Genomic DNA, 57,671 nt, shown 5'->3' on the forward strand with positions numbered 1-57,671 from the left:
CCTTCCCAGAAAAAAAATTCTGGTACTATGGCCTCTGCTGACTTCTCACGGCAAGCTTTACTCCGTGTTCGGATGATCCCTACTTCACGTCCGTGAGACCTCCCCGGGTAAGAACGATAACCTTCATCCCATATAGCCGCCGCATTTACCAGCAAGGGTTCGGGTAGCATTGGACTTTGTTTTGTAATGCAAACTCATCCGCCCTGTACCGGCCTCAGTATACGGTTTCTGTTCGTCAGCCCGGGATTTTGCCTCCGGCTTCCTTCAGACTCCATCTCGCGATGGACGCCCTTGCCTTCAACTAACGCTTCCTGCTACCGAGCGCGTAGTGGACTTGCACCACCAAGTTATCGCCCATGCCGGGCGCACATTGAAGAAAAAGGTATCAGGCACGCTCTTCCAAAGTACATGCCTGATACCTTTTTATTGTTTTCGACCGGTATTTGACCCCTACACAAACCCAAACCCAGCCCTGAGCGCAGCGGAGTTCAGCGCCTCGTACTTCTCCTTGCCTTTTTTCCTGAACACCTGGTTCATGCCGCTTAAGGCCTCTTCTTCCGTGAAATCACCGGTGGCTTTGACTATGACGCCGGCCATGATGATGTTGGCGCCCAGCATGTGGCCGAGGTCCTTGGCCATGCTGGTGCACGGGACGGCAATAAGGGTGATGTCCGTGCGGGAGCAGATGCTGGGATCCACCAGGTCGCTGTTGAGGATGATGGTGCCGTTTGGTTTGACCATCGGCGAAAACTTTTTGAAGGAAGGCTCATTCATAGCCAGCAGAACGTCCGCCGCTTCCTGGGAGGGGTTGAAGATGTAGTCAGGGCCAAACTTGACGGTGCAGTTAGCGGTGCCGCCGCGCATGGCGGAGCCGTACTGGGGGATCCAAGTGGAATGGAGGCCTTTGTAGAGGGCCATTTCAGCCATCAGAAGGCCCGCGGTGAGGACGCCCTGGCCGCCTGAGCCTGCAAAAATGATTTCTTTATTCACGCTCATCTATTTTCCCTCCTTATTCTTGAATTCGCCAAGCGGGAACTGCGGTGTGACGACCTGCTCCAGGTGCTTCATGGCGTCCGGCGCGTTCATGCCCCAGTTGGTCGGGCAGGAGGACAGGATCTCGACGAGGCTGTAGCCTTCGCCGCTGATCTGGGCCTGGAGGGCTTTCTTGATGTAGATCTTGGTTCTGTTGATGTTCGCTGGGGTGCTGACGCTGCCCCGGGCCACATAGGCCGCGTTTTCGAACTGGGACGCGACAATTTCCGGGAACCTTATTGGCAGGCCTGTAGTGTCGCAGTCCCGGCCGTACACCGAGGTGGTCGTCTTCTGGCCCGGCATGGTGGTGTTGCTCATCTGGCCGCCGGTCATGCCGTAATTGGTGTTGTTGACCACAAAGGTGGTGAAGCGCTCGTTGCGGTAGGCGGCGCTGGTGGTCTCGCCTATGCCTATGCTGTAGGCGTCGCCGTCTCCCTGATAGGAAATGACCAGGTTGTCTGGATTTACGCGCTTCATGGCGGTGCAGACCGCGCCCGCCCGGCCGTGGGAGCAGTGGAGGCGGTCGGTTTCGAGGCCGCCGCCCAGGAGGCTGGAGCAGCCCACGCCTATGCCAAAGATGACGTTTTCATCCTGGCCCAGCTCCTCCAGGCACTCCGCAATCAGCCTTATGATGATCCCGTGTCCGCAGCCCGGGCAGAAGCTCATGGGCCGGTCTATGATCCTGGGAACTTTTCTTGATTTAGGTGCTTTTGCCGTTGCCATTAGTAGACCTCCTTCAAATCGCCGCTGAGCACTTTCGTGTAATCCTCCATAATTTCCCTTACGGACGGCACGCCGTAGACATGTGGGTTGCAGTAAACCGGCGGCGCGGCCTTGACATGGCCTGCCTGCTTGCCCCGGCGCATGACCGTCAGCGCAATGTCATCCACCAGCTGCCCCGTGGCGTTCGCTTCTATGGAAATATAGCCCTTCACCTCCGGGTTTACCTTCTCAAAGGCCTTTTCCGGGAACGGCCATGCTGTGATTGGCCGGATGAATCCCACTTTATGCCCCTGAGCCCTCAGCTGCGCCACTGCACCAATAGTCGCCCGCCCCGGCATCCCATAAGCCACAAACACGTAATCCGCGTCTTCTATGTGCTGCGATTCCCAGCGCTGTTCTGTTTCCTTCACCCTGTTGTATTTTTCGTTTAAGGCCACGGCTTCTTTCATACTGTCACGGTCAAAGATGCCAATTTTCTTGTTTGTATATTTGCCGTCGAAACCCCAGCTGAAGCGCTTTGGCGTCTGCATCTCCGGCAGCACGCAGGGCTCCATCATTTGGCCGAGGGCCCCCTCCGTCATAAGGACGGAGACCATTCTGTATTTCTCTGCCAGGTAAAAAGCCTCCACGGTGAGATCCGCGGCTTCCTGGACACTGGACGGGCAGAGGACAATACATCTGTAATCGCCGTTGCCGCCGCCCCGGGTCTCGCGGTGGTAATCGCACTGGGCGGACAGCAGGGTACCAATGCCGTTGCCGTAGCGCACCACGTTGACGACGACTGCCGGGAGCTCTTCGTCCGATAAAGTGGTCATGCCTTCCTGCTTAAGGCTGATGCCAGGACCCGACGAGGCCGTGATAGACCTGACCCCGCAGGACGCCCCGCCAATAATCATATTGATCCCCGCAATCTCAGACTCTGCCTGAACAAAGTCGCCGCCCACTTCCTGCATCCGCCAGGACATATATTCCATGATTTCCGAGGACGGCGTGATGGGATAGCCAGCGTAGAATCTGGCCCCTGCCCGGATTGCCGCTTCGGCGATCGCTTCATTGCCTTTGATCATTTCACCCTTGATGGTTGACATTCTGTTTCCTCCTTCTTCTGGCCGGTTATGCATTCAGTTGGTCCCCGGGATTTCGTAGACGCCGTCCGGGCAGGTGGTGTAGCAGATGCCGCAGGCAATGCAGGCATCGTCATCTATCTCAGTGTATAAATAACCCGCTGTATTGATGGCCGTGCTGAAAGTGATTGCCTTTTTGGGGCAGACCGCCACACAGAGGCCACACTGCTTGCAGCGCTCTGGTCTTGTCAGTACCTTGCTCATAAAGCTTCCTCCTCTTATTAAAGGTCAAAGTTTGGTTGGGGACTGGGCCGCGCCGCGGGGGACTGGGCCGCGCCAGCCCTCCAGCGCGGCCCAGTCCCCCACCAAAACACCCCTAAAGCCGCTCCTTTATCAACGCCCCCAGGCGCTGAACCCCCTCGACAATCTTGTCATCCGCCATGGTCGAAAAGTTCAGCCGGATGGCATTTTTCCTGTCCTCCAGCGGATAAAACGCCTCCCCTGGAATGTACGCCACCCCCCGCTTAATGGCCTCCGGCAGCATAGCCCTTGTATCCATAGACGCCGGCAGCTCCACCCAGATGAACATGCCGCCCTCAGGCTTGTCATAACGCGCTTCCCCGGGAAACGCCTGCTTCATGGTCGCAAGCATCAAGTCCCGCCTGCGCTTATACACCCCTTTGATTGTCTCCAGATGAGCGTCAAAGTCATTTTCCTCAAGAAACCCGTTCACCTGCATTTGGGCCAGCTCCGCCGGCTGCAGATCACAGCCGTATTTCACCAGTTCGTACTTCTTGATGAAATCCTCATGAGCACAGATCCAGCCCACCCTGAGCCCCGGCGACAGCACCTTGGAAAACGATCCCATATGCACCACGTGCTTGCCAGGATCCAGCGACTTAACAGAAGGAATCCGGGCCCCCTCAAACCGCACCTCGCCATAAGCGTTGTCCTCCAGAATCACCCGGTCATACCGGACCGCCAGCTCTACCAGTGCCTTACGACGCTCCAGAGACCACGTCCGCCCCGTTGGATTCTGGAAATTTGGAATCACGTAAATCAGCTTCGCCTCCGGATGCGCCTTGAGCTTCGCCTCAAGATCCTCCGGCTTCATCCCCACCTCGTCACTGTCCACGCCTATGTAATCCGCCTCAAACGTCTTGAACGCCGTCAGCGCCCCAAGATAACTCGGATTTTCCGTCAGGATCAGCTCCCCGCCGTTCAGAAACAGGAGCGCACTGAGACTGATGGCCTGCTGGGACCCCGTGGTGATGGCTATGTTGTCAACGCCGGCCGCCACACCCTCCCGGCCCATGAGCGCCGCAATCTTCTCCCGCAGAGGCACATACCCCAGCGTCAACCCATACTGCAGCGCCGCCTCCGGCCGCTCCCGCAGCACCTTGTCCGTGGCCCGCCGCATGGCCTCCCCCGGAAACAGCGCCGGATCCGGCAGCCCCCCGGCAAAAGAAATTGTCCCAGGATTCGCCGCGATCTGCTTCATAACCTCGCGTATATCCGACGGCTTCAGCGCCTTCATTCGATTCGCGTAATTCATGCCCATCCCCTCCTACAGCTGTAAACTGGCCGCCAAATGCGCCAGCGCAATGGAATTCACCTTGATCTCCGGCGTATCCGACCGGGACCCCAGCACCACCGGATGACTGGCCCCCAGAATGATCCCCGCCCATTTCGCCTTATTAAAATGCAGCCAGGATTTCCCCAGCACGTTCCCCGTCTCAATGTTTGGAAAAATCAGCAGGTCCACGTCCCCGGCCACCCGGCTCTCGACGCCTTTGTGCCGCGCCGCCGCCGCATCAAATGCCACATCAAAGGCAATAGGCCCCTCGATCACGCACGCCGGCAGCTCACCCATCCGCACCGCCTCCACCAGCGCCGCCGCATCCACGGTTGATGCCACCTTGGGATCCACCATTTCATTCGCCGTCAGCACCGCCACCTTAGGAGCTTGTATGCCGATGGTCCTGAGAACCCCCACCGAATTCGCCAATATATCCTTTTTCTGACTCAGATCCGGACTGACGTTGACCCCACTATCTGACGCAAAGATCAGCTTATGATATCCCGGCACCTCATACACCGCCAGCAGCGACAGCAGCCGCCCCGTCCTGAGGCCCCAGTCCCGGTTCAAAATCCCCCGCATGTAGTCGCTGGTATTCACAAATCCCTTCATCAAAATCCCGGCATCCCCGGACCGGACCACTTTCACCGCCGTTTCAACCGCTTCCGCAGGGCTTTTCGCATCCACAATCTCATAATGCTTCAGGCCAGCTTCCCGGGCCAATCTCTCCGTTGCCGCCGCCTCCCCCACGAGCACTGAAGTCACAAAGCCCAGGTCCTCTGCGAGCTTTACCGCCTCCAGCACTGCCTGGTCCTCCGCGGCAGCGACACAGATCCTGGAAGGCGCCGCAGACTTCGCCGCTTCAATCAGCGCCTCAAAGCTGCTCATTACAACTGCGCTCATATTTTCTGCTTCCATAGCCGTCTCCTTCTTCAACAATTCCATTAACTTCAACCCCCTCACCGGTAAACTTTTGGCGCCTCTTCCCCACTGAGCACCCTCAGGGCCCCAAGGGCAAGGGCTTCCATCTCCATTTCCCCTGGTACAACCTCAACCTCTGCCAAGTATCTGACCCGCTTCTCAACCTCCTGACAGACATATTCCGAATAAGCAATGCCCCCCGTCAGAATGATCCGGTCCACGTCGCCATTCAGCGACGCCCCGTACATGGCAATTTCCTTCGCCACCTGATAGACAAACGCGTCCAGCACCCGCTGCGCCTTTTCGTCGCCTCCAAGGGCCCGTTCTTCAATCTCCCGCATGTCCTTGGTCCCAAGGTAGTCATACATGCCGCCGGTGTTACTGATTTTGTCCACCATCTCGCTGTAAGAATATTTCCCGCTGTAGCACAGCTTCACCAGCGGATACGTGATGATCCCGCCGCTGCGCTCCGGCGAAAACGGCCCGTCTGAGCGGCCGCCGCTGCCATCCACCATCCGTCCACGGGCGTGGGGCGCAATGGAAATCCCAGACCCCAGGTGCGCCACAATAAAATTGAATGCCTCATAGCGCCCCCCCAGCTTCGAAGCGATCTTCCTGCACACCGCTTTGTGATTCAGTGCGTGCAGCCAGCTGGCCTTCTCAATCTCTGAAAGCCCCGTCAGCCTGGACACTGGCATGAACTCATCCGTTGACACCGGGTCCACCACATAGGCCTCGACCCCCGCCTCATCCGCGATCTGCCGCGCCAGCACCGCTCCCAGATTAGAAGCGTGCTCCCCCTGAATGGCATTTTTCAGGTCCGCCACCATGGCCTTATTCACCGTATAAACGCCGCCCTCAATGGCCTTCATCAGGCCGCCCCTGCCCGCAATGGCGCTGAAACCTTCCAGCGGCTCGTTCTGTTCCTCGAGCATGTCTAAAATCAGCTTTTTTCTGTAATCGTACTGGTCAAATAAAGTCTTAAACCCCTGCAGCGCCTCCTGAGTATGCGTTATGGTTTTCTTGAACACTTCCCTCTCGTTCTCATAGATCGCCACTTTGGTCGAAGTTCCTCCGGGATTGATCGTTAAAATTCTCATTGACTCAAGACCTCCTGCCAGAATTTTTTTATATGCCGATGGTACCCTTCCCCCAACCGCACCACCACGCCAGTCCTTATCTTCCTGCCCCCACTATTATTGCGTTTTTTGCACCATTTTATTTTCGGATCGCCGTTCCGATTTTGTGGTCTGAAAAAAGATAACAAAGTTATCTTTTTCCTACAAGCACTATATTTATTCCCAAAAGCCGCCTATAGCGCCTCCTGGGTGATCCTCCTGCTGATTTCAACGACTTTCTTGATCTTCTCCTCCAGGTCCGGCCCCTTCATTCTGACCGTAGGCCCAGAAATACTGATGGCGGCAATGGCATTACCCTTCTTGTCCAGGATAGGTGCGCCTATGCAGTACAACCCAATCTCCTGCTCCTCATTGTCAATGGCATAGCCCTGCTGTCGAATTTTACGCAGCTCCGTCATCATGCCTTCCCAGCTGACAATGGTATTTTCCGTATAGCGCCTGAGCGGCTGCTCCGCGTAGGCCATCAGGTCAATCTCCTTCGAGAAGGCCAAAAGGCTTTTCCCTATGGAAGAGATATGCAAATCACTGCTCGTCCCCACCCCGGGATTCACGGACAACACCTTGCTGCTGCTGGCTTCCTTCAGTATGATGACGCTTTTATACCCCTCGTGGGGGTCACGATCCAGAACCGAAACATTCACAACTTCCCCAAAGGCGTCAAACAAAGCTTTGGCATATGGCCGAACCACGTCCGCCAGTGAGAACTTCTCGCCTACCAAAAGGCCCATGGCGTAGATTTTCATCCCCAGCCAATACTTGCCGTTTTCCGGATTTTTCTGGACAAAGCCCTTGAACTCCAGGGATGCCAGCGATCTGTGAATGGTGCTCTTGTGCAGGTCCAGCTCCCTGGCCAGCTCAGAGACGCCCATTTCGCCGTTATTGTGATAGAGTGCCAGCAGAACATCCAGCGCACGGTCGACTGAGACTATTCGTTCGGTCATGGGTACCTCCCCCGTTCCGTTTTTTCGAGACAACGTTCCGACTTTATTTTACTGCAAGAAGATGGGGATGTCAAACCATCGGCAAAAATCACCGGGAACCGTCCCTTTTGATTCCTTTTGATTTCCCTTTGATTTCGAATCACCAGGAACCGTCCCCCATTGTTTTAATCACAAGGAACCGTCCCTTTTGATTACGAATCACCAGGAACCGTCCCCTTTGTCCCTACCTTCATCCGGCTAAAGAGAAAGGACAGTCCCAGCGCCACCAGCAGCAGTCCCGCGGAGACAAAGTAAGCCGTGGTGAACTGGCCGGTGAGATCGTAGATCCAGGCCCCCGTCATCGGGCCAATAATGCCGCCCACGCCCCAGCCCGTGAACATGAGGCCAAAGTTGACGCCAAAGTGCTTTAGGCCATAAAGGTCGGAAATAGTCGCCGGAAAGACTGAGAAAATCGCGCCATAGCACATGCCCGCCACCGCGACGCCCACCGCCAGGGTCGGCACAGACCTAAGATACGTGAACGCCAGCATGTTGAACATCTGCAGGACGAAAATGCCACGGATCAAGTTGAGGCGTCCCAGCTTGTCCGAGAGGCTGCCGCCCCCAAATCTGCCAAAGGTATTGAACAGCGCCAGCAGCATCACCAGTAAAAAGCCCCCTGCCCAGCCCGCCTGGACTTTGGCGATCGAGACCACATGGCCTATGACCATGAGGCCCGCGGAGGACGACAGCGCCAGCATCAGCCAGATTACCCAGAACTTTGGCGACCTCAGCATCTCCTGCCAGTTGTGGTCATTGAGGGACTGGGCCCGCTCAAGAACAGTCTGCTTGGAAGCCGGGGTTTCAGGCGGGTTTTTCAGGACTTGGGCGAGGATCATGCCAATGACCAGGCTGATGCCCCCCACAACCAGGAACACTGCAGCCACTCCGTAGCTCTGATTAAGCCAGTTCGCCAGAGGCGAGTACATCATTGAGGAAACGCTGACCCCACCTACGACCACGCCTGTGACCATGCCCTTTTTTTCTTTGGGAAACCATTTCATGGCCGGTGGCGTGGTGGAAACGTTCAGGATCCCAATACCGCTGCCCGCTATGAGGCCAAAAGCAATGGCCACGAAGACCGGCTCCGTTTTCAGGCCTGACAAAATGGCGCCACCACCCATGAGGATAACCCCAATAGTCGCCGTCCACCTTGGCCCCTTCTGATCCTGAATCCGCCCAAAGATGACCATGGCAATGACAAAGGAAACCGTTGCCAGCGTATAGGGCAGCGACGCCTGCTTGCTGCTCCAGCCCAGCTGGTCAATCAGCGTCCGGCTGATGATCCCCCATATGTAGAGCATGCCGGACACCAGGTTGATTCCGGCCGCCGCGCCAAGTACGGCGTATGCTTTTTTTCGGTGTATACCTTCCATAGATTATGCCTCCAATTTCGAATACTTTCTTTAAAAAGTAATTATTGAACGTCCAATAAGAAATCACTTCAGAAATTCACTATAGCATTTCGAGAAAAATTGTTCAACTCAACTCGCTCTATGTTGCAAGCACTTTGCCTCAATCATACCGTTTTCCCAGCCATCACGTATCCCATGTGTGTACGTTATGTTCCAGCTTATGTTCATGAAAAATGACCATCGGAAATCTCCTTTCAAAGCTTTTTAAAAGCTTTTTAAGAAATTCTGCCGATGGTCATTCAATTTCCAGGAGGACAATATCTGCCACCGTCACCCCACCCGATTTCTACGCCGACATCCCCACAACCATCCCCGAGGCGAACGGAGCCAACCAAATGAGTCATACCACCGTTCCACCAAGAACCATTAGGGACGGTTCTCTTTGATTTTCCAATTTGTCAAGAAATCACTATGAAATCAATAGGAACCGTCCCCTTTGTCTCAAGCTGTGGCACCACGGGGTCTTTTTACTGTCACTTTTTCATTGGTTTTGGCTGAATCTCCGCCGGAATTGGACACTTATAAGCGTGCCCATTAATCCTGTCTTCAAATTCCTTCTTGGCTCTGCTGATCGTCTCTTCATCATGAAGCAGCCTGATTGAGGACGTCGCAAGGATCTCCGCCGCCTTTAAAAGCCCCTTATGGGCAACCTTTGATTTACCTTGTGACACCATCTGCCAGGAGTGCGCCGGGGTCCCAAGGGCATAACAACTTACTGCGAACTGCGCCGTGGGCACATTCCAGCTCACATCCCCTACATCTGAGGATCCGGGCACAACTTTTTCCGCAGGCGCATGGGGCAGTATCACATCACACAACGGCTTATTCTCAATAGATTTTATGGTTTCTTTGACCTTTGGATTCTGCTCGAGCATCTGAAGGAAAACCTCATTGCTCAGCTCCTGGGTATCCAGCGTTTTACAGAATTTCTCTGCATAGTCAAAGTCATCCTCATTATACTGCGGTGGACCACAGTCTGTCATGGCACCATAAAGCACCTCTTCCAGGACACGGTTGGGCACAATATTACTGCAAGCCTTGTCAAATTGGATTTCAACTTCAGTCTCTGTCATAAGCGCCGCGCCACGCGCAATCTTGTCAATTCTGTCGTTGATTTCCCTGACATCCTTGATGTGCGGCGCGCGAATCAAATAAAGCGACTCGGCGTTTGGCTGCACGACATTAGGCGAAGAGCCGCCAGTATCCGTCACGGCGTAGTGAACTCTGGCTTCTGGAATAATATGCTCTCTAAGGTAGTTGACACCCACATTCATCAGCTCAACGGCGTCCAGCGCACTCCTTCCAAGATGTGGCGACGCTGCAGCGTGAGAGCTCTTCCCCTTAAACCTGTAGTAAATTTGATGATTGGCGAGCATGCTCGCAGAAACCACAAGGTTGACAGAAGCAGGATGCCACGCCAGTGCCACATCCAGCCCGTCGAAGGCGCCGCCTCTTGCCATGTAAGCCTTTCCAGAGCCCCCTTCTTCACCCGGGCAGCCAAACAAGACTACGGTGCCTGACCCGCCCGTTGCTTCAAGGTATCTTTTAACGAGAACCGCACCTCCGACAGAAGCCGCACCAAACAAGTGATGCCCGCAGCCATGACCATTGCCGTGTGAAAGAATCACCTTTTGCTCCAGTGCATCCGCTTCCTGGCTGAGGTTATACAGCGCGTCGTATTCAGCGAGAATCCCAATAACCGGCGCTCCAGAGCCATATGTTGCACTGAAAGCTGTCGGAAGGTTTGTCAGATTTTTTTCCACATCAAAGCCTTCCTGTGCCAAATAATCCATAATCAAAGCAGCAGACTTGTATTCATCAAACCTGATTTCAGCAAGATCCCAAATCTGGTCACTTAATTTGGTCAGCTCATTTTCTATGGTGTTTAATTCATGCTGCACATTAAAGCTTTCCATATTGATCTCCTTAAAAACATAATTTTGGGGCAAAGCGGCAACACCCTATTAATTGGCCTCCGCCACTTCTCCTTTAACACTTCTCTTAATCTTGTTGTAGATCACCAGTCCAACAAGACAGATCAACACTTGGATGCCAGACGCAATAATCACATTCATAGCGCCCTTCGTGAGCATAATACCAACGTAGAACTGCATGAGCGCAAAGCCCAAAACTGAGTTGAAAGTGTACGCAATCGAGTAGTTCCCAAGGACCGGGCTCTCAAACTCAGGGTCACAGATTCTGAGGAGCAGGAGTCCCGTCAAGAAAACGCCCGTACTCGTTCCTATGGCCGCAATGGCATGCTCAAACCTGTACTCGCTCAAATATTTCTTTGAAAGGTAGATCGCAGATACAAAGGTTACGATTAATCCTAAAATTGACATTGCAATAATTGGAGTTATGTAGGCAAGGATCGCCTTCAAGGGTAAGCTCGCGATGGCTGCAACAACTGCAATTTCAGTTAAAGAGCCGGAAATTTTGGACTTGACCTTTGAATCGACAAGGTAGTCAATTTTAAGTTTCACCATTGCATTCCAGACACCAAACATAACAATAATCGAATAACCCCATACTGAAATATTGGAGAGAACTGGAACCTTATACAGCTTTAAATAATGTAGGATCAGGTAAGCGAGACCGCAGGCAGCAAGGATAATCGCGCTGTGGAACGCAAAGGTGTCAATGGAAGAGGAGTTTGTCGTCTCTCTGCCAATTGAGGCTTGCTTGTTCACATCCGTCTGATACCCAACCTGAATGTGCTGAGGAATGGAGCCCGGCTTGTCGAGAATGTTCGTTCTGCCAGTCCGCGCCGCCCAGTTGATCAGCGCTATGCCGCCAAGTATACCACCGAGTATGCCGATGGTCGCGGTCGTCACCCCAACGCCTTGTGCTGTCTCCCAGTAAGGAATGTTCATCCCTTTTAGCATATTGCCAAGCAGTCCTGCTGTTCCATGCCCGCCAGAGAATCCCATGGTGAGCTCCCAGCCAAAAGTTTCATACAGATCCATACCGCCACCCTTGAAGATGACATGGATAATGAAGCCTGCCATATACTGAATTCCAACTATAAAGGTCAATATGAGAAACATTGGTACAATGTCTTTTGAATCCGCGCCGCCAGAACCCTTTCCACCTTTGCTGCCCAAAGAGAGACCGAGGGGGACGGAGGCGACAATCGGCACAATCAAAATTCCTGGCAGTAAAGAAAATATGGCCATCCACGATTCTGGCACCGGAATCAGCTTTAATCCTATAGGACCTAATATAAGTGCAATAAAACCGCCAATAACCGATGCTGGCATAAAGGTCTTCTGGAACCATTTAACCTTAGCCCTCAGAAATGTTCCCAAAAGCAGAAATACGCTCAGGAACGCAAGCGAAAATAAAAGCTCTTGAAATAATGCGTTTGTCATTTCATCCCTCCTGTTTTGGACTTAATTATTTTAAGTCTTTTAATGAGTCGATTTTATCACATTGTTTGAAAATTGCAATACTTATATTTTTTAAATACAAAACATAGAAATTGAGATAAACTAATAATGAGTCCTTTTGAATCGGAGTGATCCCATGCTAAAAATAGCTGTTATAGGCCCTGAGCAGTCCTTGTTGTCCATTCAGGATGCCGTGGAAGACCAGACCTTTGATTGCCAGTTTCAATATTATCCCTATGAAACCTTGGAAGAAATCTTAGAATTATTTAAAAAGCATTCTTCAAATTGGGATGGCATTATATTCAGCGGTGCTTTAAGCTATGAATTTTTTACTGAGCACATACAAATCACTAATCTCCCGCTAAACTATCTTGAAATTGATCCACATTATTTCTTTGGGCAACTACTCAAATTTTTAACTGAGCATCCAGACTCAAACCTATCAAGAATCTATATCGACTTCATAGGCGCATTTAATGAATTTCTGGGCTTGAATGATTTTATTACACCGGAGCAATTTCCAATCTCACCAAAATCTTTTATTTATAATGACACCTTATATGAAATCACCCTGGAGGATATCAAAAGGCACTGGTTGGACCGAAAAATAGATATTGTATTTACCCGGATCACAAATAATATCAGTAAATTTATTGAGCTGGGCATTCCTTATGTCCATATTTATCCGTCTCCAAAATCAATCCGGGAAACGTTCCAGCGAGCCATAGATGAGATGACGCTTTTTTATCTTGAACATAACCAATTGGCCGTTGCCCACATTGATCTCATGTTCAATGAATCCACAAAATCTGACTTCAGGCTGGCAGAGTATTTTGAAGTGACTATGCACAAACATTTGGTGGATTTTAGAATTCAGCATACCATGAACTTTAATATTCAGAAGCTTACTTATGGCTACGAAATTTCGTTTTCCAAAAGCGAAATTGGCTCACCCCAGGACCATTTTAGTTTCCCACTTCTCAAGCATCTCGAAGCCCATTATCCAGAAGCCTTCAATATGGGCATAGGCATAGGCAGCAGCATTGAGGAAGGCCGTCTGCATGCGATTGAAGCCCTGACTGATGCTAAACATTTTGGGGTGCGTTGCGGTTTTCTTGTGGATCAAAACAACCGGGCCTGGGGCCCAATAGGGCAAAAAAATTGTATTGAATACCGCCCACTTCCTGACCAGATTGAGACACTTTCCAAGACGCTCAGCATCTCAACCAAAAATCTCGAACGCCTGATAGCTTACTCCAAAAAGGTGCCAGTCATGACCTCAGACCAAGTCGCTGAGTCACTGAATATTACCATTCGAAGCGCAAACAGGATTTTAAGCCGGTTGGCGGCAGGAAATATCCTTCTCATCGAGGAAGGTGCAGCAGAGACGGCAGGTGCTGGCAGACCGACAAAGAGATATACTTTTGATAAAGAAAAGATTAAAACTTTAATGAACCATTAGGGAACCATTAGGGACGGTTCTTTCTGATTTTCCAATTTGTCAAGAAATCAATAGAAAACCACCAGGAACCACCAGGGACGGTTCTTTCCGATTTTCCGAAATCAATAGGAACCGTCCCCTTTGTGCTCCCTTTGTGCCCTTTCCCTGCAGATGAAAAATGACCATCGGCAGAATTTCTTTAAAAGCTTTTTAAAAGCTTTTAAAGAAATTCTGCCGATGGTCATTCAATTTCAACGCGCTCTGCTTTCTCATGTAATGACTTTCGAGTAAGATCATTCTATCCTTATTTCAGCATACACGACTTCTATAACCTGCTTCAATAAATCCAACGGTAAAGCTTCAATGATTTTGTAAGGACGCGCCCTTAAATCTATTGTCTTTGGCTGTTCACACAATATTGACCCTGTTGTTTTCGTTCTGCCATCTAACGGCAGGTGCAGCGGAAACGCTCTATCGTTGGTCGTTATTGGACATGCAATCACTAAATTTGTGTATTTGTGAAACGAATCATTGCTGATAACAACTGCCGGTCGAAAGCCAGATTGCTCATGTCCAAGCTGTGGGTCAAAATTGATCTTGATAATGTCGCCTTGCTTCACCACTGCTCATCACCCTGAGGCTTTCCCCACTCTACCAGCGACGGTTTGTAGGCGTCGTGATAGTCCTTAAATAAGTCGTCTAAATATAATTCTTTATTAACTTCAAGCTTTGAAATAATAATTTTGTTATCCTCGATCTCAATCTCAACTGCATCATTAACGTTGATTCCCAATAATTCCAGTATGGTTTTTGGGATTCTGATGCCTTGCCCATTTCCCCACTTGTTAATTGTAGCAATCATACCATCACTTCCTCAGAAAATAGTATATACATAGTATACACCAACAGGCTTTGTCTGGCAATAGACGAATCATCAGGCAATCATGAATCATCAGGGACGGTTCTTTCCGATTTTCCAATTTGTCAAGAAATCAATAGGAACCGTCCCCTTTGTGTCTTAATAACTCAAGCGGCAGGTTGACATCCCATTAATCCCCATGTATAATTTTATAAAATATATTATATGCAATGAACGAGACCAGTAAGACCTCCCAAGCCATAGAGAGAGCAACCGGTTGGTGAAAGGTGCAGGACAGGCGGTACGAATACACTCGTGAGCAGATTCCCGAACATGGTCTGGAGCATTCCAGTACATTAGTAGGCGAATCCGGACAAGGTCCCCGTTATCAGGCCATGTATATTGTCCTTGCTTTGCATGAACATGGGGCATTATGCGCAGGAGGCCAGACTCCAAGGATTCTGGCGAACAAAGGTGGTACCGCGGCATATAGCCGTCCTTTGAAACTTTTATAAGGTTTCAAGGGGCGGCTTTTTTATTTCCCTGATCAAGTGTCATTCCACCTGCAACAAACCATTAACGCCACACGAGCAGTACCAAACAAAGCAATCAAAAAACTAAAAGCATAGGAGTGTTAAGCAAATGGCAAATGTCAAATTTTTCAGCGGCGAACAAATTCCACTTGAAATGCACAAGGTCAGAATCATTCAGAAACTATTTCTTCCCGAAATCGATCAACGACTCCAAGCCATAACTGAGGCCGGCAACAACACCTTTCTCCTAAAAAACAGAGACGTCTTTTTGGACATGCTCACGGACAGTGGTGTCAACGCCATGAGCGACCGCCAGCAGGCTGCCATGCTCCTGGCAGATGACAGCTACGCTGGCAGTGAAACCTACTTCCGTCTCGAAAACAAAGTCAAAGAAATCTTTGGGATGAATTATTTTCTCCCAACCCACCAGGGACGCGCCTGCGAAAACATTATCTCTCAAGTGCTCGTCAAGCCGGGTACTATTGTTCCTATGAACTATCACTTCACAACGACCAAAGCGCATATAGTTCTAAATGGTGGCGTTGTAGAAGAAATTTTCATGGATGAAGGCATAGAGGTCGACAGCACACATCCATTCAAAGGCAATATGGATCTTGATAAACTCAATAAGCTGATTGATGATAATGGCCCAGAAAAAATTGCCTTTGTCCGAATGGAAGCAGGTACAAACCTTATTGGCGGTCAGCCTTTTTCACTTGAAAACCTGACCGAGGTCAGCCAGATCTGCCGCAGCAGCAATATTCCGATGGTTCTGGACGCCAGCCTCTTGTCTGACAACCTCTATTTCATGAAAATCAGAGATGAGCAGTGCAAAGACATGAGCATCCATGAGATTACGCTCAAAATGGCTGAGCTCTGCGACATTGTTTATTTTTCAGCCAGAAAGCTCAGCTTCGCCCGTGGTGGCGGCATTGCCATCCATGACGAGAGCATGTACAAAAAATTTCAGGAGCTCATTCCACTTTACGAAGGCTTCCTGACCTATGGTGGTATGTCTGTGCGCGAAATGGAAGCCATGACCGTAGGACTCGATGAGACCATGGACATGGATATGATCAACCAGGGACCGCAGTTTATTGCCTATATGGTAGATGAGCTGGTCAAGAAAGGCATTCCGGTCGTCACACCTGCCGGTGGCCTGGGTTGTCATCTGGATGCCATGCGTTTCGTGTCACACATCCCTCAGAATGAATATCCAGCCGGGGCCCTCGCATCAGCCCTTTACCTCATCAGCGGCATCAGGGGGATGGAGCGCGGCACTATGTCAGAGCAGCGCAACCCGGATGGCAGCGAACCTTTGTCAGCCATGGAGCTCTTGAGACTCGCTATGCCAAGACGCGTTTATACCCTGTCCCAGGTCAAATATGCTCTGGACAGGATTCAGTGGTTGTATGAGAACCGCGCGCTGATTGGCGGCCTCAGATTTTACGAAGAGCCTAAGGTCCTGCGCTTCTTCTTTGGCAAGCTTGAGCCCGTCTCAGATTGGCAGGAGCGCCTCGTTGAGAAATTTAAGGCAGACTTTGGAGATAGCCTATAGGGGAAAAACCGGAGCGTTAGGCGTTAGGCGTCAGTCGAAGGGGCATTTCCTGGTTGATCCACTTCCTCCACCAAGGTGTTGATTGAACGAAAAAAGACCATCGGCAAGCTTTTCAGGCCTTAAAAGCCTTAAGAGTTGCCGATGGTCTTTTCTCTTCAACCGTCTTCAGTGTATACGAAAGCGTTTTAATTTCATCAATTATTCAATGTAATTCTCAACCACCAGTGCCGTTCCCATGCCGCCACCAATACAAAGTGTCGCCAGGCCATACTTTGATTTTCGTCTTTTCATTTCGTATAACAAGCTGACTAAAATCCTGTTGCCTGATGCACCCACAGGATGGCCAAGCGCAATGGCGCCGCCGTTGACATTGACTTTCTCCATGTCTGTCCATCCCATGTCGCGGCCAACTGCGATGGACTGCGCAGCAAAGGCTTCGTTAGCTTCAATCAAATCGAGATCTGAAACTGTCAGGCCACTTTTCTCCAAAGCCTTTTGGGAGGCTGGCACAGGTCCAATCCCCATGATCATAGGTTCAACACCTGAAGAAGCATAGCTGACAATTCTGGCTAAAGGTTTAAGGTTTAGTGCTTCAGCTTTTTCCTTGGACATAATTAACACCGCAGAAGCCCCATCGTTTATGCCCGAAGCGTTTCCAGCTGTTACAGACCCCTCTCTCTTGAACACAGGCTTCATCTTTTGCAAGCTTTCAATACTTGTCTCACGAGGAAATTCATCTGTGTCAAAGACGGTTTCACCTTTTTTACTTTTTAAAACCACGGGAACAATTTCGTCTTTAAATTTCCCTTCTTTGATCGCCGCAGCAGCTCTCACTTGGCTTCTTAAAGCAAATTCATCCTGTTCGGCTCTTGTAATTTTCCAACGCGTATTAATCTCTTCAGCGGTAACACCCATATGGCAATCATTGAAAGCTTCCTGCAGACCATCTTTAATCATGGTATCCACAAGAACACCGTTACCCATACGGTAGCCATTTCTCGCCTTTTCTAAAGCAAAGGGTGCCATGCTCATATTTTCCATGCCGCCTGCCAGGATACAATCCGCATCGCCAGCTTTGATAATTTGGGCTGCAAGACTGACAGCCCTTAACCCTGAACCACACACTTTGTTTATGGTCATGGCGGGGATGTCTACAGGAAATCCGGCTTTAATCATAGACTGTCGAGCGACATTTTGGCCTTGAGCCGCTTGCAGGACGCAGCCAAAAATTACTTCTTCCACAGTCTCAGGGCTAATTCCAGCTCTCTTGACTGCCTCTTCCATGACAATCTTGCCAAGTTCAACAGCTGGCGTATCTTTAAGCGACCCATTAAAGGCACCTATGGGTGTTCGACACGCGCTAACTAAAACAACCTCTCTCATTTATATACCTTCTTTCAGTGCAGTCAATTTCCGATTCCAAGGTTTCTATGTGTCAAATTTCAATAAGCTTAACTGGCTCTTGAATAATCAAATCCGCATCAGTCGCCGCTCTCAATTCATCCACAGTAACATTTGGTGCAATTTCAAGCACTTTCAGGCCCTCAGGAACGACTTCCATAACTGCCATTTCAGTGACAATTAAATTCACCTGTGCTTTGGCTGTCAATGGCAATGTACATTGCTTCATAATTTTGGGCGTGCCTTTGGCCGTATGCTGCATAGCGACAATAACGCGTTTAGCACCCGTGACGAGGTCCATGGCACCACCCATACCAGGCACCATTTTGCCAGGTACCATCCAGTTGGCGAGATTGCCCTGCTGATCCACCTCCAGTGCTCCAAGCACCGTAGCATTGACGTGGCCACCTCTTATCAGGCCAAAGGAGAATGCACTGTCAAAGAAACACCCACCTGTCAGAACGCTGACAGGCTGTCCACCGGCATTCGTGATCTCCCAATCATAACACATGGCTTCCGGTACCGGTCCTAATCCAATCATGCCATTTTCTGATTGAAAATTCACCTCAATATCAGAAGGGACATAATTGCCGACCATAGTAGGCAAACCAATACCCAAGTTGATCAGATCACCATCTTTAAACTCTTTAGCCACACGTCGCGCAATAAACTCCTTAGAATCCATCATTCTTGATCCCCTCCTACAACGGCACTTACCAAGACGCCTGGAGTCATGACATCATTGGGATGGATCTCTCCAACCTCGACAATTTCCATGGCTTCGACTATGACGTAATCCGCAGCCAAGGCAATGATTGAGTTAAAATTACGCGTCGTCCCATTGTAGTAAACATTACCTTTTTTATCCACTTTGGAACCATAAAGCAGTGCCACATCTGCTCTGAGTGGAAGCTCCAAAATATATTCCTTTCCCTCAATGGTAAGCTTTTGTTTGCCTTCTTCCACGACTGTCCCCAGACCTGTGGGCGTCAGGACCCCACCCAGTCCTACACCGCCCGAACGGATCTGTTCAATCAAAGTCCCTTGAGGGACGAGTACCACTTCGGTTTCTCCCTCTGTCATCTGACGTCCAGTTTCCTTGTTCGTTCCTATATGTGATACAACAGCCTTTTTGACTTGTTTGGACACAATCAGCTTCCCAATGCCTTTATCAGGAAAGGACGTGTCATTTGCTATAACAGTCAAATCTTTGACGCCTTTTTCAATCAGCTTGTCAATCATGCGCTCAGGTGTTCCACACCCGAGAAAACCGCCAATCATAACAGTCATGCCATCTTTGATCTTGAGCGTCGCTTCATCGATCGACATAAACTTCTTCACGAAATCCCTCCTCAATCCTTAAGCATTCATCGAATAAATTACAGGCTTAGGATTCTAACAACATCCTCAGGTGTCGCTATTTTTCTTCCAACAGCATTCGCAATTTTTACAATCCGCTCAACAAGCATTGGATTCGAAGCCGGTACACCTTTTTCGAATTCGACCACATCTTCAAGCCCAGTTCTGACATGACCGCCCATAGCAATCGCCATGGTTAAAAGCGGGACATGACTTTTGCCTACAGCCGTGACCGACCAAGTCGAACCCTCAGGCAAACTGTCCACCATGTACATCAGATTTTTCGGTGTCCCAGTTATGGAACCAGGGACGTTCATAACCAGATTAAAATGCAAGGGCCCTTTTAAAATGCCACGTTTCATAAGGAAATTCGCGTTAGAGATCATGGCAAGATCAAACGCTTCAATTTCAGGCTTAATCCCATTTTGAAGCATCTTAGAAGCCAAAGCTTCGACAAGCTCTGGAGAGTTGGCATTGACACTGCTTGGAAAGTTGGATGAGCCTGTAGAAAGACTCGCCATTTGCACATTTAGGTCCAGCATTTGGCCTCGCCATTCAACTGTATTTTCGCCCCCTCTGGCGCCTGTTGAAAGCTGACGAATCACATTGACTTTCTCGATTTCGAGCAAGTTAATGACCTGTTCGAACAAGCCGCGGTCACTTGTCGGTTTTTGCTGATCGTCTCTGACATGTATGTGCGCTACAGAAGCACCAAGTTCAGCACATGCTTTGATGTTATCAACGATTTCCCTGGTCGTAACAGGCGTGTTTGGATTCATTTCTTTTGTTGGCACGTTACCTGTATGTGCTAAAGTGATAATTAATTTTTCCATTGGTTTACTCCTCTCTGACTCCTATTGGTAAACGGTTTTATAACACGTCATCACATGTCTTTTTGATAGCTGTTTCGAGACCATTAAAGAGCTCATCCACTTCTTCTTTGGTAATATTTATTGGCGGGGTGATTTGGAGATGATCCCCTCTCAGGCCATCTGCAGATCCGCCACCTGGATATGGCACAATCCCTTCGTTGAGACAATGCTTCGTTGCAATAGCGTTTACTTTTGCGCTTGTTTCAAAAGGCATTTTGGTTTTTTGGTCTTTTACAAATTCTACACCGAGCATTAACCCCTTGCCACGAACGTCGCCAATAATAGGATACTTATAAAGAGTTTCAAGTTTGCTTAGCAGATATTCACCTTGCTTCGCGCAGTTTTCAACAAACTTTTCTCGTTCAATGATCTCAATGACTTTTAAAGCTATGCCAGTAGAGAGTGGATTTGAAGCATAGGTATGTCCATGGTGGAAGCTTCCAGAGCCGTTGACCATTATAGTATTGAATATTTCGTCACTCGCTATAGCGGCTCCAATAGGCGTGTATCCACAGCTCATCCCTTTTGCTGTACACATGATATCCGGCACGGCATCACCAAAATGCTCGATCGCCATCTTCTTGCCTGTTCTGCCGAATCCCGCCATAACTTCGTCATCAATCCAAAGCACATCATATCTGGTGCAAATCTCTCTGATCATCTTGAAATAAATTGGATGAGGGTGAACACCCGGTGCAGAGGAACCAATAACTGGCTCGCTGATAAAAGCTACAATATTCTCTGGCCCTTGTCTTAAAATTTCAGCTTCAAGCGCTTCGGCGCATTTGATACTTGTCTCTTCTAACGTCTCGCATCCCCATGGATTTCTGTAATGATAGAATTGAGGAATTTTAGGAAACTGCGCAAGCATTGGATCAAACATTTTTTTCCTGCCGGTGATCCCAGTCATTGCCAATGCCCCTAAAGTATTCCCATGAAAAGATGTCCATTTAGAGATGACTTTCCACTTAGAAGTTTTTCCGCCATCACGTTCCACAAAATACTGTCGCGCTAATTTAATTGCCGTTTCTGTTGATTCTGATCCACCGGAAACGAAATAAACATGATTTAAATCTCCAGGTGTCCATTCACTGACTTTTTTGGCGCAGTCTTCAATAGTATCCACAGTGAATCTCGAAAGGTGGGTGAAAGCTATTCTTTCAATTAACTCTTTAGCATATTCCGCGACCTCTTTATTGCCATGCCCAATATTGGCAACTGCAGACCCTGAGCAGGCGTCCAAATAACGTTTTCCGTTCTCACCGAATAGATAGACACCTTCTCCTCTTTCTATCTTTGGATAATGCCAATTTTGATTTCTGTAAAATACATTGTTTTGAGGCGCTTTATTTAAGCTCATTCAACTCACTCCATTTTTTTGTTTTTATTGATAGGTATGATGTCATTTCAAACGTAATGATTATCTTACAGTTCATTAATGTTTCAAGCTATTCTAATTGGCATCAGCCAAATCTTCTGATACGGACTGCTCTAATTCTGGAATTTCACTTAAGTCATTAAATCGATCTCTGTCAAGCAAACCTTCCATTGAAGAAATACAAACAGATGCGACAAGGTCACCACTTGAATTGGTTGATGTATGTGCCTGGTCAATAATTCTGTAGATCCCTGCAACCAATGCAGTGGCTTCTAAAGGAAGACCCATGGAGGTCAACAGCGTTATACTGATGATTAATCCAATTTGAGGAGTCGCTGCACATCCAACACTCAGCAGCGTTGCAGTGATCGCCAGCATGATTTGCTGAGAAAGTGCCAGCGACACGCCATAAAGCTGCGCCGCGAAGAGGACTATGATGCCAAAGTAAATACAGGTTCCATTCATGTTGGCAGTAGCACCAAGCGGTAATACAAAGCTGGAAATTTCTTTTGGAACACCTAGTCTTGGTGCAATTCTCATAGAAACAGGAAGTGCTGCTGAAGAAGTACAGGTACTGAATGCAACAAGCCAGCTTTCAAAAGCTTTTTTCCAAAATTTTATTGGACTTACCTTGCCTATGAAAATCAAGAAGATTGAATAGACGCCTGCAATCATAATGAAATTCGCCAAATAGTCGACAAAGATAAATTTAGCAACCGGGCCAAAGATTGCGAGCCCAAATTTTGTAATTGCGACAGCCATTAGTCCGAATACGCCATATGGAATAATGACTAAAACAATATTGATGATCTTAAACATGGTCTCTGATAAGTTGGAGATCAATCCGACCAACGGCTTCGCTTTGTTTCCAACCATGATCACTGCTATACCAAATAGAATCGCGAATACAATGACCTGCATCATGTTGCCTTCAACCATTGACAGGAATGGATTTGACGGAATGAGGTCCAGTATGGTTTGATAAGCCCCTGGCAACTCTTTGACTTGAATTTCAGTTGCAACTTCCCCCATCTGAAAACCTGCGCCTGGTTTAATAATATTGCCTAATATTAATCCAATCGTAACCGCGATCATGGCGCTCCCTAAAAAGAAAAGAATAGTTTTTAGTCCAATGTTTCTTAGTTTTTTTACATCACCCAAAGATAAAACGCCATCCATGATGCTGAACAAAACTAATGGAACAACAAGCATTCTAATGGACTTCAAGAAAAAGTCGCCAAGAAACTGAAGGAAAGGAAGGATGCGGTCGTTGACAAGAGGGTTATCTACCCCTCCCATGCCGTTGAGTATGTAACCAAATACAACGCCTAAGATAAGTCCCATAAAAATCTTGTGGTGCAACTTGAATTTCCTTTTTGACATCTTTTCTTCTCCTTTCAAATTTTCAGTTTGGGATAAGGGGAATAAATAAAACAAAAAAATCCAGCAAATAACAGAAAGCCATTTGACTTTCTCTCATTTACTGGATTTTTTATGCTTACAAAAGTGATAAGGTGGTCACTCTCCGCAAAAAAAGCAGTGTATTCAGTTATTATGGCCAATATCTCAGTCTTTTGCAAACTGAGCTTCCATCCAAGCCAAATATTTCTCGTAAGTTGCTTTCAACACGACACATACGGCCTTTTGCGAGGCCCCTAAAAACCGAAATTTTATTTCTTCAATCAGTGGTTCAATGCCCAGCTCTTTAATGGGATATCCCACAATAATGCTCTTCAAAAAATCTTTAGTGTCACTTGTGATCAGCGTACATGACATACCAACAACTATTCCCGTTTCGTAATTGATAATAAGCCCAATATCCAAATTCTGATTTAAATGCGCTGATGGCATTTCACAAGGTAATTTTGCGTATGCACTAAAGTATACGGTGTTTCGATCATAAACGGTCATAATAACACCTTCAACCCTGACCACTCCAAAGTCATCTTTGATTATTGACTGATCAGTATTTTCGTTAGTGAAATGAAAATAGAATAAAATAGTATAAACAAAATATATTTTGACAGATTACCTGATGTAAACTTATCACATTGTTTTATAAATATCAACCTTTTCGAGTGAATTTTCTGATTCTTTCAGATAAGGACAAAATTCAAGGATTCCTCGAAGCCCACTGTTGGTGCTCACCCCCAGCTTATTCAACCAGGCGTTGAATGAACGAAAAAAGACCATCGGCAAGTATTTTCAGGCTCTTTTAAAGTGCCTCAAAACAGCTTTGCCGATGGTCTTTGCCATTCCACAGTTTCACTTAAACGCATCCAGATTTCGTCTGCCTCTCTCTCAACGGATCGTCATCACAGGAATCTCAGCGTGGTGAACCACCTTGTTGGTGACAGACCCTATCAGGACGCGCTTCGCAATTCCCATCCCATGGGTATTCATGACGATCAGGTCATACTGCCCGGATCCAGCCGCCTTCAAGATTTCCTCCGCAGGATCCCCCACAGCGAAAGCCTTCTCAACTTTTTCAATGCCAATGTCCCGCAGCTCTGCCTCTGCTTCATCAAGAACCTCATTGGACGTGGCTTCGAATCGTTCCTTATTCTTGTCGCGGATAATGTAGAGGTCAAAGTGCATGAGGTTATGCTCGACAGGTGCTACCGGGATGACATAGAAAAGTGTGACCTCATATTGCAGGGCACTCGCAAAATCCTTGAGATGGTTTTTCAGGTTTTCGGATAATGTGCCGGAATCAATAGGTACCAACAGCTTCCTCATCTGATTCACCTCCTCTTGGATATTTATACCCTGAGGCGAATAGAATAAGCGCCCACTGGCGTGTGTGCCTGTATATATTTCCCATCCTGCGCCGCTATAAGCGTGACAACCTATGAGGCTGCCAAATCTACAACCCCAGCACTTCATCAATAAGAATAACCTTGATCCGCCCTTTGGGATAGGATTTCTCTGTAATCGTCCAGGTATTGCAGATGCGATCCGGGCTGCTGCAGTCCATGCACACCCCGGTGGCCTGACACGGCATGTGCATGTCCGGATGGCGTTTGGCGTTGAGCGGTGCCGCGTGGTTGCGAATGCGTTCAAAGGCCTCATCGAGGTTTTCGACGAGCTTGTTGACCCCCGCGAAAATCACGACATTCCTTGGGCCAAAGGCAATCCCGGCGACGCGGTTCCCCACCATGTCCAGGTTGACCAGCTGTCCCTTTGCTGTAATCGCGTTGGTCCCAGTCAAAAAAAGGTCCGCGTTCAGGGCCCTTTTGCAGTTATATATATGTTCCCGCCATGTCAGACCCTCTTCGAAGGCTTCAATCACCTGAATACCCTCCGTGGCTCTGACAGCGGGCAGCACCTCAAGGCCCAGCATAGTCAAGGAATCGCCCCAGCCTACGACTTTGGGTGCCAAGGGCTTAAAAATCTGTTTAAAGAAAATCTCCGCGGCTTCCTTTTGATCTTTGGCGAACCAGACTTCAAAATTGCTTTTCCTCAGGTTGCCGATAGTTTTCTCTATCAGCATTTCCTCCATTTCAGGCTTTAAATTCTCTTTGGTCATACATTCCCACCGTCCTATTCAAACAAATATCTCAGCAGCTTCTCAGGGGCGTTCATAAATTCCTTGGTGATCCTAAAATGATCCGTCTCCTGGTACGGGACGGCGCTGATGCCCTCTTCCGACAGCACAAACACCTCCGCTTCAGGAAAAGCCATCAGAATAGGTGAATGGGTAGAAATGATAAATTGGGAATTCCTCTTGACGAGCTCATCCATGCGGTACATCAGCCGCATCAGCCGTGCGGGTGACAGCGCCGCTTCCGGCTCATCGAGAATATAAAGCCCATTTCCCCCAAATCGGTTTTCCACCAGCGACATAAAGCTTTCCCCATGGGACTGCTTATGCAGCGATACCCCGCCATAGCTGTCAATCAGCGGCACTGGATCCATCCCCTCTGCATCCATGGCATCTATGTTGGTCACCACGTTATAGAAGCTCTCCGCCCGCAGAAAAAATCCGTCCTTATGGCGTTTCATCCCCTTGCACACTGTCAGGTGTCTATACAACTCCGAATGTGACTCCTCCGTGGAAAAATTGAAATTAATTGTGCCGCCCTCAGGATTGAAGCCCATGGCAACCGCAATCGCTTCCACCAGCGTGGACTTTCCAACACCGTTCTCTCCCACAAAAAATGTCACGCGCCTGGTAATGGGCAGCGCTTCCATCTGCTTCAGGTGCTTGATGGCAGGCAATTCGTTCAGATAACTGCGCTCTGGCAGGCCGCCCTCCAGCTTGATGCCCGTTATGTAGAGATCACTTATCACAGTGACGGTCACCTCCATTTGTCTTAACGTCCCTGATGATTCCCTATCCCACGCCCCGCCGCATCGGAGTCAGCCGGCGCATGCCCGCCAGCTGTGAGTACACGACTCCGGCAAAAATCAGTGCTGCACCCACGTAACCCCGGCCGGACAGGATCTCACGAAGGAAGATATACGACAGCAGTGCCGAAAACACCGGCTCCAGGGAAAAAATCAGCCCAATCTTCTCCGAGGACGTGTACCTCTGGGCCAGGGGCTGAGCCACGAAGCCAAAGGCGCTGCACACAATGCCCAGCCCAAGCATGGCGCCCCACTGGAGTCCAGTCCCGGGCAGCTTTGGCGTCTCAAAGGCAAGCATAAAGCCCGCGCCCAGCAGCGCCGCCACGCCCAGCTGAAGGATGCTGATCAGAAAGCTGTCGCCCTGCTTGGCGATCCGGTCAAAAACAATGATGTACACGGCGTAGACAAACGCGGCCAGAAGGCAGTACGCTGCGCCGCGATCCAGGGCCAACCCTTCTTTCACCGTCAGGAGGTAAAGCCCAACTACCGCCAGCAATATGCTGAACGCAATGTTTCTTCCCGGCAACTTCCGCCTGATCAAGGCTTCCAGGATGGGCACAATGACCACGGTTGTACTGGCCAGAAATCCCGCTGTCGATGCAGTTGTCAGGCTGACGCCAACGACCAGGGCCGCGAAAATCAAAAAGAGCAAGGTCCCCATCAAAAGACCCTTTCCAAGGTCATCCGCTTTAACCCCTCGAAACCTGGGGAAGAAAATCAGCATCATAGTAATAAAAGCGATGCCAAAGCGCAGTGCTATCAAGTTAAATGGACTGATCCCCTCAAGCCCAACCTTCATCAGGAGATAAGAGGATCCCCAGGCCAGTGTCACTACGGCCATGAGGAGCTCGGCCCGTCTGCTGTTCATTTTCATGTCTACCGACCTTTCGCTTGCATATACTCAGAGAATGAGGTCTTATTACAGATTCTTGATCATAATCCGTTCCAAGTTATTTGTCACTGTCTTGCAGTTGCTGGTGCAGCATTCAAACCGTTTTAACAGCTCGGTATATATAAGAATTTCCACTGGCTTCCTGTCTGTAACATAATAGGTCTTCAAGGCTTCAATATAATGGTTTTTCCCTTTGGACTTCAACCGATTTACAGATTCCAACTGGGCCCTTAAGTGCTCAGTCTTCCTGTAGTCCTCAAAGGTTTCCACCGCCAGATTCATCTGTTGACAGCTTTGGACAATCAGATTCGCAAAGCTCAGGATCTCCTCGTGAATTTCATGAATCCCCTGAAGGTCGATAAAAATCAGAACCTCTTCTATACTGTCAATCACGTCATCAATATCATGCGACAGAAGGAAAAGATCATCTTTGTCAATTGGCGGCAGAAATTCCTTTGTCAGCTTTTTAAGCATTTCATGCTTGTCAACATCAGCCTGATGCTCAATCTCATGCATTTTTACCAGGTACTCTCCGAGCATGGCAGCCTCAAAGGTTTTCAGGACTTCTTCCAGATATTCAGCAGCGGTAAGCGCATGCCGACTTAAAAGAGAAAGTTCCTTGAAGTAATTGACGGACTCTTTATTTCGAAAGTTGAATTTCATGACGATATCCCCCCTTAGAAGCTTACTGGAGCTATTCCAAGACGCGTTGTTAAATCATTGAATCCTTGAAATCATTGAAATCATTGAAAGACGTTAAGGAAAAGATAAGTCATCAAATAGCCCAGCATCCCGCAGCCTGGAAAAGTTAAAATCCAGTTGAGCGCCATCTCACCCGCTACGTGCCAATTAACTTTGGAGGTTCGGCGAGCAACACTAACACCCAGCATGGCGGTCATCTTAGTATGGGTAGTACTCACTGGAAAGCCCAGTACAGAGGAGAGAAAAAGACTGAACGAAGCTGCAGCATCAGCGGAAAAACCCTGATATGGCTCCAGCTTGACCATTTTCAGCCCCACTTTTTTTATGATTCTCCTGCCACCAACCGCTGTCCCGGTAGCGATCGTCAATGAACAGAGCAGGATCATCCAGAATGGAATATCAAATTCCGCTGTAGAGCTCTCGCCCCCCACCAACAAAATTCCCAGAATTAATACCCCCATGAATTTCTGGCCGTCCTGGGCGCCATGCATAAAAGCCATCCCTGCGGATGCCATTACTTGGGCAGTCTTAAAAAATGGTGTAGCTTTGCGGCGATCTACATGACGAAAGAACAAAACAGCGAGCTTCGCGAAAAAAAAACCTCCTAAAGTCCCAATAGTGATTGAAAATACAATACCATACAAAACTTTAATCCATTCGCTGCCATTGATGCCTGCCAAGCCGCCCTGGAGCGCAATAGCAGATCCGGAAATCCCGGCAATTAACGCATGGCCTTCGCTGGTGGGCAGACCCAAGGACCAGGCCGTCAAGGACCAAAGGACGATGGCTACCATTGCAGCACAAAGCGCTACCAAAGAAGCCTTGAGATCCCCCCTGAAATCCACCATTTTATAAATCGTTTGGGCTACCCGTGAATTGATAAGTGTCATAACCAACACACCAAAAAAATTAAAAATAGCGGCCATTAAAATAGAGTTGTCCATGGATAAAGATCTGGTCGAAACGCAAGTCGCAATAGCGTTAGGCGCGTCAGTCATCCCATTGACGACAATGACACCCAGCGTCAGCAAAACGGCAACGGACAGTGCAGGATTCGAGATCATTTGACTCAGGAAATCAATAAATCCCACGGCTCCACCCCCTATACCTCTGAATTTCTGAATTTCTGAATGTGAAAGATATGATAAAAACTTGATCTAACAAACTTGTAAACTCATATACCCGGTCGTAAAGAAGTTACCCAAAAAAGGGAACTCGGGGTGGCGAAAGTACTGTGGATAGGGCCTATCACGCCCGTTTCACCGCCCGTTTCACCGCACGTTTTTCCCACACCTATCCCCTCTGACGTCTCGCCCACAGAAATTTTTACGTCAAAAATAAATCCCTTTATCCATACCATAATTTTGCCACAATTTTCTCGTATAAATAGATAGAACTAAAAATTATAATCAAAAAATAATGATCGAATCCCGAGGAGGACTCCAATGAAAAAAGTGTTGTCACTGTCAATTCTGAGCCTGATTATTATGGCCTCAGCCAGCTCCGGCTTTGCCGCAAATAATGTTTCCAGCATGGCGACAACCAAGGGCGGCCAAGCAGTAGCACAGTGTGCCCAAACCATGGCGCTTGGCATTTCACAATGTCTGCAGATGCCAGAATGTACTCACTAATCCCAATATCTTGATAAGGAAAGGTTCCCCATACAGCGCATGAGGAACCTTTCTCAATTTTCAAATCATGATCCGTTTTACATAGGCTTGATTTCACGCATCGTACCAACCCTCCTGAACTTATCTGTTCCCGCTGGTCATTCACCCCTCACGCCAAAATTCAAACCTAACCCGGAGGATGGAACTCACTATGAAAAACGAACAAAAGCTACGTCACTTAAAAGTCTCTGGCATGACTTGCCGCGCCTGCGAAGAAAAAATTGAGCGCAGTTTGAGGCAAATTGAAGGCATTGTCAAAGTCCGCGCGGACAGACATAAGACTTTAGGGACATATAGCTGGGGACAGGGACACGTGGTGCGGGACAGGGACACATGGTGCGGGACAGGGACTTCCCAGAGATTTCCGCAAAAAAACCATCGGCAAAAATTTTGATCTTTAAGCTTTTAAAAGCCTCAAGACCCCTTCTGCCGATGGTCTCCCATCCCAACACTCAACAAAACCAACAACCGTGAGAAATCGCGCCTTCTTCACGCAAACTCCACTGGCTATTTCTCAGTCGCCTCTTTCAACTCACAGCAATTCAAGCCGCCTTCGCCGTAAGTTGATTTGTTTTGCGCCGCTAAATTTCGCAAGAACTTTTCCCATATTTTCAATATTTTCTTTAACAAAAGGCTCACTCCTCATCCATTTCCAGGGGGATTTCAATGATTAAAGTCGTTCCAGCACCTACCTTCGATTGAACATCTATGGATCCTTTCAACCGATCTACATTCTCCTTGACAATATAAAGCCCGAGGCCTTCTCCTTTAATCTCCGAAGTCGCGGCGCTGCGATAATAAGCATCGAAAATTTTATGAAGCTCTGCATCCGGAATGCCCATACCTGTATCCTGGATCTTCAGGATTACGCGCTCATTCAGCTTCCAATAACTGATTTTGACAACACCGTTCTCCTGTGTGTATTTATAAGCATTCATCAAAATATTGTAGATGGACTGACTCAGCTTATGCTTATCCGTCTTTAGCATGATTTTCTCGTCTGATGCCAGCGTTAATTCAATTTTTTTCTTTCTAAACTGCGCCATAAGCCCCTGATGGATCTGGCTCATCAGTGCATGCAGCTCAAAACGTTCTATCTTTAGTGCATCCATTTCCGTCCCGGCATCAATCATTGAGCTCATGTTCGCAATGATTGACTTAATATCATTTATTTGATTTTGGCAGACCATCAGTTCATCATCAGTGACTTCAATAATGCCATCCTGTATCGCTTCAAGGTGGGACTGCAAAATGGTCAGCGGCGTCCTCGTCTGATGGACAAGCTGATCTACCAAAGTCTTTCTGGTTTTCTGCTTAAGCCGCAGTCTTGCATTCAGTTCCAGTAAGCTTTCCCTGATTGCATTGATCTCCTTGATGTCACTTGAGACATAGCCCACATCTTTACCCATCTGAATATCCGTCGCCAGCTGTTCGGTCTCTTTCAGAGAAGTGCTCATTTTTTTGCTCACATAAATGCCAATAAGCACTGCGATCAAAATAGTGATCCCAAAAGAAGCCACGCTGTTCACCAGCAGTGCGGATTTAAATTTTTGTGCGACAAACGAATTCTCAGCAATGTTATGGATCGTAATATTGACGGTCCCAATGACCTGTCCACCTGATTCGATTTCAAATTGACGCGTCTCCTGAGTGGAAAGGTCTGTGACTCGTCCCATTGGCATTCTGCTGAAACGGCTCCCCATCATGGGCATGTCCAGAAAATTTTCCCTTCCCACATCAGCCAACAAGTTGCCATCCTTATCATACAATTTTATTTCAACAATGGGATCATTCAGATGAGACTCGAGCTCTATGGCCATCTGCCTCAGAGAAATCTCTTCCGATGATAGCGCAGCCGTCGCATAGTCTATGATCTCACTGACATGCAGCTCATAGCTCACTTTCAAATAATCCGCAAAATAGCGATCCGTCAGAAAGGTCAGAATCAACGTATTAACCGTTATGACAAGGACTGTCACAAGGATCAGAATCTGGAGCCATAGTTTCCTCAGTGTCAAGGGCTTGGTTCCGGGCTTGGTTCCGGACCTGGCTCTGGTCATGGACTTGGTCTTGGACTTTATCATCTGTGATCATCTCCATCAAAAACATAGCCCTGCCCATACTTTGTCTTCAGATATTCCGGTTTCTTTGGATCTATTTCAATCTTTTGACGAATCCTTTTGATATAGCTGTCAATGTTTCTATCGAAGCCATCATACCCAACACCAAAAACCATCTCAATCAATTGCTCTCTCGTAAGAATTTGATTCATGTTTTTCATCAGCGCGTGTAAAATCTTGAACTCCGTTGAGGTCAAGTCTATTGCTTCACCGTTTCGTACCAGCTTCATTGAGGACGTGTAAAGCTGAAGACTTCCTGAAGAAATAACGACTTCATCTCCAACATTATAGATTCGTTTAAGAAAAACTTTGACGCGTTCGACCAGCTCTCTTGGACTGAAAGGTTTTATGACATAATCATCCGCGCCAATTTGAAACCCCTTAAGCCGGTCTACTTCATCCTGTTTTGCGGTAAGCATAATAACCGGAACTTGTGAGACCTCCCGAATCCTCTGCAGAACCTCATAGCCATCAATCCCAGGCATCATAATGTCTAAGATGACAAGGTGGAAATGCTGTTCAGAAAACATTTGCAGCGCTTCAAGCCCATTCTCAGCCACATGGCACTCAAAACCATTCTTCTGCAGATATTTTACAACTATGGAGCTGATTTGAGACTCATCCTCTACAACCAGTATTCTAATCACATTTCCACCTGCCTTTAATGTTGACTCAGTTTCGTTCTTCTCTGCAAAGGCGTTGCCGGACTTTTAGCAATACCGCCTTTTCATCATAATACCATATAGAGCAGCAATGGCGGGAATCCTCATTGCAGATTTGACAAATCAAATCCCCGCACCGTTAATCCTCTGAACGCTTAACGCCGCTCAATCACACTCTTGCGCTTAAGATAATCTTCTTCTGAGATTTCACCGCTGACATAAAGTCTCTTAAGTGTGTCGAGGACATCATCCTGCGACGCGCGCTTTTTCCTTTTTAGAACAACCAATACAACCGCCACGACCAACAGTACAACTACGGCGAGCATTGCAAAATGCCATATTCCAAAATAGCCGCCCCATAGGCCAAACCTGCAGCCTCCGTTTCCAAACCAGTTATAGCCATACATCATTGTGATTCACCTTCTCCTATTTTATGGTTTCTTTCATTTGGAGATACGTCTTCTCATCAATTTCGCCTTTAACATAACGCTCTTTTAGAAGCGCTTCAGCAGATTGATTTTTTTGAAACGTGACTTTATTTGACCCGTTGTCATAAAAGAAAAAGTACACCAGTGCCCCTATTGCAATAATTGGCAGCAGCATCATAAGTCTTCCCTCCTCCTATATTTCTATATCTCTATTATGTGCCAGAAATATGTCACGAATATGACTTCTATGGATTTTCGGGCAAAGTCTCTATGCTCCGCCTTTTTGGGGCAAAAGAAGACCATCGGCTAAAAGTCTTGTTCTTAAGGCTTAAAAACCCCCAAGACCTTTTTGCCGATGGTCTCCCATCCCAACATCCTCTCACAGTTTCCTTCACGTCACCCCTGAACCGTCGACCGTCCACCGTCCACGCCCAAAATCTGCCCGGTAATCCAGCCTGCTTTGTCTGAGATTAAAAACGCGGTGAGCTCAGCTATGTCCCCCGGCTTCCCAAGCCTCTTCAGCGCATGAGTCTTTGCAATGGATTCCACCGTCTCTGGGCTTTTAATGATCGCGGATGACAAAGTGCTGTCCTGCAGCAGCGACGGTGCAATGGCATTCACGCGGATCTGAGGCGCCAGCTCCGCAGCTAAGGCTCTCGCCAAACCTTCTACAGCACCTTTAGCCATACTGAGTGAAGCATGCATAGTCATTCCCTGCTGGACCGCGACGCTGGAGTAGAGCACGACTGAAGCCACTCCTGGATGCTTCTTCAATGCAGGCAGCGCAGATTGCACCGCTAAAGCCGCCCCCAGGGCATTCAGCCTGAAGTCCGCCAAAAAATCCTCCTCTTCTAAGCGACGGAAGGACTTGAGGTTGATGGAACCGACAGCGTAAACCATCCCAGCCAGCGCTTTGCCAGCATCCTCCGCCACCTGCTTGAAAGCCTGCGGGTCCCGGATATCCGCGACAGTATAACTTGCGTCAAGTCTCTCCGCAACTGATTTAAGCTTCTCTTCTGTCGAGCCCACCAAATGGAGGTCGTACCCTAACCCCTTGAGGATCTCAGCACTCGCTGAGCCCACCGCCCCACTGCCACCATAGATCAATATTTTTCCAGTCATAATTCTAACCTCCCGGCACTTATAACGTTGGTTAATATTTGTTTTTTGGAGTGCTTTCTGTGTATACCCTGAAAATACGTACTATATTCTCGCGCTTAGATTTGCGAAATGTACTGCTTGTGATATTATTAAAACGGCACTTCCCTCATCTCAGTGCCATTAAACGTCGCCATTAAAAAGGGGTACACAATGACACAGCACAAAATCATAGTTGGGAACAGCAACACTTTATCCGCCATACCTGACGGGTCTGTCCATCTCGTAATAACGTCGCCACCCTATCCTATGATCGAAATGTGGGATGATATGTTTTCTCGTCAAAATCCTGAAATCGCTGATGATCTGGCTGACGGCAGAGCCATGGATGCATTCAATAAAATGCATCAGCTTCTCAATGCAGTTTGGGCGGAATGTGACAGGGTACTTGCAGACAGCGGCTTCGTCTGCATCAATATTGGTGACGCGACGCGAACCATAGATCAAAATTTTCAGCTCTTTTCCAATCATACCGCCATCATCAATTTCTTTTCCCAGCTGGGCTACAGCGTTTTGCCAGACATCCTCTGGCGCAAGCAATCCAACGCGCCAAACAAGTTCATGGGATCAGGCATGTATCCCGCCGGCGCGTATGTCACCTATGAACACGAGTACATCCTGGTCTTCAGGAAAGGCGGCAAGCGGATCTTTAAAGGCGAAGAAAAGCGCCTTAGACAAAAAAGCGCTTACTTCTGGGAAGAGCGAAATATCTGGTTTTCTGATTTGTGGGACATTAAAGGCGCCTCCCAGTCCATAAAAGGACTCAATAAAACCAGAAGCAGAAACGCCTCATTTCCTTTTGAAATCCCATACAGAATTGTCAATATGTATTCGGCTGAAGGGGATACCGTGCTTGACCCATTTGCCGGGCTCGGTACGACCACTTTGGCATGTATGGCTTCTAACCGAAACAGTCTTGCCGTTGAAATCGATCAGGAAATTGCAAATTTGGCATTAGAAAATCTCCGTATTTCACCTGAAGCCATCAATAAATTAATTGACGAAAGATTGCAAAGACACACAGACTTTATCCAAGCCTTGCCGGATGAAAAACTTGAAAAATGCTATCGAAATGAACCCCATGGGTTTTTGGTGAAAACGAGACAGGAAACGGCAATACACCTCAATAAAGTGGATCATATTGAGTTTGGAGAAGATTTGATTCAATGTTATTACAAATAGTTGAACCCACCAGACAAAAAGCTGGCGTGTGGACCTTTATCGTAGGTCCCTCACGCCAGCTTTTGAATTTCTGCTATTCTTCAACTTCAATACTCAATCCCGTTTTGGTTTTGGTGTAGTAAATCATCTTTTCACAAATCTCTTCGGGAAGCCGTTCCATATTTTTATAGGTGTGCGGCTTAATGGAATAAGGCGTAGCGCCAACATACCCGTCTATACCAGTGGATTCTTCCGCAGGCGTCGCAAGACGGTATGACGCCCTGCGCTGTTCAGCGAGTGAGGCTAATATCGCACGCTGAACGTATAAGCCATTAAAGGTTTTGGTTATGACGAGATCCTCTACCCAGGCTTCTATCATTTCACGATCAATCAGCTCAATTGCACTACGAAGATTCTCTATCTGAGCTTCAATTTTGTCTGCTGCTGTATCAATCGCCATGGGATGCCTTTCAATATACCATTTTCTCCAGTTTTCAATAGTCATGTCTTCTCCTGACTCCTGAAATTCCGGAAAGAGATCAGAAAGCTGCCCAACGATCCGCGGCCGTGTCCCTTGAGCATTTTGATTAGCCCAATTTATCAGTTGAGAAGTGTACTTTGGAAACCTGGTGCCTTCACTATCATTGAAGCTCATAATGCTTTCATTTTTCAGCGTATATTTCAAGTTTCTGCCTCCTTGTTATAGAAAAATGTATGAAATTATGTCGTCCTCTTTCCTATCATACTACTTTGGTTTTTAATTGGGAATCCGTCTATGGAACTCTATACATGCACCTTGACCTTGACCTGCACCTCTCCCCTACATTTTTACACGCCCGCTGCCTTTTTTGACTTCGTGTTCAAAAAATATGTCGTATACGCCAACGTCTGTGTCGGACAGGTATCCACGCAGTGGCCACAGCCCACACAGTTAAGCGACGTCACCGGTTCTCCTGCCGACGCCTTACTCATGATGTCAATAGTCATTGGACACGTGGCGTTACACTGCCCGCAGCGGATGCAATTTGAACGATTTGTCACAATCTTCTGCCCGGACAGCTTCCCGAGCAGCCCCAGCACCGTGCCCAAAGGACAATAATAGCAATAGCCTCTTCCCGTAAAAACAATCCAGAAAAACATCATCATAAGCAGCTCCGCAGTGAGATACTTATAGATTTCCAGTTTGCCCATCAGTATGTAATCATCAAAAATAGAAATACCAAATAAAAACAGCACCCAGTAAAACGTAAAAAATAGCGCCATTATTAGAAATAAGACTTTCAGGACCCAAAAAATTCTCAAGGTATGGGCACGAGGCTTTTTCCTGCGCCCAATCAAAGGAAACGCAGGCTCAAACACCTCAGAGGCAAATCCGTTGAACAGGCAAATGGTCGAGCACTGCCAGCGCCTGCCAAACAGCAGCGTCCCCAAAATCACAATGCTGCTTGCAGCGACATAGAAGACCACGGCGGAAGCAACCCCCGCCGCGCCCCAAAGCGGGAATCTGCTCGCATAGAAAGAGGATCCTTCATGTAAAAGCTGCAGCGGCGTCGTGGTCCAAGGCAGCGGCATAGCAAAAAAATATAATTCATTGTTATTCAAAAGAAATGGGGTAAAGATATGTACAACCAATGCCGCAAGGATAAACCCCTTCAAATTTCTTTTTCTCATGGTTGTACGCTTGCTTTTGTTTATAATTCTAAGGGTCAGCACACTCCCAATTATTATAAATAACGTCTTAATCCAGTTTTCATAGAAATGCCAGGCGCTCGTAATAAAATTTGCGACAGACTCCGGCGCAGTTTTGACATAGCCATAATTTAATCCGGCAATAACAATGCACAGTATAATGTAAACCCAGAGAATGGTTTTTAAGAGGACTAATTCCTTGTTTTTTTTCTTCAGCATACTCAAGCTCCCCAGCCAGGAATATCATTTGGAACAGTGTGATCAGAACAGGTCTTGATTCTGATATTGGTCCTCATCCTGGTCACCTTAATTTAAGCAAATTAATTCTTCTCTTGTCAAATGATAATGCTTCTGAATACCCTGCGAGGAGTTGATACGCCGTGCAAACCGAACATTACATGATTTTTTCACTGATCACCCTAATGCTGGTCTTTTTTATATGGGGAAAATGGCGCTATGACGTCGTCGCTATGGCGACACTTCTCATAGCAAGCTTTGTTGGTCTGGTACCTATTGATAATGCTTTTGAAGGCTTCAGCAATCCAGCTGTGATCACCGTCGCAGCCGTCCTGGTCGTCAGCAAAGGCCTGACTAATGCCGGTGTGGTGGATTTCATCGCGAAACACCTCTTAAAAACTGGTGACAACACCATGGTTCAAATGACGCTGTTAGTTCTGACGGTCACCATAGGCTCCGCGTTCATGAATAACATTGGTGCACTTGCCTTAATGATGCCCGTCGCCTTAAAGCTATCCAGAAAAAACAACAAATCACCCTCAATATTTCTAATGCCTCTGGCATTTGGATCACTCCTTGGCGGTATGATGACTTTGATTGGAACCCCGCCCAATATCATAATTTCAATGTACCGTGCAGAGTCAACTGGAAGCAGTGCCTTCGGTATGTTTGATTTTCTTCCAGTAGGCGGAGGTGTTGCTTTAGCTGGGGTTTTATTTATCTTGCTGTTAGGTTGGCGGCTGATCCCCAAAAGGACGGGCGGAAAATCTGCGGAAGACCTATTTGAGATTAAAGATTACATCACTGAAGTCTTAGTTCCAGAGGATTCTCAATACATTGAAAAAACTGTGTCCGAACTCGAAAGCACCATAGAGGGCGATCTAAAAGTCGTCGCTGTCTATAGAAATGACAAAACTTTCGCGGCACCTTCGCTCAGCTTGAAATTCAAATCAAACGACTCTGTTGTCATTGAATCCGCAGCCCAGGAATTTCAGGAGCTTCTCGCCGCGACCGACCTTGTTTTGGCGGAAACAAGCAAATTGTCTCAGGCGGATATCAGCTCAGACGAAATTGAAATCATTGAAACCGTTGTCATGACAAATTCATTTCTGATTGGCAGATCCGCCAGATCCATGAAATTCAGGTCCAGATATGGCATCAATATCCTTGGGGTTGCGAGAGAGGGCGTCAGGATCAAGAACACGCCTGATACCATTAGCTTTCGCATTGGTGACATACTCTTACTGCAAGGAAATCCGGATACCATAAACGACCTGATCTCCCAGTGGGGCTGCCTGCCTTTAGCCGGCAGGGGCCTGACCCTTGGCAAAACAAAAAAACTACTGCCAGGGATTGGCATGTTCGCAGCCGCTATTGCTTTGACAGCCTTTGGCATCATACCCGTTCAAATTGCCTTCATCTCTGTCGCGGTCTTAATGGTTGTAGGAAAATTTTTATCCCTTAGAGAAGTCTATGAAAGCATTGACTGGTCCATCATTATCCTTTTGGGCGCAATTATTCCTGTAAGTAAAGCCCTTGAAACTACAGGGGGCGCTCAATTAATCGCGCAAAATATTCTCGGTATTGCTGATAAAATTCCTCTCTGGGCTTCAATAGCGGTAGTTCTCACCGTTTCCATGACGCTGTCTGACATAGTCAACAACGCGGCCGCCGTTTTAATCATGGCACCAATAGCCGTCGAAATTGCATCTGGACTCAGCGTCTCCCCGGATTCATTTTTGATGAGCGTTGCCATTGGGGCGTCCTGCTCATTTCTCACGCCTATTGGCCATCAGTCAAATACGCTGATCATGGGGCCGGGTGGCTATAAGTTTGGGGACTATTGGAAAATGGGGCTGCCTCTTGAAATCATAGTGGTTTGTGTGGCGACCCCGCTCATCATGTTGACTTGGCTATAAGCGGAAAAGGAGCCAGCTTCCTTTTCCTCCTGTTTAATCAAGGAGGTCTACATCCAAATGGCTGCATTTATTGATCCCCCTAAGAAAGTTCCCCTTTTTCTAAGACCCGGAATTTGGCTCGCAAAGAAATTTACCGGCAAGGACCTTGAGGTGCCCAGGCTCCTGTCCTGGTATCCCAAAGCGGCCATGGGCTCGGCGGCACTTGAGTCCCTGGTCGCGCACAAGGACAAGACCATCTCAGAGCGGATGCTGAAGCTCGTTCGAATGCAGGCCTCTTTTACGGCTTACTGTCCGTTTTGCATCGATATGAATTCCTCCGAGTACGCAAAATCAGGCATCACACCTGAGGAGCTATCCGCGCTCCAAGACCATACGCTCATTTCAACCACCCATTCCTTCTCAACTCGCGAAAAATTGGCACTGGAATACGCAAGATTGATCTCCGACACGCCGCTGTCTTTCCCGGATGCGTTTATCAACGCCTTAAAGCAACACTTCACGGAGCGCGAAATTGTCATTCTCGCCAGTACGGCGGCTCAAGTCAATTACTGGGCCAGATTAATCCACGGGCTGGGGATTCCACCGGCAGGATTTTCTGGTGCCTGTAAGCTCCCGGAGGAATAGCGCAGCTGACTACAAAGAGAAAAACCATTGGCAACGTCCCTGAAGCTTTTTGAAAGCTTTCAAGGTGTTTAGCCAATGGTTTTTTGCGCCTCAGTCCGATTCACTAAGTTTGCTTTGCTGAGACTGCGCTGTGTGCCTCTGCTCTGAATTTCCTGTAGATACCAATAGCGAGGCCCACCCCAACACCGTGGGCCAGCGTGATTGCCAAGCTGTTCAGGTCAATCCTTCCAAGTGGCATGAAAAGCATTTGCAGATCATATCTGATGACGGCACCCGTATTAAACGCCACCACCATGCGTCCAAAAGGAATGGCAGCAATGGCACAGACAAGAATAAAAAGAACTATCGCTTTTTTCCCAAAGAGTGAAGTGCCTACAGCCGCGCCAAAAATGGCAGCCATAAACATTACAGCCATAGTGTCCGGGATGCCTGCATTTTCTATACTCTGACTAAAGGCATGAGGCAGCAGCGCGCCTATACCCTCGAACACCCCAAAGGTAATCAGAAGTCCAAGGGGCATAGCGATAAGACCAGCAAGAACTACCCGCATCGTCTTTTTACCCATTTGAAGGAAAAGCCCAAGAAGCAGCGCGCCTATCCCCCCGGAAATAAGCATGCCCATCAGGTAATTATCCGTCCTCAAAATAAACATATCCGCCAGCAGTCCACTGATCATAAAAGCGGCAAAGCCAAGCAGCGTTGTCCAGAGTATGTAGCCATAACCATAGGTTTTATCCTCTGACATTACGATGACCTCCCTTTGTGACAAACTAAAATGTCGTTTTGTTGCTATATTGTACAAGAATGAAATTGTTCTTTTGGTGTAATTATACACTATTTGAGCATATTTGTCAATATGGCTGAAACCCCACTGATTGCATGCTCCGGCTTTTGATTTCTCAGAAGCGTGTTCGCGAAAAGACCATCGGCAACGTCCCTGAAGCTACAAAAAGCTTTCAAGGCGTTTTGCCGATGGTCTCACAATCCACGCCGCACCATAACACAACCTTCTAGATGAGCCATCACCTCGTAAACAGCCAAATCCCCAAAACCAGAAAAATCACAGCCCAGACATAGAAAAATACTTCTGTGCCTTTTTCGCCCATTATTTTTATAAAGAATTTAATTTTTTTCATGCTCCATATTTTTTCTGGCTTTGTAATGGCAATCACAACAACGACCGCAGCATAGATTACTGCTAAAGCACCCCATAATTTCATGATTAACCCTCCTCGTATAGAATTTCATAAAAAATCCAAGGCACGACATCATAAAATAGCAACCGACTACTCCAATCCTTTTCTTATTCTCGGTGCCAGCACCAAAAACACCACCACACCAATGCCAAAGACGATCCCTGAGTACATCATGATCTCAAGCCAGGAACCGCTGTTTGAAAGCACAAGATCATTCCCTTTGTAGGTCCAGTAAAACGGAATCCAGTAAAATAGAAACTGCCATTTATCCGCCAACAGCTCTTCTCCAGCAATAGATCCAAACAGAGGCAGAAACAGCATCTTCATATTGCCCGCGGCATTCATGACATCATCATTGTTGACGCCTTCAATGAACCCCACGAGGATGCTGATAATGCACGAAGTCACTACCATCAGAATCGCGTGGAAATAGTTTATGCTTCTGAAACCGGTGATGATCAGAATAAGCAAAGTGCCCACCACCGGGACGGCGACGCCAATCATACTCTTCCCAGCTATAAAGGCCATCCTGGAAACGGGTGACAAATGGATTGCACTTATGGTATTGTCCGTTTTTTCTTCAACTATGTTCAGCGCAATGATCATGCCACCAAGCACAGAGGTGAAAATAATTGAGGTGTTGACCATGATTTTCTTAAGTGGCGGGATCTCTCTGCCATAGTCCACAATCTCAGCCATGGAGTCCTCCATGCTGATGTCATAATGGTCAAAAGCCGTTAGATTTCGAACATAGTCAATAATAAAATCCGGTTCATTCCCCTGAGTCAGGATAAAATAATCCTCCCCCTCACCCGGAAGCAGCCCTACAATATTGTCCCTTTTTCTAACCCGGTTCTCAACCGCTTCAACAGTGTCTAAAAGCTCTACCTTCGCAAACTGCCCAAAGTATTCCGCCTGGCTTGGGTTCTCCCCTTCCAGCAGCACAATTTCAACGGTCGTGTCATTGATGCCAGGTGAAAACACGTTAATGATTACAGCAAAAATAATTGGCACAACAAGAATGTACAAAGTGATAAAATTTCTCACACTGGTTCTCAGATCCCTTTGAAATATTAAGAGGATCTTCTTGATCATGTTCAACCCTCCTTCACAGGGACAGGGTTTTCTTAAATCTGTAGTTTGCCAGAATAAAGATATCCACCCCAAGCACCGCAAAACCAAGTGACGCCACCAGCACATAGGCCATGTTGCCGTTGACCGATATAATTTCCTTGAAGCTCTGAAGCATAACATAGCTTGGGATGATCTTAACCCAATCCGGGTCCCAGCTTGGCGTAAAATACGATATATTAGGCATGATCATTATGACTATGATGATGTACATGGCGCCAAAGGCTTCGACAATATCCTTGTAATAGCTTGTGAGAAACAGTCCAAGAGAGGCTGCAAAAAATCCAGAGGTTATAATGAACAGGATCATGGCTGGATAGTTCGGCTGAGCGCCCATGACGGGCACGGTGATGATCAGGGTGGTCACTATGCTCGTGAGAATGATCACGCCAATTTTGCTGAAAAGATAATGCCAGACAGAGCAGGCGGTGATGGCATAGGCTTTGATGATGCCTTCATTTTTGTCCAGAAAGATATAGGCAGCAATGATAAACAGGCTCATAAGACTGCCATTGAACGTCAAAAATACCGGGATCAAATTCTCTTTGTCACTTAACGGCGCTGTATCCTGATAAAGGCTCCGGACCTGGAGCTTATCCGAATAGTCCTTAATAACGTCATGCCCTGCAAATCTGTTGTGATAGACCAGAAGCAAATTTTTTAGTTTTTGGGTTTCAAAGCCCTGCAAATAATAGGTATGAAGGATACGCCCATCCTCATTGACACGCACATGCACGGTTGGAACTCTTTCCGTGCTTGAAAAGGTATTAAGGGCCTCCAGGCTGTCGAGCAAATAGATTTTTGACTCAGAGGTTTCATAAAGCGCAGCGCTGAAAACGTTTTTACCCGCTTTGACCTCAACCTGCTCCACCGTTTCATCAAGATCCTCTTCACGCAGAGACTTCATATATCTTTCCTTGACGACCTGAGGCAAATCGAGATAGAGATACTCTTTACCCTTACTGTCGAAATCCTCTGGGATGACAAAAACCAGAATCAGCAGGAGGACTACCGCCATCCCAATTTCAATGTAAAAATACCAGCTCTTTGAAGACAGGATCAGCTCTTTTGAAAAACTGTACCATAGTTTCATTCAAACCAATTCCCTTCCGGTAACCTTGATAAAGATTTCCTCAAGTGTGGCTTCCTTGGTATGCATTGTTTGAATGTCGCAGTTATGGATGACGTCAGTTAATCGATCCTTTTCCTCCTCAAGCACAGTGGAAAATTTATCCTTGATCAATATGTTATCTTTGAAATATTCGACCTCCACCAGCTTTTCGCCATATTTCAGCTTAAGCTCCTTGGGTGAATCTATCAGTCTGATTTTTCCATCGACAATAAACGCGACTCTGTCACACAGCTCATCCGCAATGTACATGTTGTGCGTAGTCAGGAAGATGGTGACACCTTTTTCGTTTTCCTGCTTGATGATGTCCTTGATGTTGGAGGCAATGGCTGGATCCAGGCCGGTCGTTGGCTCATCCAAAAACCAGATCTCCGGATTATTGATCATGGATCTCGCGAAGGTAAGCCTGTGCTTCATCCCTTTGGAGTACTTACCTGCCTTTATGTTTTCCTTTCCATCCAGCCCTACAAGCTTGATCAGCTCCATGGGATCTTTAGTTTTCACGTCAAACAGCTTTCTGTAGAATTCAAGATTTTCAAGACCGGACATTTTGTTATAAACATTGGACTGTTCAAAGGACATGCCTATCTTATTGAACATTTCATTCTTAATGTGTTTAATGTCATAGCCCGCGACCTCGACTTCCCCTTTCTGAAGCTGCAAGAGGCCGACCAGGATGTTCTGCGTCGTGGATTTACCGGCACCTGAAGGCCCTAAAAATCCAAAGATTTCTCCTTTTCCAATTTCAAAGCTTACATCATAGACGGCATAATTTTCGTCATTGCTATATGAATGGTAAAGGTTTTTAACTTTGATCATAGAAATCATCCCTTCTTAAACCACCCAATTCTCCAGTTTCCAAGGCGATCAAAACTCCCCCTAATCCTCCTCGTAATTCAGGATGACCAGATCCCCTTCTGACAACCCCTCTTTGACCTCAAGTTTATTTTGGACTTCTGCACCTGTCGTGATTTCTCTCTCAACAGGCTTTTTATCCTCCAAAACGGTCACATAGTTCTTTGAGTCCTTTTGATACACAGCGCTTAATGGGACAAGCAGCGCGTCTCTTGGGGTCTCAACCCTCACCCTTGTGTTCACCTCAAGTCCATAGGCGAGGTCTTCAGAAGAAGCAGGCAGGCTGATTTCCACAGTTTGTCGGTTCTCCTCCACACCCAGCTCTGACAATGTGATAAAGGCCTTTGGATGCACTTTGCTCACCTTCAGATTTTCAATCACAATCCCTAACGCTGGGTCATTAATTTCCACGTCCATATCAGGTCTTATTTGCCTGGCCTCTTCCACCATAAAATCCACTAAGACGACTTTTTCTGACGGATCCTGAAGCTCAATAATCACGGTTCCCGGAGATGGGATATCCCCCGCAAAGGTATTGACTTCAGTCACAATGCCATCACGCTCCGCATAAATCAGTAAGTCCTCCCTGTTTTTTTTATACATCTCCAAAGTGAGCAGCATAACGTCTATTTCCGCCTCATATCGCTTTCTGGTATTCGCTGAAACCCCTTTGACAAGCTGATTGTAGGTATTCTGTGCTTGCTCAAGACGCCTCTGAAGTGCCTCTATGGCTCGCGTCTCCTGCTCCAGTTCAATTAAAGGTATGGCGCCAGCATTGTAGAGTTCCTCTGTTTGCGCCTTATTTTTTACCGCCCATTCCAAATCGCTCCTGAGACTCGAAATTTCTATCCTGGCGTTGTTGACGCTCCCCACGTCCGTACTTGACAGGACCTCGCGATAGGTCGCTCTCAAAGCTTCGATCTGCTTTTCGACTTTTTTAATCTCAAGCTCTGAATTATCTTCATATTTAATCAAAAGCTGTCCTTTGGTCACATAGTCCCCCAGCTTCAAAGTCATCTCCTCGACCTTACCTGCGCCATTGCCATAGTACCTTATGATCGAACTTGAGCTGATCCTGCCAACCTCCTCAACATATTTTTCCACGGTTCCCTTTGTCACCTCAACTGTGTTGTACTTTTCTCCAATATTTCCTTTTGTCAAAATATAAAATATGCCCGCGCCCAAGGATGAAAAGATAATAAATGCAATGATCAATTTCTTTTTCATGGCGGCCTCCATTTCTTTCCGACATAGTCTTTAGTTCAGTTAAAACCTTAAGTGCCTGCTTGCCGATGGTGATCCGTCCCACAAGTGCGCACTTGCCATATTACGACTCCAGTCCGCTGCCCTGGTTAGACTTAAGATGAAATTTTTTGATTATTATGCACTATACCCCGAATTGAAGGTTTTAGTCCTTGCTGAGCAGATCTGATCTGGCAGCTGGTGCTTGGGAAGGGTGAAAAGAAAATAACCATCGGCAAAGCTCTGTCCTTAAACTTAAAAGCCCAAGGCGCTGTGCCGATGGTCATAGGATTCCACATAGCGCCAAGCGCTACTAATGCTCTTTTCGAAGGTCGGGTCACAGGCTTAATTTGTTCCAGCACTTCCATGTCAGTAGTGTTAAAGCATTTTGAAATATATATTGAATAATTCAAATCTATGATACTATTATTTTAAAATGATAATAATGATTATTATGATAAGTTGCGTTGCTGAAGTAACTCGAGCTGATTGTATTTCAGCAAAGACGCATGGTCAGATATAACAGTCCAACAGGTTTATTGGAAAAAAGGCCTAAAATATTGGAGGTTAACCATGGTAAAAATTATTGCAGACTCAACGTGTGATTTGTCTGATGAAATCTTAGCCCGCTATCATATCAGCGTAGCGCCTCTTATTATTCACATCAACGACAAAGACTACAGGGATCGTATTGACATTCAGCCTGATGAGTTTTACAGCATGATGATGGACCTCGATAAAAATCCAACGACCGCCATGCCAAGCCCCACAGAATTTGTTCGATGTATGGAAGAAGGAGTCGCGGAAGGCTGCAAGGAAATATTATGTATCTGTATGTCAAGCGGAACGAGCGGTTCCTACCAATCTGCCATGCTCGCGAAAGAGCTGTTTTACGAGCAGTATGATCCAGACGAATTTAAGGTGCATGTTGTTGACTCCTTGTGCATGAGCCACGGCAGCGGTTACTTGATTTTAAAGTCGGCAGAGCTCCGGGAAATTGGATACAGCTTTGAAGAATTGGTTTCATTCAATGAAACGTTTAAAAAACACGTCAAGCATTACCTGTCCGTAGATGATCTGGACAATCTGATCAGAAGCGGCAGACTGTCCAATACAAGCGCATTTATTGGCAAGATTTTAAAGCTCAAGCCCATCATGACCATGAAGGATGGGAAAGGCGCCATTGTCGCTAAGGAACGGGGCCGCCGGAAGGTTCTCGAGCATTATGTCAGGGAATTTATGAGCCGTGTTGACGAGGCGCTGACGACCTTTGTAATTATTGGCTATACCTCTGACCAAGCCTATGCTGAGAATTTGAAGTTGAAATTGCTGCAGGAAAGTAACTTCCGCGGGGATGTATACATCATGCAAATGGGCGTTTCCGTAGGCACTCATGTTGGGCTGGGCGGAGTCTCCATGTTTTTTATTGAAAAAGACAGACATCATGATGGATTGCTGGCAAATGAATTGAACAATTTCGTCGCAAAACGAGATGAATTTCTTGAGAAGTTTAAGAAACGTTAGGTGTCGGAACTAAATTTAAACACACTCAAAAAGCGCTGCTGGGTTCATAGCAACGCTTTTTTTTCTTGAAAGGAAATCCGTTCATGAAAGTAGGGGTATTGCGTTGGTTCAAGCGCTCTCTTCTTATTGTATGAGAAGGTTTACTTAGTCCAGATCCTGCTCAGACTGCTGCAGCTTCTTCAGATATTGTCCGGTATAACTTCTCTGACAGTCCATCAAGTCCTCTGGTGTCCCTTCAAAAAGTATCTCGCCGCCTTTAGCCCCGCCTTCAGGACCCAGATCAATGATCCAGTCAGCGTGTCCAATAACCTCCAGATTGTGCTCTATGACAATGACCGTGTTGCCATGCGCCACCAGATGCTTAATGATGTCAAGCAGCCTTTCAATATCCGCCATGTGCAGGCCGGTGGTCGGCTCATCCATGACATAGATATTTCCCTTTTTCTGCAGCTCTGAAGCCAGCTTGATCCTCTGGGCTTCCCCGCCGGACAAGGTGCTGAGCGGCTGCCCAAGCTCAAGATACCCAAGGCCTACCTCACACAGCACTTCCAGCTTACGGTTGATTTCCGGATGGTCAAAGAATCCGCGCAGCTCTTGAAGGGTCGTTATCAGGACTTCGTGTATATTCTTGTCCTTATATTTGAGTGAGAGGACTTCCTCTGTATACCGCTTGCCCTGACACTCTTCGCAGGTCACCTTGACGGCGTCCATAAAATGCATTTCGTAGCTGATGACCCCCAGCCCATTACATTTCGGACAGGCGCCGCTTGAATTGAAGCTGAATAAAGACGGGCTCGAATTTGAGCCCTGGGCAAATTCCTTTCGGATCAGGTCAAAGATTCCGGTATAAGTCGCCGGATTGGATCGTGAGTTTTTCCCAATGGCGGACTGGTCAATGACAACCGCGTCCTTGTATTGCTTCAGAAAGGTCTCTAAAATCAGACTGCTCTTCCCGGAGCCTGCGACACCTGTAATACAGGTCAGAACCCCTTTAGGAATTTTAGTCGAAACATTTTTTAGATTATGCAGCGAGGCATTTTTTATTTCTATGTAGCCATGATGCGGTTTTCTTTCGCCGGAACAGACTTTCTGATGCCTTAAATATTCCCCTGTCAGACCTGCCGAGTCAAGCAGACCTTTCACCGGCCCGGCATAGACAACTTCACCACCGTGAGACCCCGCTTTTGGACCAATATCTATGGCATATTCAGCTCTCAGGATCATGTCTGGGTCATGCTCCACGAAAAACACACTGTTTCCCTTGTCCCTCAGCTTCACCAGCATGCCCACCAGCTTGTCGGTATCTCTGGGGTGCAGGCCTATGGACGGCTCATCCAGGATATACATTAAGTCCACAAGATCGCAGTCCAACTGCTTAGCCATCTTCACCCGCTGGCTTTCTCCCCCTGAAAGTGTCGCCACAGACCTGTTCAGCGACAGGTATCCAACCCCAATCTCTATGAGATGGCATAAAATCTGCTTCATCTTTTTGAGAATAGGCTGCGCGAGACTATGGTCAATGGTGTCGAGAAACTCCAGGAGTGCTGTAAACTCCAGATGGATCAGATCCGGTATTGTCTTGCCGTTCACCTTAACACTTCGGGCTTGATCATTGATGCGCGAGCCGTGGCAAGCGTCACAGTCCATGTAACTGAAATACCTTTGATAGGCGTCCTTCTTGACGGCAGGTAGCTCCTCAGGGGCTTTGTTCAGATAATCCCGTTCAAGTCGCTCTGCTATGCCATTAAAAGTCTTGGCATAGGTTCCGGCGCCGTGAGCCCTGCTGATGGGGATGTCCTTGGCATACAAGAGCTTATTGATCTCCTCTTCTGAGAAATCCCTCAGCTTCTTATCCACGTCAAACAGGTCAATGGCCACCATTTCCCGCCAGTTCCAGCCCCCAACCTTGTGATCCGGATGGGTGATCCCGCCTTCCCGGATGGTTTTATCCAGGTCCAGCAGCTGAGCCACATCCACTTTGATTCTTTTTCCGAGACCATGACACTCTGGGCACATACCGGCAGGGTGGTTGAAGCCAAAGACAAAAGATGGCCCAATAAAGGGTTCCCCACAGCGGGAAAACAGCAGTCTGAGATAGGTATAGAGCTCTGTTGCCGTCCCCACGGTACTTCTCATAGTTGTGCCCATGCGCTTTTGATCTATGACAATAGCCGTGGACAGGTTTTGAATGTCGTCGACGTCCGGCCGGGAGAGCTTAGGCATCCTCTCCCGGGCGAAGGAGGAAAAGGTTTCAATCAGCTGGCGCTGGGCTTCTGTGTAGATCGTGTCAAACACCAGCGAAGATTTGCCTGATCCGGACACACCGGTAAACACGACCAGTTTGTTTTTTGGGATCGTCAGAGAAATGCTTTTCAGGTTATGCGTTCTCGCGTTGTGAATCAGAATCTGATCAGGCTTCATGTGACTTTAGCCCCCTTCGTTAACAGCCAAGTGTCAATTTTACTGTCTCGGCGGTTGAGACGGATCACTTTCAACTAAGCTATGTATACCCCTTTGACATTAGGGCTCACGGAGAAGATAAAAAGACCATCGGCAGCACACTCAAGCTTTAAAGCCCAGTGAGTGCTGCCGATGGTCTCATATTATCCTTCCGCTACCATTAGCTTGTTCTGGAGCGCGACATCATTCTCGTGACGCCGCCGCCATTTTCAACATCCGTATAGCCATAGTAGTTGAGAATCTGCGTCGCATAGGCACTTCGCGCACCCGTCGCACAGTAAAGGATTATTTTTCTGTTCTTATTTCCGAGCTCATGGATTCTATTCTGTATTTCGTCCAAAGGGATATTGATTGCGCCGGGAACCGCGCCGTAAGAAAATTCTTCATCCGAACGCACGTCTACAATTAAAGGCTCATTGGATGCTTCCTTTTTGGCATCCACTTTTGGAAGTTCACTTACTTTCGCTGTATTTGCAGCTTCAGTGACTTCTGCTTCGGAATTTTCGCCAATTTGCTTCGGATCCGGCGCCGGGAGGTCCAATTGGAAGGTTGACGGGGCGACTGCCCTGACATAGCCTGAAAGGCTTGAAAAACCTCCGCTGACATTGAATACGTTGGTAAAGCCTGCGCCTGTGAGGGTACGGAGCGCCTGATGGCCTTTCTTACCCGTTTGGTCGTAAACATAGATCCGCTTATTCTTTGGAAGCGCATTCAGCTTTGATGGAAGAAGCTCAAGCGGAATATTGACCGCGCCTGCAACATGAGATTTATTAAAGGCGAAAACATCCCTAACATCCAGCCAGAAGGCCTTTTCACTTTCTGGCGCGGCGTCCAGTTCAGAGATTGTAAGCGCAGGCGAGTAGCCGGAAATCCTGTTTTCTGCGACATAGGCCGCCATATTCATGGCGTCATTGGCAGTGCCAAGCGGTGGTGCATAGGCGAAATCCATGTCTGCAAGGTCAGAGACGGTCAGCTTTGCTGCCGCAGCAGCTGCCAAGACATCCAGCCTTCTGTCAGCGCCTGCGTAGCCCGCTGTCTGTCCGCCCAGTACGACGCCGGTCTCTCTGTCGTAAACGACCAGAACTGACACTTGCTCAGCGCCCGGATAATAAGAGGTATGGTGCTCTTTATGAATCACAACCGCGTCCGCATTCAGCCCTGCAGCTCTGGCAGCTTTTAAGGAAAGACCTGTGGTTCCTGCTACCGCTTCAAAGACTCTGACAATGGAGGTGCCTATGGAGCCTTTGTATTCATGGCGTTTGCCTAAGGCATTTTCCGCCGCAATTCTGCCTTGGCGGTTGGCAGGTCCGGCAAGCGGGATGCGCACTTTCTTGCCATGCACCCGGTGCTCGAGCTCCACCATGTCCCCTGCCGCATAAATGTTGTCATCACTGGTTTTCAGCGTTTGATCCACCAGCAGTCCGCCGGCATCACCTATAGCAAGGCCTGCATCTGCAGCAAGCTTTAATGTGGGACGTACACCAATGGAAAGCAGGACCAGATCCGCGTCCACACTGGCGCCATCCTTCAGGGTCACGTTGTTTCTTCCAATGGCGTCCACTGCTTTATTGGTCAGGACGTCCACACCGTAAGCGGTCATTTCTTCCTGTATAAATCCTGCGATTTCGGCTTCCATAATGGCCATGACATGCGGCATCATTTCGACCACAGAGACCTTCAGCCCTCTCTTGACAAGCGCTTCTGCCATTTCGAGGCCAATAAACCCACCACCTACGACGACTGCGGTCTTGGGATTCTTATTTTCAATAAAGGTATGGATCTTGTCCATGTCCTCAAGGGTCCAGAGCTGGAAAACATGATCCTGGTCGGCACCTGGGATTGGTGGGGCAATAGGCTTTCCGCCCTGCGCCAGAATCAGCTTAGTATAATCAAAAGTCTTCTTCTCACCGGTACGTGAATCGACTGTATGAACGACTTTGTTTTCTCTGTCAATCTCCGTGGCGGCTGTATGGATGTGAACCGCTGTCTGATATTGCTCATTAAAGCTTTCCGGGCTTTGAAGGATCAGCTTGGATCTGCTTTTAATGTCTCCGCCTATATAATAAGGAAGTCCGCAGTTCGCGAATGAAATATCCGGGCCGGACTCAAGAATTGTAATCTCAGCGTCTGATGAAATGCGTCTCGCTTTTGCAGCCGCGGTAGCGCCCGCTGCGACACCGCCAATAATAACTATTTTCTCCATGTTGATCTCCTCCATAATTAAAAAATCATATTGATAGCAGCTGGTGGCATCTCTCACAGCGCTATATACCTATACCCCGTATAGGTATAATAAGACTTTTTTTTGTATCTGTCAACCCCCCCTTGACTAAGTAATTGGAATTTTAGATCCCACTGACAGTCAGTGCCAGCATTTATGGCTGAACACTGAACGCCGCTCAGGCTGTGGCGTTCAGCGTGCGTGACATGATCATACAAAAAAACATCGGCAGAATCTCTTGGCTTTTAAAAGCTTCAAAGATCCTGACGATGTTTTTTTACGCCAATTACACACGAGTTCAAAATTTTAAATTTCATACTCCCGACAAGATTGCACTTTATCATCCATATTCAGTCGAATACGCCGCTGCTGTGGTCTTAAGAGGAATGCGACCTGAACCTGCTAATCAGAAAAATCCCGCCCACAATCACAGCAAGGATCACCGCTACTTTGACAAACAGAATGGTTTCTGCGCCTTTCTCATTTTCCCCTGTATCATTAAAATCGAATTCAAAGGCTTTTCCATTTTCATCAAATGCATGATCCAAAAAATAACCGTTCTGCAATATGGCGGCGTAGTTTCGCCTAAAATCTATGGAGGAAAAAACTAAAGGCGCTTCATCCTGACCTTCCGGCCAAACAGTGAGCTCACAGTCATAACCTGCAGGTGGCACCTCAACATAAACCATGCCTTGCAAATTGACTGTCTTCGTTGAATAATCCAGTGCGGGATGATCATAAAATTTTACCTGCACATTATAGTAAGGCAGATCATTGGCCACGCGGATATAATGACCGGAGAAAGGCTGCGAGCTTCTTCTTTTCGGATCAGAAGCATAGGCTGCCGAACCAATGGGATCCCCTTCCTTATACTGCATAGTCGGATTTCCATCTAAATCTCTTGTGGAATAATCGACAAACCGTTCCCCATTGGTGTAGATATTATCTTTATTGGAATCCATAAAGGCTTCGCCTATCGTGTAGACGCCGTCACCTGCCGCGCTGGAAAAGAAAAACCCATGATTTTTGAAAACCTGATCGATTTGGATCTTCTGACTGGGATACTTCACCATTAGCGCTTCATAAACCGCAGTAAAATCACTGCGGTATTCTTGCAAGACAGACCATAATTCCTCAAACGCTATGGCCACCGCATCATCATCCTCAGATGGATTGTCGATCAGATCCCAAAGCGTTCCCGCTACCGCAAATTCCTCAGCCTTGCCGCTTTCATCCCATGCTTTATAATTGACCTCAATATTCATTCTACCCGGAATAATCATTACCACATCATCGTTAACATAAGCCTGCATTGCTAATCCCATTAACACGGCGAAACCCTCCATATAGGAATCAGCGGTAGAAGTATTGGCGTATCCACCGTGGTTTATGTCGCCTTCCATTATTGGCAGTCTATGCCCATACATGCATTGCATGGCAAAATGACTGAATTCATGAAATACAGCATAGGGAAACAGCGGACTTTGATAGGAAGCGTGCAAATATGCTAAATAAATGTCGCCATTGGCTGGTTGGTAAAAAGAATCGAAGGCCTCGTTGATCTTTGTGATACTTCCACCCCTAAAAGCATGTACGTCAACAGGCAGCTGATAATCTAATGTCACACCCAGCGCCTCATTGTATATTTCAAAGGCATTTATCAAGGCTTCATAAAGCCTGATGTTCTCATTAACGCGTTCTTTATACTCCTTTTTCTCCTCAGCGGTGAGCTGTTCTTTCCACCCCTCACTGATGCTCACCGAATAGCCTTCCAACGGACAAAAATCAAACAAGATTTCTTCTTGAGAAGAAGCAGTTATAAATCCATCCGTTACGACAAGATAACATAAACGTTTATTGTCACGCTCATCAAATTGATTTAAAAAATTTACGCCTTCAGGATTATAAGAAAATTCAATTCCCAGCCTCAACTGATGGTCATCATTCAGCGGCTGATTAAGGGATAATACATATCTGCCTTGGGAATCTGAAACTGACCGCACATTCCCCATAATTTCACCATTTTTATTATAGAAGATTGCATGAACAATGGTATGGGGAATGGGTTTCGTGTGTTTTTGATCAAAATAGATCACGCCTTTTATTGACTTTGCAGCAATCTGCTCTGAATCTGCCGTATCTGGTAAAGAAGTGGCAACATCATCCGTTTTCCATTCATAAATGTATTTTGCGCCAAGCACCTTATCACAACGCACAACGACAAAGAGCGCTTTTTTCATTCCGGCTCTGCCTTGGCCAAAAGTCCCAGTAACCTCTTTTGTCTGGGATGCTACTTTGACCACACCGTCGGCAATAATAGCTTCACAAAGCCCAAGTCCGCTTTGATCGACAAAATCCCCGCTCCCTGCATCCAGTCGGCCAAAGGGTGCGGTAAGCTCCGCAAAGTAGGCTTTCATAGTAATCCCGCTATAATTTATGGAAAGTCGATCAAATTGATCGATGCGAGCGTTAAGATTAAGTGTTACTTTCTCATCGGGCGCTACTTTCTTGGGCGGAAGCGACCAGCTACCGGTTCTCGTCAGAACCTCATTCGAATAAGTATTATGTATGCCGTCATAAGTTGTTCGGTTGTACAAGACCGTAACACTGCCTTCTGTGTAATTGAACTTTGTTTCCCTCGTATCTGACTTATCTCCGATTATTTGGTCAGAGGGGATAACCGTTTCCGTTTCAACCAGTTGCCAATAGCCATTGCTTTCCGGCGAGGCAGCGAATACTGGATCGTTTAAACCCAGGAATGTTGAGCTAAGATGTGTAAAAAACACCGCAACTAAAATAATTAAAACGTATTTTCGCACGATTTCCCCTCCCTGCTCAATTCTTATGACACTTAAATATTGGCAATTTCACTACAGCGCATCTATGAGTTCGAGCAGTTCAGCCGTCTCAGGAATATCACTCATGGCGTGCCCATAGTGGACGTATCTGAGAATCCCTTTTTGATCCACCAGCATCTGGGCAGGCATTCTCCCGAGCTTGAACAAGTTGACCTTCTGCCCATATAATTTCAGGACGGAGAGCGTGTCATCAGGTATGCCGTAAAACTTCAGCGCGTTCTCTTCGAAGTATTTCCTGAAGGCCTTCGGGTTTTCGGGGCCAATGACGACAATTTTGGTATTCTTTTCTTCAAATTTCTCATAGTTTTGACGCAACTGCGCCATGTGCTTTTGGCAGAACGGTCAAACAAAGCCTCGGTTCAGCACAATCAAGACATTGCTCTTTCCTTGAAAATCAGACAGCTTGAATAAATCGCCTTTGTAATCATCCATTTGAAAATCTGGTGCCTCTTTGTTTAACGCAACACTGGACATGGCTTCAGCTCCTTCTGTAAGATATAGATTTAAAATCAATTTCTTGCCATTTGGCCACGGTTTCCTATTATAAGATACCGCTCTCCTTATATAAATTCCGCTTTGCAAAATAATTCAAACAACTATTTTGGTAAATTGAAAACGAAAGACCATTGGCAACTCTTTAAGCTTTCAAATGCCCAGGGAGAGGATTGCCGATGGTCTCAGTATTTCATCCAGATTACATTACAAAAATTGTCCTTTCAAACACCTGGCGGAGCCGCTACGCCTTCTTCGCCTGAGCCTTGACTTTGGCAACGGCTAAAATCAACCCGAGTGCCAGGGAAAGGGACGCGGCAAACAGGACTTTATATTCCGGCGGCAGCATGAACGTGATCGTATGAGCCGGAATCCAGAAGAACGGCAGCGTTTTGAAAATAACGAAGGAGAAAAAGCTTTCCCAGTCAATCGTCTTCACGATCTTGCCAATCGTTATTTTTTCTTTGGAATTTTGATATTTCAGATCAATATAAGTATCCGTCATTTTATGGGTGCCCATCAGGACAGGCGCAAAAGTTGTGTTCAGCAGAACGCTGACCTGAAGCGCGAAGACAATACCGCCGCCATCAAGCAGCAGGCCTTTGGACTGCGCCGCTTTCACGCCGCTGCCATAAATTTCGAAAACCAGCACAATCAATACGCCCAGGAGACCCCAAATGAGCGCTCTGTAAACGATGCCCTTGGGAAGGCGATCCCAGCCCTTGGTCGTGATCCTAACAGCCAGCAGCTCGCCCATGGTCGCCAGGATTGCGAACTTGATGAATCCAGAAATGTACGGATGTGCCGATGTGAAATTCATAAACACATCATGGGTAGCCGGGACAGAGATAAACGCCACGATTGCCGCTAATACGAGTCCCCAGATCAAATCACCTTTTTTCAACTTCATTACCTCCTATGAATAATTCCTCATTTCTATAATGTAGCATAAACTGGTCATTAGATCACGAAAAAGAACATGCCCCCACTGTTTATCTTTTGTGATTGATGGTCTCAATTTTTACGAGAAAATGGTGCGGGGAAAGCGAATAAAAAAAGAGCCCACAAAAGGCTCGTTTTTTTGATGACTCAATCCAAGGTTAGTTGCTCCGGCGATCTACATTCGTGTATTCGGTTTTTTCGACATGACTGCTTTTTTTAAGCGTGATCAGCTTAAACGTGATCCATGCAATCAAAGCAACGACAATCATTGCAATAACTGTTGCGGGTTCTAAAACTGAGGCGGTTTCAAGGCCTTCTGTAACCGCGCTTGAGAAAATGCCTTCAAAAATACTTACAATAGGTTTCGTGATACCGTAAATGGCGCTGACAAATCCATTTTCGGCATTTGCACCCAACAGCTTGAAGATAAGACGAAATGCTAAAAGAGATTCTACGATTCCAAAAAAGACTGAAAAGAGGTGGGTTGGCAGCTGATTGTTGTCAAAAGTATTGCGTGTGGTCGTTTGTCTTGTCATTATGGCATCTCCACTTCTGTTTGAATAATCCGAGGTAAGGGACTGGACCATTATACTTTGAAACTTTACACAAAGCGCCGCTCAGCAGGATTGGTCTCACCCATCAAGACTTCCACTTGATGCGTTCTTTTGTCATTCATCAGAGAAATTGAAAGCGCCGCCTGGAGCTCACCATCAACGATCACTCTCAGGACGCCCTTGCTTATGCCCTCTGGATTCTTTACTTCTATCTCATAGACCGTTTCCATATAACTGTAACGGATGGCAAAAGAGGTCCACTTTTCAGGTATAGTTGGATCAAGGATCAATTTGTCCCCTTGCTTATTAAAGCCAAGAATATTTTCCAGTCCAGCTTTGTACATCCAGCCAGCGGCGCCTGTATACCAAGTCCAGCCGCCCCTTCCAACGTGGGGTGGCTCTCCGTAGACATCGGCAGCCATCACATAAGGCTCGACTTTGTAAATCCAAGACTCCCTGTGGGTTCGCGCATGGTTGATTGGGTTGAGCATCCGGAAGCAATCCCAGGCCTTGTTGCCGTCACCCAGTTTTGAGAATGCCACCACAGCCCAGGCTGCTGCGTGTGTATACTGCCCGCCATTTTCACGAACCCCTGGAAGGTAGCCTTTTATATAGCCCGGATCCAAAGTGCCCTCCGTAAAAGGTGGGGTTAGAAGTTTTATGATGCCCTCTTCACCCATCATCAGATAATTTTCCAGGGCTTGCATTGCTTTTGCCGCTCTTTTGGGATCAGCCGCTCCTGAAATCGCAGACCAGGTTTGTGCCAAGGAATCAATTTTGCATTCATTGTTGTAAGAAGATCCCAACGGTGTTCCGTCATCAAAATAAGCCCTTCTGTACCAGTCTCCATCCCAACCATGGGTTTCAACCGCGTCTGCGACTTTTACAGCCAGCAGCGCTAACTCATCCGCACGAACTTCATCCCCCATTTCACGGCAAATCGGTATGAACTTCTGTAATGTCGCGTATAAAAACCAGCTCAGCCAAATACTCTCGCCTTTCCCCTCTGTGCCTATATGGTTCATTCCGTCGTTCCAGTCACCGCCACGAATCAGGGCAAGACCGTGTTCCCCAAACCGGAGCGCGTTGTCCAAAGAGCGCATGCAATGGTCATAGAGGTCGTAAGTTTCCAATGAAACTTTGGGCTGGCAGTAGCGATCCTCTTCATTTTCTTTTAAGGGTTCCTCCTGCATATAAGGTGCCTGGCTGTTCAAAATGTCAACATCACCCGTGACTCTAATATATTCTGCAGTCACATAAGGCAGCCACAAGTAATCGTCTGATATTCGCGTCCGGGTTCCCTTACCGGTAGGCTCGTGCCACCAGTGCAGGGCGTCACCCTCTTCAAATTGATGGCCAGCGTGTTTTATGATCTGTGCCCTGGTTAAGGCTGGCCACGTGGCAGCCAAAGATAAACTATCCTGTAGCTGGTCCCGGAAGCCGTATGCCCCGCCCGCCTGATAAAAGCCTGAGCGGGCCCACATCCTGCAGGAAATGACCTGATACTGAAGCCATCCGTTGAGCAGGATATTCATGGACGGGTCCGGCGTTTCCACTTTGACGACCTGCAGTTTATTTTTCCAAAAAAGTTCAACCTCTGCTAATGCATCCTTTGCCTGCTGAATCGTCTTAAAGCGACTTGCCAGTTCAAGGGCCTCCACCTGACTGTCAGCCATACCCATTATAAATAATATCTCTTTGGTCTCCATAGCTCCAAGGCTGACTTTTACCTGCATTGCCCCGCAGGGATCATAGCCAGAACCTGTGGTTCCTGACAATGCACTGTGCTTCAATGCTTCTGGGGAATCCATT

At 47.4% G+C, this 57,671-nt stretch carries 55 protein-coding genes and 1 other annotated feature (1 of these 56 running past the window's edge); of the genes, 8 read left to right on the forward strand and 47 right to left on the reverse strand.

Annotated elements, in window-relative coordinates:
• Positions 1-450: 450 nt before the first annotated feature.
• The 11 genes from BLP63_RS12160 to BLP63_RS12210 form a co-directional block, all read right to left on the reverse strand.
• Entirely contained in the window at positions 451-996 is a 546-nt protein-coding gene (locus tag BLP63_RS12160) for a 2-oxoacid:acceptor oxidoreductase family protein (protein WP_092591966.1), read from the reverse strand.
• Complete coding sequence (locus BLP63_RS12165; protein WP_092591968.1) at positions 997-1,755, reverse strand: thiamine pyrophosphate-dependent enzyme; 759 nt, start codon at positions 1,753-1,755, stop codon at positions 997-999.
• Positions 1,755-2,843, reverse strand: a complete 1,089-nt coding sequence (locus tag BLP63_RS12170) for a 3-methyl-2-oxobutanoate dehydrogenase subunit VorB (RefSeq protein ID WP_092591970.1) — start codon at positions 2,841-2,843, stop codon at positions 1,755-1,757. Before BLP63_RS12170 ends, BLP63_RS12165 begins: the two co-directional genes overlap by 1 nt.
• Before the next feature lie 33 nt (positions 2,844-2,876).
• On the reverse strand, positions 2,877-3,083 hold the full coding sequence (locus tag BLP63_RS12175) for a 4Fe-4S binding protein (RefSeq protein ID WP_092591972.1): 207 nt from the start codon (positions 3,081-3,083) through the stop codon (positions 2,877-2,879).
• 112 nt (positions 3,084-3,195) lie between these two features.
• Positions 3,196-4,374, reverse strand: a complete 1,179-nt coding sequence (locus BLP63_RS12180; protein ID WP_092591974.1) for an aminotransferase-like domain-containing protein — start codon at positions 4,372-4,374, stop codon at positions 3,196-3,198.
• 12 nt (positions 4,375-4,386) lie between these two features.
• Positions 4,387-5,343 carry a phosphate acyltransferase gene (locus BLP63_RS12185; protein ID WP_242870903.1) on the reverse strand — a complete coding sequence of 319 codons (957 nt, stop codon included), beginning with the start codon at positions 5,341-5,343 and terminating at the stop codon, positions 4,387-4,389.
• Between the two features lie 14 nt (positions 5,344-5,357).
• Complete coding sequence (gene buk, locus BLP63_RS12190) at positions 5,358-6,419, reverse strand: butyrate kinase (protein ID WP_092591976.1); 1,062 nt, start codon at positions 6,417-6,419, stop codon at positions 5,358-5,360.
• A gap of 212 nt (positions 6,420-6,631) precedes the next feature.
• Positions 6,632-7,399 (reverse strand): IclR family transcriptional regulator, encoded by a 768-nt coding sequence (locus BLP63_RS12195; RefSeq protein ID WP_092591978.1) that lies wholly within the window; start codon positions 7,397-7,399, stop codon positions 6,632-6,634.
• Between the two features lie 191 nt (positions 7,400-7,590).
• Complete coding sequence (locus tag BLP63_RS12200; protein WP_092591980.1) at positions 7,591-8,814, reverse strand: L-lactate MFS transporter; 1,224 nt, start codon at positions 8,812-8,814, stop codon at positions 7,591-7,593.
• Positions 8,815-9,326: 512 nt separating this feature from the next.
• Positions 9,327-10,769, reverse strand: coding sequence for a M20 family metallopeptidase (locus tag BLP63_RS12205; protein ID WP_092591982.1), 1,443 nt, complete (start codon positions 10,767-10,769; stop codon positions 9,327-9,329).
• Between the two features lie 48 nt (positions 10,770-10,817).
• The gene (locus tag BLP63_RS12210; protein ID WP_092591984.1) at positions 10,818-12,224 is read right to left on the reverse strand and encodes a sodium/glutamate symporter family protein; all 1,407 of its coding nucleotides are present in this window, start codon (positions 12,222-12,224) and stop codon (positions 10,818-10,820) included.
• A 154-nt stretch (positions 12,225-12,378) separates the two neighbouring features.
• Between BLP63_RS12210 and BLP63_RS12215 the strand changes: the two genes are divergently transcribed.
• Entirely contained in the window at positions 12,379-13,704 is a 1,326-nt protein-coding gene (locus tag BLP63_RS12215) for a helix-turn-helix domain-containing protein (protein WP_092591986.1), read from the forward strand.
• A 272-nt stretch (positions 13,705-13,976) separates the two neighbouring features.
• Here BLP63_RS12215 and BLP63_RS12220 read toward each other — a convergent pair whose 3' ends face one another.
• Entirely contained in the window at positions 13,977-14,306 is a 330-nt protein-coding gene (locus BLP63_RS12220; protein WP_092591988.1) for a type II toxin-antitoxin system PemK/MazF family toxin, read from the reverse strand.
• Positions 14,300-14,545: an AbrB/MazE/SpoVT family DNA-binding domain-containing protein gene (locus BLP63_RS12225; protein WP_092591990.1), complete on the reverse strand. Its 246-nt coding sequence runs from the start codon at positions 14,543-14,545 to the stop codon at positions 14,300-14,302. Before BLP63_RS12225 ends, BLP63_RS12220 begins: the two co-directional genes overlap by 7 nt.
• Positions 14,546-14,763: 218 nt before the next feature.
• Positions 14,764-15,046, forward strand: a binding site (T-box leader).
• A 138-nt stretch (positions 15,047-15,184) separates the two neighbouring features.
• Between BLP63_RS12225 and BLP63_RS12230 the strand changes: the two genes are divergently transcribed.
• Positions 15,185-16,633 carry a tryptophanase gene (locus BLP63_RS12230; RefSeq protein ID WP_092591992.1) on the forward strand — a complete coding sequence of 483 codons (1,449 nt, stop codon included), beginning with the start codon at positions 15,185-15,187 and terminating at the stop codon, positions 16,631-16,633.
• 198 nt (positions 16,634-16,831) lie between these two features.
• Here the strand turns inward: BLP63_RS12230 and BLP63_RS12235 are convergent, their stop codons facing one another.
• From BLP63_RS12235 to BLP63_RS12300, 13 genes are all read right to left on the reverse strand, one after another.
• Positions 16,832-18,016, reverse strand: a complete 1,185-nt coding sequence (locus BLP63_RS12235; RefSeq protein WP_092591994.1) for an acetyl-CoA C-acetyltransferase — start codon at positions 18,014-18,016, stop codon at positions 16,832-16,834.
• A gap of 52 nt (positions 18,017-18,068) precedes the next feature.
• A complete protein-coding gene (locus BLP63_RS12240; protein ID WP_330387152.1) occupies positions 18,069-18,722 on the reverse strand; it encodes a 3-oxoacid CoA-transferase subunit B in 654 nt (217 codons plus the stop codon).
• On the reverse strand, positions 18,719-19,375 hold the full coding sequence (locus tag BLP63_RS12245; RefSeq protein ID WP_278278134.1) for a CoA transferase subunit A: 657 nt from the start codon (positions 19,373-19,375) through the stop codon (positions 18,719-18,721). The genes BLP63_RS12240 and BLP63_RS12245 overlap by 4 nt, the downstream gene beginning before the upstream one ends.
• Before the next feature lie 38 nt (positions 19,376-19,413).
• The gene (locus BLP63_RS12250; RefSeq protein WP_092591996.1) at positions 19,414-20,226 is read right to left on the reverse strand and encodes a BKACE family enzyme; all 813 of its coding nucleotides are present in this window, start codon (positions 20,224-20,226) and stop codon (positions 19,414-19,416) included.
• Between the two features lie 37 nt (positions 20,227-20,263).
• Positions 20,264-21,625: an aminotransferase family protein gene (locus BLP63_RS12255; protein WP_092591998.1), complete on the reverse strand. Its 1,362-nt coding sequence runs from the start codon at positions 21,623-21,625 to the stop codon at positions 20,264-20,266.
• 93 nt (positions 21,626-21,718) lie between these two features.
• The gene (locus BLP63_RS12260) at positions 21,719-23,026 is read right to left on the reverse strand and encodes a dicarboxylate/amino acid:cation symporter (RefSeq protein ID WP_092592000.1); all 1,308 of its coding nucleotides are present in this window, start codon (positions 23,024-23,026) and stop codon (positions 21,719-21,721) included.
• A 183-nt stretch (positions 23,027-23,209) separates the two neighbouring features.
• On the reverse strand, positions 23,210-23,554 hold the full coding sequence (locus tag BLP63_RS12270) for a DUF3870 domain-containing protein (RefSeq protein ID WP_092592004.1): 345 nt from the start codon (positions 23,552-23,554) through the stop codon (positions 23,210-23,212).
• A gap of 390 nt (positions 23,555-23,944) precedes the next feature.
• A complete protein-coding gene (locus BLP63_RS12275; RefSeq protein ID WP_170829440.1) occupies positions 23,945-24,382 on the reverse strand; it encodes a universal stress protein in 438 nt (145 codons plus the stop codon).
• 127 nt (positions 24,383-24,509) lie between these two features.
• Entirely contained in the window at positions 24,510-25,172 is a 663-nt protein-coding gene (locus tag BLP63_RS12280; protein ID WP_207646464.1) for a lactate utilization protein, read from the reverse strand.
• A 14-nt stretch (positions 25,173-25,186) separates the two neighbouring features.
• Entirely contained in the window at positions 25,187-25,936 is a 750-nt protein-coding gene (locus tag BLP63_RS12285) for an AAA family ATPase (protein WP_330387153.1), read from the reverse strand.
• Between the two features lie 43 nt (positions 25,937-25,979).
• Positions 25,980-26,867: a DMT family transporter gene (locus BLP63_RS12290; protein WP_207646465.1), complete on the reverse strand. Its 888-nt coding sequence runs from the start codon at positions 26,865-26,867 to the stop codon at positions 25,980-25,982.
• Positions 26,868-26,912: 45 nt separating this feature from the next.
• Positions 26,913-27,548: a DUF47 domain-containing protein gene (locus BLP63_RS12295; RefSeq protein WP_092592010.1), complete on the reverse strand. Its 636-nt coding sequence runs from the start codon at positions 27,546-27,548 to the stop codon at positions 26,913-26,915.
• 80 nt (positions 27,549-27,628) lie between these two features.
• Positions 27,629-28,678 (reverse strand): inorganic phosphate transporter, encoded by a 1,050-nt coding sequence (locus BLP63_RS12300; RefSeq protein WP_330387154.1) that lies wholly within the window; start codon positions 28,676-28,678, stop codon positions 27,629-27,631.
• A gap of 354 nt (positions 28,679-29,032) precedes the next feature.
• On the opposite strand from BLP63_RS12300, the gene BLP63_RS12305 reads away from it, so the two are divergent.
• Both BLP63_RS12305 and BLP63_RS12310 read left to right on the forward strand, forming a co-directional pair.
• Positions 29,033-29,218 (forward strand): hypothetical protein, encoded by a 186-nt coding sequence (locus BLP63_RS12305; protein WP_092592012.1) that lies wholly within the window; start codon positions 29,033-29,035, stop codon positions 29,216-29,218.
• A 190-nt stretch (positions 29,219-29,408) separates the two neighbouring features.
• Entirely contained in the window at positions 29,409-29,651 is a 243-nt protein-coding gene (locus BLP63_RS12310; protein ID WP_170829441.1) for a heavy-metal-associated domain-containing protein, read from the forward strand.
• 113 nt (positions 29,652-29,764) lie between these two features.
• On the opposite strand, the gene BLP63_RS17210 is transcribed toward BLP63_RS12310, so the two are convergent.
• From BLP63_RS17210 to BLP63_RS12335, 6 genes are all read right to left on the reverse strand, one after another.
• A complete protein-coding gene (locus tag BLP63_RS17210; protein ID WP_278278135.1) occupies positions 29,765-29,887 on the reverse strand; it encodes an LDCC motif putative metal-binding protein in 123 nt (40 codons plus the stop codon).
• A gap of 5 nt (positions 29,888-29,892) precedes the next feature.
• Entirely contained in the window at positions 29,893-31,341 is a 1,449-nt protein-coding gene (locus tag BLP63_RS12315) for a sensor histidine kinase (RefSeq protein ID WP_092592016.1), read from the reverse strand.
• Complete coding sequence (locus BLP63_RS12320; protein WP_092592018.1) at positions 31,338-32,024, reverse strand: response regulator transcription factor; 687 nt, start codon at positions 32,022-32,024, stop codon at positions 31,338-31,340. The genes BLP63_RS12315 and BLP63_RS12320 overlap by 4 nt, the downstream gene beginning before the upstream one ends.
• Positions 32,025-32,194: 170 nt before the next feature.
• Positions 32,195-32,449, reverse strand: a complete 255-nt coding sequence (locus BLP63_RS12325) for an SHOCT domain-containing protein (protein WP_092592020.1) — start codon at positions 32,447-32,449, stop codon at positions 32,195-32,197.
• A 16-nt stretch (positions 32,450-32,465) separates the two neighbouring features.
• Positions 32,466-32,645: an SHOCT domain-containing protein gene (locus BLP63_RS12330; RefSeq protein WP_092592022.1), complete on the reverse strand. Its 180-nt coding sequence runs from the start codon at positions 32,643-32,645 to the stop codon at positions 32,466-32,468.
• Between the two features lie 218 nt (positions 32,646-32,863).
• Positions 32,864-33,589 carry an SDR family NAD(P)-dependent oxidoreductase gene (locus tag BLP63_RS12335; protein WP_092592024.1) on the reverse strand — a complete coding sequence of 242 codons (726 nt, stop codon included), beginning with the start codon at positions 33,587-33,589 and terminating at the stop codon, positions 32,864-32,866.
• Between the two features lie 189 nt (positions 33,590-33,778).
• Between BLP63_RS12335 and BLP63_RS12340 the strand changes: the two genes are divergently transcribed.
• Positions 33,779-34,807 (forward strand): DNA-methyltransferase, encoded by a 1,029-nt coding sequence (locus BLP63_RS12340; protein ID WP_092592026.1) that lies wholly within the window; start codon positions 33,779-33,781, stop codon positions 34,805-34,807.
• A gap of 73 nt (positions 34,808-34,880) precedes the next feature.
• Here the strand turns inward: BLP63_RS12340 and BLP63_RS12345 are convergent, their stop codons facing one another.
• Together BLP63_RS12345 and BLP63_RS12350 are read right to left on the reverse strand one after the other, a co-directional pair.
• Positions 34,881-35,471, reverse strand: a complete 591-nt coding sequence (locus BLP63_RS12345; protein ID WP_207646466.1) for an MjaI family restriction endonuclease — start codon at positions 35,469-35,471, stop codon at positions 34,881-34,883.
• A 143-nt stretch (positions 35,472-35,614) separates the two neighbouring features.
• Positions 35,615-36,694 carry a 4Fe-4S binding protein gene (locus BLP63_RS12350; protein ID WP_092592028.1) on the reverse strand — a complete coding sequence of 360 codons (1,080 nt, stop codon included), beginning with the start codon at positions 36,692-36,694 and terminating at the stop codon, positions 35,615-35,617.
• Positions 36,695-36,855: 161 nt separating this feature from the next.
• Here BLP63_RS12350 and BLP63_RS12355 point away from each other — a divergent pair, with 161 nt between their 5' ends.
• Both BLP63_RS12355 and BLP63_RS12360 read left to right on the forward strand, forming a co-directional pair.
• Positions 36,856-38,631, forward strand: a complete 1,776-nt coding sequence (locus tag BLP63_RS12355; protein ID WP_207646467.1) for an SLC13 family permease — start codon at positions 36,856-36,858, stop codon at positions 38,629-38,631.
• A gap of 57 nt (positions 38,632-38,688) precedes the next feature.
• On the forward strand, positions 38,689-39,255 hold the full coding sequence (locus BLP63_RS12360; RefSeq protein ID WP_092592030.1) for a carboxymuconolactone decarboxylase family protein: 567 nt from the start codon (positions 38,689-38,691) through the stop codon (positions 39,253-39,255).
• A 103-nt stretch (positions 39,256-39,358) separates the two neighbouring features.
• Here BLP63_RS12360 and BLP63_RS12365 read toward each other — a convergent pair whose 3' ends face one another.
• The 6 genes from BLP63_RS12365 to BLP63_RS12390 all read right to left on the reverse strand — a co-directional run bounded on the left by BLP63_RS12365 (position 39,359) and on the right by BLP63_RS12390 (position 44,793).
• Positions 39,359-40,000 carry a hypothetical protein gene (locus BLP63_RS12365; protein WP_092592032.1) on the reverse strand — a complete coding sequence of 214 codons (642 nt, stop codon included), beginning with the start codon at positions 39,998-40,000 and terminating at the stop codon, positions 39,359-39,361.
• 277 nt (positions 40,001-40,277) lie between these two features.
• Positions 40,278-40,475: a hypothetical protein gene (locus BLP63_RS12370; protein ID WP_092592034.1), complete on the reverse strand. Its 198-nt coding sequence runs from the start codon at positions 40,473-40,475 to the stop codon at positions 40,278-40,280.
• 66 nt (positions 40,476-40,541) lie between these two features.
• Positions 40,542-41,546 (reverse strand): ABC transporter permease, encoded by a 1,005-nt coding sequence (locus tag BLP63_RS12375; RefSeq protein WP_092592036.1) that lies wholly within the window; start codon positions 41,544-41,546, stop codon positions 40,542-40,544.
• A 13-nt stretch (positions 41,547-41,559) separates the two neighbouring features.
• A complete protein-coding gene (locus tag BLP63_RS12380; RefSeq protein ID WP_092592038.1) occupies positions 41,560-42,675 on the reverse strand; it encodes an ABC transporter permease in 1,116 nt (371 codons plus the stop codon).
• Positions 42,676-43,530, reverse strand: coding sequence for an ABC transporter ATP-binding protein (locus BLP63_RS12385; protein WP_092592040.1), 855 nt, complete (start codon positions 43,528-43,530; stop codon positions 42,676-42,678).
• Between the two features lie 60 nt (positions 43,531-43,590).
• The gene (locus BLP63_RS12390) at positions 43,591-44,793 is read right to left on the reverse strand and encodes an efflux RND transporter periplasmic adaptor subunit (RefSeq protein ID WP_170829442.1); all 1,203 of its coding nucleotides are present in this window, start codon (positions 44,791-44,793) and stop codon (positions 43,591-43,593) included.
• Between the two features lie 588 nt (positions 44,794-45,381).
• On the opposite strand from BLP63_RS12390, the gene BLP63_RS12395 reads away from it, so the two are divergent.
• Positions 45,382-46,332, forward strand: a complete 951-nt coding sequence (locus BLP63_RS12395; RefSeq protein WP_092592044.1) for a DegV family protein — start codon at positions 45,382-45,384, stop codon at positions 46,330-46,332.
• A gap of 144 nt (positions 46,333-46,476) precedes the next feature.
• On the opposite strand, the gene BLP63_RS12400 is transcribed toward BLP63_RS12395, so the two are convergent.
• The 7 genes from BLP63_RS12400 to BLP63_RS12430 form a co-directional block, all read right to left on the reverse strand.
• Positions 46,477-48,753 (reverse strand): ATP-binding cassette domain-containing protein, encoded by a 2,277-nt coding sequence (locus tag BLP63_RS12400; RefSeq protein WP_092592046.1) that lies wholly within the window; start codon positions 48,751-48,753, stop codon positions 46,477-46,479.
• Positions 48,754-48,952: 199 nt separating this feature from the next.
• Positions 48,953-50,995, reverse strand: coding sequence for an FAD-dependent oxidoreductase (locus tag BLP63_RS12405; RefSeq protein WP_092592048.1), 2,043 nt, complete (start codon positions 50,993-50,995; stop codon positions 48,953-48,955).
• Between the two features lie 395 nt (positions 50,996-51,390).
• Complete coding sequence (locus tag BLP63_RS12410) at positions 51,391-53,832, reverse strand: hypothetical protein (RefSeq protein ID WP_092592050.1); 2,442 nt, start codon at positions 53,830-53,832, stop codon at positions 51,391-51,393.
• 51 nt (positions 53,833-53,883) lie between these two features.
• Entirely contained in the window at positions 53,884-54,345 is a 462-nt protein-coding gene (locus tag BLP63_RS12415) for a peroxiredoxin family protein (RefSeq protein ID WP_092592052.1), read from the reverse strand.
• A gap of 262 nt (positions 54,346-54,607) precedes the next feature.
• Positions 54,608-55,267, reverse strand: coding sequence for a hypothetical protein (locus tag BLP63_RS12420; protein ID WP_092592054.1), 660 nt, complete (start codon positions 55,265-55,267; stop codon positions 54,608-54,610).
• 196 nt (positions 55,268-55,463) lie between these two features.
• Positions 55,464-55,841: a YggT family protein gene (locus BLP63_RS12425; RefSeq protein ID WP_092592056.1), complete on the reverse strand. Its 378-nt coding sequence runs from the start codon at positions 55,839-55,841 to the stop codon at positions 55,464-55,466.
• A gap of 65 nt (positions 55,842-55,906) precedes the next feature.
• Positions 55,907-57,671, reverse strand: the 3' portion of a protein-coding gene (locus BLP63_RS12430; RefSeq protein ID WP_242870904.1) for a GH36-type glycosyl hydrolase domain-containing protein. The gene runs 7,151 nt beyond the window's last position; the window shows 1,765 of its 8,916 coding nt (coding positions 7,152-8,916); its start codon lies beyond the right edge, outside the window; its stop codon occupies positions 55,907-55,909.

The sequence above is a fragment of the Acidaminobacter hydrogenoformans DSM 2784 genome (assembly GCF_900103005.1).
Classification (GTDB): domain Bacteria; phylum Bacillota; class Clostridia; order Peptostreptococcales; family Acidaminobacteraceae; genus Acidaminobacter; species Acidaminobacter hydrogenoformans.

Bases quoted from the DNA above. Each gene is read 5' to 3' on its own strand.
- BLP63_RS12160 (WP_092591966.1), bottom strand. From the start codon at position 996: ATGAGCGTGAATAAAGAAATCATTTTTGCAGGCTCAGGCGGCCAGGGC.
- BLP63_RS12165 (WP_092591968.1), bottom strand. From the start codon at position 1,755: ATGGCAACGGCAAAAGCACCTAAATCAAGAAAAGTTCCCAGGATCATA.
- BLP63_RS12170 (WP_092591970.1), bottom strand. From the start codon at position 2,843: ATGTCAACCATCAAGGGTGAAATGATCAAAGGCAATGAAGCGATCGCC.
- BLP63_RS12175 (WP_092591972.1), bottom strand. From the start codon at position 3,083: ATGAGCAAGGTACTGACAAGACCAGAGCGCTGCAAGCAGTGTGGCCTC.
- BLP63_RS12180 (WP_092591974.1), bottom strand. From the start codon at position 4,374: ATGAATTACGCGAATCGAATGAAGGCGCTGAAGCCGTCGGATATACGC.
- BLP63_RS12185 (WP_242870903.1), bottom strand. From the start codon at position 5,343: ATGGAATTGTTGAAGAAGGAGACGGCTATGGAAGCAGAAAATATGAGC.
- buk (WP_092591976.1), bottom strand. From the start codon at position 6,419: ATGAGAATTTTAACGATCAATCCCGGAGGAACTTCGACCAAAGTGGCG.
- BLP63_RS12195 (WP_092591978.1), bottom strand. From the start codon at position 7,399: ATGACCGAACGAATAGTCTCAGTCGACCGTGCGCTGGATGTTCTGCTG.
- BLP63_RS12200 (WP_092591980.1), bottom strand. From the start codon at position 8,814: ATGGAAGGTATACACCGAAAAAAAGCATACGCCGTACTTGGCGCGGCG.
- BLP63_RS12205 (WP_092591982.1), bottom strand. From the start codon at position 10,769: ATGGAAAGCTTTAATGTGCAGCATGAATTAAACACCATAGAAAATGAG.
- BLP63_RS12210 (WP_092591984.1), bottom strand. From the start codon at position 12,224: ATGACAAACGCATTATTTCAAGAGCTTTTATTTTCGCTTGCGTTCCTG.
- BLP63_RS12215 (WP_092591986.1), top strand. From the start codon at position 12,379: ATGCTAAAAATAGCTGTTATAGGCCCTGAGCAGTCCTTGTTGTCCATT.
- BLP63_RS12225 (WP_092591990.1), bottom strand. From the start codon at position 14,545: ATGATTGCTACAATTAACAAGTGGGGAAATGGGCAAGGCATCAGAATC.
- BLP63_RS12230 (WP_092591992.1), top strand. From the start codon at position 15,185: ATGGCAAATGTCAAATTTTTCAGCGGCGAACAAATTCCACTTGAAATG.
- BLP63_RS12235 (WP_092591994.1), bottom strand. From the start codon at position 18,016: ATGAGAGAGGTTGTTTTAGTTAGCGCGTGTCGAACACCCATAGGTGCC.
- BLP63_RS12240 (WP_330387152.1), bottom strand. From the start codon at position 18,722: ATGATGGATTCTAAGGAGTTTATTGCGCGACGTGTGGCTAAAGAGTTT.
- BLP63_RS12250 (WP_092591996.1), bottom strand. From the start codon at position 20,226: ATGGAAAAATTAATTATCACTTTAGCACATACAGGTAACGTGCCAACA.
- BLP63_RS12255 (WP_092591998.1), bottom strand. From the start codon at position 21,625: ATGAGCTTAAATAAAGCGCCTCAAAACAATGTATTTTACAGAAATCAA.
- BLP63_RS12260 (WP_092592000.1), bottom strand. From the start codon at position 23,026: ATGTCAAAAAGGAAATTCAAGTTGCACCACAAGATTTTTATGGGACTT.
- BLP63_RS12270 (WP_092592004.1), bottom strand. From the start codon at position 23,554: ATGACCGTTTATGATCGAAACACCGTATACTTTAGTGCATACGCAAAA.
- BLP63_RS12275 (WP_170829440.1), bottom strand. From the start codon at position 24,382: ATGAGGAAGCTGTTGGTACCTATTGATTCCGGCACATTATCCGAAAAC.
- BLP63_RS12280 (WP_207646464.1), bottom strand. From the start codon at position 25,172: ATGACCAAAGAGAATTTAAAGCCTGAAATGGAGGAAATGCTGATAGAG.
- BLP63_RS12290 (WP_207646465.1), bottom strand. From the start codon at position 26,867: ATGAAAATGAACAGCAGACGGGCCGAGCTCCTCATGGCCGTAGTGACA.
- BLP63_RS12295 (WP_092592010.1), bottom strand. From the start codon at position 27,548: ATGAAATTCAACTTTCGAAATAAAGAGTCCGTCAATTACTTCAAGGAA.
- BLP63_RS12305 (WP_092592012.1), top strand. From the start codon at position 29,033: ATGAAAAAAGTGTTGTCACTGTCAATTCTGAGCCTGATTATTATGGCC.
- BLP63_RS12310 (WP_170829441.1), top strand. From the start codon at position 29,409: ATGAAAAACGAACAAAAGCTACGTCACTTAAAAGTCTCTGGCATGACT.
- BLP63_RS12315 (WP_092592016.1), bottom strand. From the start codon at position 31,341: ATGATAAAGTCCAAGACCAAGTCCATGACCAGAGCCAGGTCCGGAACC.
- BLP63_RS12325 (WP_092592020.1), bottom strand. From the start codon at position 32,449: ATGATGTATGGCTATAACTGGTTTGGAAACGGAGGCTGCAGGTTTGGC.
- BLP63_RS12330 (WP_092592022.1), bottom strand. From the start codon at position 32,645: ATGATGCTGCTGCCAATTATTGCAATAGGGGCACTGGTGTACTTTTTC.
- BLP63_RS12335 (WP_092592024.1), bottom strand. From the start codon at position 33,589: ATGACTGGAAAAATATTGATCTATGGTGGCAGTGGGGCGGTGGGCTCA.
- BLP63_RS12340 (WP_092592026.1), top strand. From the start codon at position 33,779: ATGACACAGCACAAAATCATAGTTGGGAACAGCAACACTTTATCCGCC.
- BLP63_RS12350 (WP_092592028.1), bottom strand. From the start codon at position 36,694: ATGCTGAAGAAAAAAAACAAGGAATTAGTCCTCTTAAAAACCATTCTC.
- BLP63_RS12360 (WP_092592030.1), top strand. From the start codon at position 38,689: ATGGCTGCATTTATTGATCCCCCTAAGAAAGTTCCCCTTTTTCTAAGA.
- BLP63_RS12365 (WP_092592032.1), bottom strand. From the start codon at position 40,000: ATGTCAGAGGATAAAACCTATGGTTATGGCTACATACTCTGGACAACG.
- BLP63_RS12370 (WP_092592034.1), bottom strand. From the start codon at position 40,475: ATGAAATTATGGGGTGCTTTAGCAGTAATCTATGCTGCGGTCGTTGTT.
- BLP63_RS12375 (WP_092592036.1), bottom strand. From the start codon at position 41,546: ATGATCAAGAAGATCCTCTTAATATTTCAAAGGGATCTGAGAACCAGT.
- BLP63_RS12380 (WP_092592038.1), bottom strand. From the start codon at position 42,675: ATGAAACTATGGTACAGTTTTTCAAAAGAGCTGATCCTGTCTTCAAAG.
- BLP63_RS12385 (WP_092592040.1), bottom strand. From the start codon at position 43,530: ATGATCAAAGTTAAAAACCTTTACCATTCATATAGCAATGACGAAAAT.
- BLP63_RS12390 (WP_170829442.1), bottom strand. From the start codon at position 44,793: ATGAAAAAGAAATTGATCATTGCATTTATTATCTTTTCATCCTTGGGC.
- BLP63_RS12395 (WP_092592044.1), top strand. From the start codon at position 45,382: ATGGTAAAAATTATTGCAGACTCAACGTGTGATTTGTCTGATGAAATC.
- BLP63_RS12400 (WP_092592046.1), bottom strand. From the start codon at position 48,753: ATGAAGCCTGATCAGATTCTGATTCACAACGCGAGAACGCATAACCTG.
- BLP63_RS12405 (WP_092592048.1), bottom strand. From the start codon at position 50,995: ATGGAGAAAATAGTTATTATTGGCGGTGTCGCAGCGGGCGCTACCGCG.
- BLP63_RS12425 (WP_092592056.1), bottom strand. From the start codon at position 55,841: ATGACAAGACAAACGACCACACGCAATACTTTTGACAACAATCAGCTG.